Genomic DNA, 56615 nt, shown 5'->3' with positions numbered 1-56615 from the left:
AGATGTTTTGCACCAGGAGCCGGGTAGCGTCACCAGGGCCGCCGTTGGTCAAGACCAGGATGATCTCAAAAGCCTTGAAGGCGTTGATGGTGGCCAGGATGGTGACCAGCAGGGTGGTGGGGGCCAGCAGGGGCAGGGTGATTTGCCAGAACTGCTGTCGGGGGTTGGCCCCGTCAACCTCGGCGGCCTGATAGAGTTCAGCCGGAATGGTGTTGAGTCCGCCGATGAAGATCACCATGTAAAACCCTGCCATAGACCAAACGCTGGCTAGAATGACCACCGCCCGGGCCCAGTTGATATCGGTCAGCCAGGGGACGGGTGACTGGCCCAGGCTGCTGAGCAGGGCGTTGATCACCCCCAGATCGCTGCTGAACATCCAGCGCCAGGCCACCCCGACTACCACCGGGGAGAGGATCACCGGCAGGTAGAAGCCGATGCGGGCCAGCGAGGTGCCCAGGCTGGTAGCACGAAGGGCTAGGGCCAAAGCCAAGCTCAGCGCCACCACCAGCAACACCACCAGGAACACATAAACAAGGGTATGAAGCAGGGAGGACAGGAAGGCTTGGTCGTGCAGCAACTTGCGATAGTTTTCCAACCCCACAAACTGCTGGAGCCCACTGATGAAGTTGCCCCGGTAAAAGGAATAAATGAGGCCGTAAACCATAGGCAACAGCACAAAGATGCCAAAGATAAGGGTGTTGGGCGCTACGAAAAAATAAGGTGTGAGAAGCTTGCCTAGCCTGTGCCCCATAGCGCCTCCCGTGCAGGGGTATGCGATGGAAAATGACCAGTTCCTAAAATGACCGTAGCCTTCAAAGAGCGAGGCTCATCCCCTGGTCTTTCCAGGGAGTGCGTCCATTGCTCCCTGGAAAGACCGGAAAGCGGCCTACTGGCGCAGGAGCTTGTTCCCCTCGGCCTGGATGGTCTCGAGGGCCTGCTTGGGGGTTTGTTGGCCCAGCAGCACCTTCACGATTTCCCCGCGAATAAAGGTGTTCATCTGGGCCATGACCGGATTGGCCCAGTCTTTACCCACATAAGCTGGGGTAACGCTAAGATCCGATTCGTAGATGGCGATGGCATCATCGAATTGCCCATACTTCATGCCCTTGGCATCTTTGCGGGCCGAGAGCACCATGTTGTCCTTGGAGAAGGGCAAGTTGATCTCTTTGCTGGTAATCCACTGGATGAATTTGGCCGCTTCATCCGGGTTCTTGCTGTTTTTGAACCCCATTACGAATTTGCCCCCAGGTACGGTGCTGCGCATTTTGTCGCGGGGCAGCGGCATCACCCCCCAGTTGAAGTTTTTGATTTGCGCAAACTGAGATAGGTTCCAGTTCCCAGACATGTACATGCCGGAGAGGCCGCTGCGGAAGAGGGTGCTGGGGTCATCGTTGGAAAGCCACTGCCCTTTGGGGATGAAGCCATCCTTGAAGAGGTCTGCAAAAAAGGTCAGGGCCCGCAAGCCTTGAGGGCTATCCACCACAAACTTTTTGCCGCTTTCGTCGATATAGCGCCCTCCGGCTTCATACAGCAGGGTGCTAAAGCGATAGGTGGTGAAGTCGTAGCTCAGGGCAAAACGGCACTTGCTGTTGTTGCGCACCTTATCCATGGCCTCACGCCACTGCTCCCAAGTCCAGACATTGAGGCTGCTGGTGGGGGCCTTGACCCCGGCCTCGGCAAAACAGTCCTTGTTGTAGAAAAGGCCGTTGGCGGTCACATCCAACGGAGCCCCGATGATGCGGGACTTACGATAGATAAAGGGGATTTGCGAGGGCAAGAACTGATTTAGAAAGCTGGCCGAGTCTACATAGGTGGAGAGATCCAAAGCCACTGGTTCAAATTGGGCGATGTTGGCGGTCACAACCCGGGCTACGTCAGGTGGGGTATTCCCAGCCACCATGAGCTCGAGCTTCTGGGTGAGCTGCTGGAAGGGCACGTAGGTTACCTCGACCTTGGTGTCAGGGTTGGCTGCTTCATACATCTTGATGTACTTATCGAGGATAGCCTGTTCGGTGGGGGCTTCGGTGAACCAAACGATCTGTAGGGTCCCTTTGGCTAAAGCCAAGCTACCCAAGAGCAAAACCAGCGCCAAAAGCCAAACTTTTCGCATACAACCTCCCTATGCCCGCGTGCTCAGAGTGACGGCACGGGGGCTCTGCTCGAGCGTTTTCCAGTTGCTGATCACCTTGAACTTGCGCGGGTCTTCTGTGGCCAGTTGCACCTCCAGTTGGGTATACGGCAGGGGATAATTTCCGCGGGCTTCGAGCCGCAGTTCGACGACCTCGTGGGTAGAAGTCAGGTCTAGGTAGATGTGGGTATGCGTTCCTCGGCGATAAGCCAGGGTTTCCCCGTCGTCCTCGTAAAGCACAAACCGCGACCGGCCTTCCCCACGGTGGGGGAAGAGCAAGACCTCTCTCCGGGTGTCGTGGGCCGGGCTAACCCAGGGCATTACCGGTCCCAGTGGCACCATCGCCCCCTCGCGCACCAGCAGCGGAACCCGCTCCAGTGGCGCCGGGTATTCAAACGTGCCCTGGTAATAGGCTCCGGTATGCCAGTCATACCAGCCACCGGGGAGCTCGAGGCCGACCCTGCGCTGCCCTGGCACCCCCACCGAAGGGAACAGCAAAAAGGGTCCCAGCAGGGCATGAAAGCCGGGATCCTGGGCTAGGTCGGGAAACTCATACAACAGGGGCCGCTGTATGGGCGCACCGGACTGGGTGTACTGCCAGGCCAGCGAGTAGAGGTAGGGAAGCAGCCGGTAGCGCAGGTGCAGGGCCTCCTTCACTGCGCTGAACACCTCTGGGTAGCTCCAGGGCTCGGTCGGGGGCTCTTTCCAGGAGTGAATGGAAAACCGTGGATAGGCCACTGCCTGCTGTACCCAGCGCAAAAAGAGCTCGGGGCCGGGCGGCTGGCCGAAAAAGCCCCCCACGTCGTTGCCGTTGAAAGCAAAGCCACTCAGAGCCAGCCCCATCTCGATGGGGTTGCCGAAGCGGAGGTTTTTCCAGTTGCTGGTGTTGTCGCCGCTCCAGGTCTGGGCCAGCCGCTGCACCCCCAGCGAGGCCGAGCGGGAGATCAGAAAGGGGCGCTTGTCCTGAAAGGCCGGATGGCTTTGCAGGGCCTGATGGGAAGCTTGGGCCATGCCCAGAATCTGCTCGCTGGGGTAGGTCGGTCGGCCCTCCGCGTTGAAGGCTTCGTCGCCCAGAGCGTACTCGTTGTTGTCGTTCCACACCCCCTCGATGCCGCGATCGAGCAACTCCCTCTGAACGCCCGCTATCCACCACTCCCGCGCCTGGGGGTGGGTGAAGTCCAGCCAGGAGGCGTCCCCACTCCAGAAAGGGGCCACATGGGCTTGCCCATCCCGGTTGCGGATGAAGCTGCCCGCATCCCTTAGTGCCGCGTAGTCCGGGTGCCCCTGCAACAGAGCAGGCTTGATGTTGGCGATGAGCCGTAGGCCCTGGGACCTGAGCCCTGCAACCAGTGCATCAGGGTCGGGGAGGGTGTGCCGGTTCCAGTGGAACACATAGCGCTTGCCTTCGTGTAGGGTATAGCCGCTGCTAAGGTGGAAGCCATCGCAGGGCACGCCCTCGTCCCGCAGTTGCTGGGCGAACGCCTGTAGGCGCTCCGCCGGGTTAGGGGCATCGGTGTAAGCCATACCTGAGGCCAGGTAGCCCAGGCTCCAGCGGGGGGGCAGCTCGGGCCGTCCGATCAGCCCGGTCATGCGCTCGAGCAGCTCGGGTAGGCTATTGGCCGAAATCACCAGGTAGCGCAGGTAGTCAGCTCCCCGCACCAGGGTATAGGTGAATAGGCCGTGGTAGTGGTGTCGCTCGCAGCCAAAATCGAAGACCATGGGATGTGGCTGGTCGTACAGGAGAGCACTCCACAGGTCTTCAGCGTGTCGGGTGATAAAGAGCGGTATGTGCTTATACAAGGGGTCGGAGAACTCTGGATCGTAGTGGCAGGCATCGCGGGGTTCCAGGCGATACCGCCGGCCATTGCGCTGCAACACCCCGCTCACCTCGCCCAGACCGAAATAGAGCTCCCCTTCGTGCTGTACGCGGGTATGCCGCAGCCCCTCGGGCGAAAACTGATACCCGACCTGGGGATGGTCTTCAAGCACATCCCTGCCCTGGTACCAGACCCGCAAGGCCGGTGGCCCAGGCTGCCAGGTGATGGAGAGCGCACCGCTCGAGACATGCCCTTCCCCCTTTTGTTCCCAGGGGAGGGGGGCTAGCTCAGGCAGCACGCTGGTATGAACTGCGTTACCCAGGGTTACGCGAAGGGCATAGGGGGTGAGGCGCTCGAGGCGAAACCCAGCGGGCCCCGTGGAGGTGGTTTGCGGCAGATTAGGTGACATAGGAGGTATCAGACCGGTTTGCAGGGTAAGAGCGATTTAGAAAGCGCTTTCCAAATAGTTTTGCACCCCGTTTGATTTTTGTCAAGCCGGCGGGCGAGAAAGCCCTACCCTTGGAGCTGAAGGAAAAATCGGGGGTATTTCCCTGAAGTGTGGCCTCGAGATTGGAGCTTGGCCCTACTTATCGTATACTTTGGGCTATGCGAAAACCCGTTCGCATCTTCGAGGTGGCCAAAGAAGCCGGGGTTTCCCCTGGCACAGTTTCCAAGGTGCTGAACGGAACCCAGCGTATGGCTGCAGCCACCGAGGCGCGAGTTTGGAAAGCGGTTTCTAAGCTGGGATATCAAGCCAACCTTCATGCGCAAATACTCAGCACGGGGCGCTCGAGGGCCCTGGGGATCGTGATCCTGGATATTCTGAACCCACACTTCACCGCCTTGGTCAAGGGGTCAGGTCAGGTGGCGACTGAAAGGGGGTACACGGTATTGCTGGCCGATGCCGAAGAGAACCCCAAGCGCGAACAGGAGCTCATCCAAAGCCTCCGCGCCCGCACTGATGGCCTGATTCTGGCGGGCTCGAGGCTCACCGATCAGGAGATCGCCTGCCTGCACAGCCCCGAACAGCCCATCGTGACCGTGGGGCGACGCATCGCGGGGGTACCTTCGGTCACGGTAGATGAGTACACCGCCTCCCTACAGTTGGCCAGCTACCTCGTCGGGTTGGGATGTCAGCGCATCCTCTATCTGGCCGGTCCTCCCTTTTGGGTCAACCAAGAGCGGGAGCGGGGCTACCGGAACGCACTCGAGCAAGCGGGCCTAACCCCGCAGGTGCTGAGCCTGACCTCCCCGGACCTGCTCGGCGGGGAGCAAGCCAGTGCCTTGCTTTGGACGATGCAGCCCTTTCCCGATGCGGTCATCTGCTATAACGACTTGGCGGCCATTGGGTTGATGGCCTCGCTCAAGACCCTGGGGGTGCGGGTGCCTCAGGAGGTTGCCGTGGTGGCCTTCGGGAACCACCCCCTGGCGGCCCACCTCTCGCCGAGCCTGACCCATATGGAGATTCCGAGCCGAAGGCTGGGCGAGCTGGCGGTGGGTTTGTTGGTAGGGCTGCTCGAGCAACCCCAGGAAGAGCCTCAGCCGGTTATTCAGTACGCGGTATTGCGGCCCCGTGAGTCGAGCCGCATTGGATAATTGGCCCGGTAAGCCCGGCGCTGCTCAACTCGAGCCTGCGCGGTACACTGGGCTCAAATGGCACCGAAGCCCGAGGTATCGGAGGTTCGCAGCTTTATGGAGGCTCAGGTATGGCCCCTCGAGCCCCGCTTTTTCCGCCAGGGGTTCCGTGCGATCCGGCCAGCCCTGGAGGAACTCCGTCAGGAGGTCAAGGCCAGGGGCTGGTGGCTGCCTGCGCTGCCCAGGCCTTGGGGCATGGGGCTCTCGCTCCCTGAGTTCGCCCGGCTCTCCGAAGAGCTGGGCAAAAGCCCTCTGGGGCATTACATCTTCAACACCCAGGCTCCCGACATCGGCAATATGGAACTTCTGCTGAAGCAGGGGACCCCTGAGCAGAAAGAGCGCTTCCTGAAGCCGTTGGTGGCAGGGGAGATCCGCAGTGCCTTTGCGATGACCGAGCCGGAGCATGCGGGTTCCAACCCGGTCTGGCTTTCCACCCGGGCGGCGCTCGAGGGGGAGGAATGGGTAATCCACGGGCACAAGTGGTACACCACCGGTTTTGAGGGGAGCGAGTTTGTCATCGTGATGTGTATCACCGACCCCGACCATCCCAACCCCTATGCCCGGGCCAGTCAGATCCTCGTCCCGAGCGATGCCCCTGGGCTGATTCAGGTGCGTAAAATTGCGGTGATGGGGGAAGTGGGGGAGGACTGGGCCAGCCACGCGGAGCTTCGCTTCGAGGGGGTGCGGGTGCCCAGGGAAAACCTGTTGGGAGAGCGGGGCAAGGGGTTTGCCATCGCCCAGGAGCGGCTGGGACCCGGGCGCATCCACCACGGTATGCGCTGGGTGGGGATTGCCCAACGGGCCCTCGAGCTCACCTGTGCCTACGCCGCAGCCCGTGAGCTCTCCCCCGGTAAGCCCCTGGCCTCGCGCCAGGCTGTGCAGCACCTCATCGCCGATACCCAGGCCGAGGTCCATGCTGCCCGGCTGATGGTGCTGGATGCCGCCGAGAAGGTGGAGCGGCTGGGGACTGAGGGGGCTAGGGTAGAAATTTCGGCGATTAAGTACTTTGTGGCTGGGGTTTTGCAGCGGGCTGTGGATCGGGCCATCCAGGTACACGGGGGGTTGGGGCTTTCCGACGACACCCCCTTGGCCTACTTCTACCGCCACGAGCGGGCCGCCCGAATCTACGATGGGGCGGACGAGGTGCACAAAACCGTGGTGGCTCGAGCCCTGCTCAAAGGCTATGGGGCTGAGGTCTCCCTTTAGGAGGGACGTGTGCTCGACGGGGCGGTGGCGGTTCGCAAGGGCGAGGAGTTGAACCTTGAGGCCTTGCGGGTTTATCTCAGCCAGCATTTGCCGGGGGGCTCGGGGGAGCTCGAGGTGCTGCAGTTCCCTGGGGGGTTTTCCAACCTCACCTACCTGCTGCGGCTGGACCAACAGGAGCTGGTGCTGCGCCGCCCCCCTTTGGGGGCCAGCGTCAAAACCGCTCACGACATGGCGCGGGAGTACCGCATTCTCCGGGCGCTGAAGCCGGTCTACCCCAAGGTGCCCCAGGCCCTGCTGTACTGCTCGGATGAGGGGGTGCTGGGGGCCCCTTTTTATGTGATGGAGCGCCTGCACGGGGCTATCCTGCGCAACCAGGCCACTCCCGAACTGACCTCGAGCCGCATGCACCAGGTGGCCCAGGCCGCCTTGGATGCACTGGTAGAGCTGCACCATCTGGACTACCGACAGGCCGGGCTTTCCGATCTGGGCCACCCCGAGGGCTACGTGGAGCGGCAGGTACGGGGTTGGACGGAGCGCTACCTAAAGGCCCGCACTGAGACGGTAGAGGGCCTGGAGCGGGCGATGGCGTGGCTCCCGGCCCACCTGCCCCCCTCCGGGGAGGCCACCCTCCTCCACAACGACTTCAAATACGACAACCTGCTGTTCTCGCCCGACCTGCAGCGGGTAGAAGCGGTGCTGGACTGGGAGATGGCAACCCTGGGTGATCCCCTGATGGACCTGGGTACCACCCTGGCGTACTGGGCGGAGGCGGGTGACCCCCCCAGCCTCCAGCGCTTTGGTTTGACCCACCTGCTGGGTAATTTTAGCCGGGCCGAGCTGATCCAGGCCTACGCCGAGCGCACCGGGCGGGAGGCCTCGAGGATTCTCTTTTACTATGTTTTTGGGCTTTTCAAGGTGGGGGGAATCATGCAGCAGATCTACGCCCGCTACCGAATGGGCCTGACCCAAGATCCCCGCTTCGGGGAACTGATCCACCCCATCCGCGCCATTGGGGAGAGGCTGGAAAAAGCCCTGGACAGCGGTGAGGTCTAGAGAGGTTCCCTATGCGCCATCACGAGCTTGCCTTCACTGGCCCAGCCACCTTTTTCAAAGCCCCCTACCGCTCTTTGGCGGAGGATTGGCGAGCCGAGGTGGGTTTTCTGGGCATCCCCTATGATTTTGCGGTGGGCTATCGTCCGGGGGCTCGCTTCGCCCCTGGGGCCCTGCGCGAGGCCTCAGGCCGGTTTGCGCCGGGGGCGGAGGGATATTTTGACTTCGAGACCGAGACCTACTGCTTGCAGGGGGTTCATCTGGTGGATGCCGGGGACGTGGACCCGGCCCAGCTGGAATATCAGGAATCGTTTCGTCGCATCACCCAGGCGGCCCTCGAGCTGCGCGGGCGGGTGGGGTTGCCGGTGTTTGTGGGGGGGGATCACTCCGTCACCTACCCCCTGCTGCGGGCCTATGCCGACCTGGATGAGTTCTATGTGGTACAGCTCGATGCCCATTTGGACTTTTCGGAGGCCCGCAACGGCACCCGCTTTGCCAACTCCTCGCCCTTCCGGCGGGCGGTGGAGGAGCTTCCCGGCTTGAAGTCAGTCTTCGTGGTGGGGTTGCGCGGTCTGCGGACGAACCCCGAAGCTTACCGGGCGGCGAGGGCTCGAGGGCACCGGCTCATCAGCGCTCGCAAGGTGCGCGAGAGCCTGTCTGAGGTGCTCGAGCAACTGCCCCGGGGCCAGAAGGTGTACCTCAGCTTCGACGCGGATGTGCTCGACCCTTCGGTACTGCCCGGAACCAGCAGCCCGGAGGTGGAGGGGTTGACCTACGCCGAGGCCCTCGCGGTGGCACGGGAGACCGTTCGCGGCAACACCCTGGTGGGCTTTGACCTGGTGGAGCTGGCCCCCAACCTGGACCCCAGCGGGCGCTCGAGCCTGGTGGGGGCTCGGTTGCTGGCGGAGGTGCTGTGCTCGAGATATCGGGATCTGCCCACTTGAGCCACTCTACAGCACCTGCGACCAGCGGACCTCGCGCACGTTGCGCACCCCCCGCAGCCGCTCGTCGAGCAGGGCCTGCTCGCGTTCGCTCACATCAATTCGGGTGCTGATCCGAAACAGGGTGGAAAGCGGCGAGGCCGGGCTGGAATTGACCCCCCTGGCGCTTTTGCCCATCGCGGCGATGGCGTCCATGATGTCCCGCAACAGCCCGGCCCGGTCATCGGCCATGACCTCGAGCTGAACCACCCGCCCCAGCCCTTCCCAGTAGGCCAGCACGATGCGCCCAGGGTCGGCTTCCATCAGGCGGCGCAGGTTGGGGCAGTCGGCTTTGTGGATGCTCACCCCTCGCCCGCGGGTCACATAGCCCAAGATGGCATCCCCTCGGATGGGGTTGCAGCAAGAGGCCAGCTTGATGGGGACATGCAGGTCGGATTCCAACCGAATCCCCAGCTCGTTCCGGACGGGTTTGAGTTTTTGGACCCGGGGCTCCTCCTTGGGGGCAAGGAGTCGGGCGATCTGCTGGGGGACCACCCGCCCATTGGCCAGGGCCAGGTAAAGGTCTTCGGGGGAGGGGCTTTTGATCAGCTTGCGCCCGATCTCCTCGAGCTGGCTTTCCAGGGGGCGGGGCAGGGCCCGGCGCTTGAAGTACTTCTCGAGCATCCGCTGCCCGCGCTCCAGGATTTCCTGTCGCTCGAAGGATCGGAAAAAAGCCCGCACCTTTTGCTTGGCGCTGCGGGTTTTGGCATACTCCATCCAGTCCTTGGAGGGGTGGGCGGTTTTAGCGGTAAGGATCTCCACGATCTCGCCGTTTTGTAGCTCGTAGGAGAGCGGCACAATCCGCCCATTGACCTTAGCCCCCACCATGCGGTGCCCGACCTCGGTGTGGATGTGGTAGGCGAAGTCGACCGGGGAGCTGCCGCGCGGCAGGTTGATGATCTTGCCTTTGGGGGTGAAGACAAAGACCCGGTCCCCCAACAGCTCACGGGTCACGGCCTCGACAAAATCCCTCGAGCTGGAGTATTCCTGCTGCCACTCCTGGATGCTTTTGAGCCAGCCCACCCGGCGCTTGAGCTCCTCGGGATCGGTGAGGCCTTGCTTGTACAGCCAATGGGCGGCGACCCCGTACTCCGCCACATGGTGCATCTCGAGGGTGCGGATTTGCACCTCCAGCGGCAGCCCATTCACCGCGATCACCGTGGTGTGCAGCGACTGATAGCCGTTGGGCTTGGGTACCGCGATGTAGTCCTTGACCCGCCCTGGGATCGGCTGCCATAAGGCATGAACCAGCCCCAGCACGTGATAGCAGACCTGTTTCTGGCGCATTGCGTTCTCCTCGGGATCCCGGCTGGGCTTGGGCTCCAGGATGACCCGCAGGGCCAGCAGGTCGTAGATTTGCTCGAGGGCCTTGCCCTCCCGCTCCATCTTCTTCCAGATGCTGTAGAGGTGCTTGGTGCGGCCTGTGACCTCCACCCCTTTGATGCTCCCCTTCAGGCTGAAATCGCGGCCCAGGGCCGCCTCGAGGGCTGCTTTAGCCTTCTGTACGGCGGCTTCGCGCTCGGCTTGGTGGCTTTTGAGCCGCCGTTCCAGCTCGTGGTAGGTCTCGGGCTCCAGATAGCGAAAGGAGAGGTCTTCGAGCTCGAGCTTGACCTGCCCGATACCCAGCCGGTGGGCCAGCGGGGCATAGATCTCCAAGGTCTCGCGGGCGATGCGCTTTTGCTTGTGGGGCGGCATGGCCTGCAAGGTGCGCAGGTTGTGCAGGCGATCGGCCAGCTTGACGATGATGATGCGCACGTCCTCGGCCATGGCAATGAACATCTGCCGTAGATCCTCCGCGTGCTTTTCCTCTACGGGTTGGTCATCGTTGGCCGCGGCGTGGGCCAGCTTGTAGAGCTTGGAAACCTTGGTCTCGCCCTCGACAATCTTGCGCACCCCTGCCCCAAAGTGCTCCTCGAGCTCCTCTGGGGTGGCTTCGGTGTCCTCTATGGTGTCGTGCAGCAACCCGGCCATCAGGGTTTCGGCATCCATCCTCAGCTCGGCCAGGATTTCCGCCACCGCCACCGGATGGATAATGTAGGGCTCCCCGCTCTTGCGCCACTGCCCCCGATGGGCTTGGTAGGCGAACTCCAGGGCCTGGTGCACGGCCTCGCGTGAATCATGGGGGAGGTAGTGCAGTTTGGGCTCGAGGGCTTGCCAGAGTTGGGAAGGGCCTAGGTCCACGGCTTGCGACACTTTGATAAGTCTAGCACTTTAGGGGATCATGACCAACGACCCCACCCCCGTAACCCCTACGGCATTCCCTTTTTCCGTGGCGGAAGGGGTTGCTCCCCGCGAAAGAGAACCCGCCCCCTATCAGGGTGTGCCCGGCCCCGGTTTTGTAAACTGGAGGGTGAGGTTTCCCATGTTTGATTTCCTACAGGTCTCGGAACTGCTGACCGCGGAAGAGCGCGAAATTGGACGGGCTGCACGCAAGTTCCTCGAGGCTGAATGCTTGCCGCACATCAACCGGTGGTGGGAGAACGCGGAGTTCCCCACCCACCTGATCCGCAAGTTCGGTGAGATGGGCTTTCTGGGGCCGACCATCCCTACCGAGTACGGGGGTCTGGGGGCCAGCGCGGCCAGCTATGGTTTGGTGGCCTATGAGCTCGAGCGCATAGACTCCGGCCTGCGCAGCTTTTGCAGCGTCCAGTCCAGCCTGGTGATGTACCCCATCTACGCTTTCGGCTCGGAAGAGCAGAAGCGCGAATACCTGCCCAAGCTCGCTACCGGGGAGTATGTGGGCTGCTTTGGCCTGACCGAGTCCGATGGCGGCTCGGACCCCGACGGCAACATGAAAACTCGAGCCCGTCGGGATGGGGATTTCTACCGGCTGAGCGGCTCCAAGATGTGGATTACCAACGGCAACTTGGCCCAGATCGCGGTGATCTGGGCCAAAGACGACGAGGGGGTGGTGCGGGGTTTCATCGTCCCCACCGATACCCCGGGGTTCAAAGCCAATAAAATCCAGCACAAGATTTCGCTGCGGGCTTCGGTGACCAGCGAGCTGGTGCTCGAGGACGTGCGGGTTCCAGCCAGCGCGATGCTGCCGGGGGTGCAGGGCCTCAAGGGCCCGCTTTCCTGCCTTACCCAAGCCCGCTACGGGATTGCCTGGGGAGCGCTGGGGGCTTTGGAGGCGGTCTACACCGAGGCCCTGGAGTACGCCAAAAGCCGTACCACCTTCGGCTCCAGCATTGCCAGCCGCCAGCTGGTGCAGGAGAAGCTGGTGCGCATGGCTTCTGACCACACCAAAGGCCTGCTTCTGGCCTGGCGCCTGGCCCAGCTCAAAGATGCCGGGAAGCTCAAGCCCGCGCAGGTCTCGTTGGGCAAGCGGGACAATGTGCGGGCAGCCTTGAACGGGGCCAGGGCTGCGCGGGAGATTCTGGGTGGGAGTGGGATTACCCTCGAGTACCACAGCATCCGCCATATGCTGAACTTGGAAACCGTGGACACCTACGAGGGCACCCACGACATCCATACCCTGATTCTGGGGCGCGAGTTTACCGGTGAGAATGCGCTGGGGGAGAGCCCCAAAAAGGAGGCGGTGGGCTCGAGGGGGTAGGGATTCCTTTGACCCTAAAAAACCGGAGCAGCTCGCTTTAGGCAAGCTGCTCTTTTTTTATGAAGGGGCCGCCGGGCGCAGGCCGATGATCTAACCCCTCCTATCACCCGACCGGGAAAGATCCCCCCTGCAGGGGGTCTTGTTTTGCCACGCCCTTGCCACGCCCCCCCTGCTAAGGTGGCCCACACGAGGAGGTGAGGTGTGGAGGATGACGAAACCAAGCGCGAGTACCGGCTTATCGTGCAGCCGCCGGACGAAACCCACCCCTGGCAGGCTCGGCTCGAGCGGGCGGGGGAGGTGCTCGAGTTCGAAAGCCCCCTGGAGCTGGTGGCCTGGCTCGAGGCCCAGCTCACACAGCCCACAGAGGGCCTACGCTAACCGAAAGGAGCATGCATGAAGCATCTGGTCTGGATTCTGTTACTGGCTTTGTTGGCCGCTTGTGGGCGCAACAGCCCCCCAAACGTAACCTTCAACTACACCGTAGACCCCACCGTGCAGCCCGAGCCCACCAGCCTCCCCGATGGCCCCCAGGGGCCGCGCCCGTTGGCGGCAGCGGTGGACGAGAAGGGTTTGAAAAGCACTTTTGTCATCAATGAAGTCCTGTTCTCGCCCAAGAGCCAGAGCGAACTTCAAGACTTCCTCAATCACTACGGTGGCGTAATACTCTCCAACAACACTGTGCCCGCACCTCCACCCGGCTCGGGAATCGTTTTAGACCCTAAGTACACCCAGCCCACCGAGTACCTGGTCAAGATAGACCCCAGCAAGCTGGACGTTTCCACCTTCAAGGCCGACGCTGAAAAAGCCGGTTTGGGCGGCACCTTCAAAATTTCCAGCGACGGCGGAGCCAAGCTGCTGGCATTGGTGGCCCACGAGCTAGCAGGTGGAAAAGGTGCTACTGCCAACTTCGTAGGACAGGGCGATGCCTCGGGGGACACCGTGATGCTGGGAACCAACGAAGGCAGCGGCAATGATGCTTTCAGTTGGGCCGAGTTCGGCGACACCGGCAGCCGGGCCAACGTGGTGCGGGCCTGGCAGTTCGTGGCCGCTCGGAGCGTGCCACGCAGACCCCGCGTCGCCATCGTGGACGGTGGCTTCTGGCTGGACGGCGCGGGCAACAGCTTGAGCGCCGATTTCCCCACTACCCCCCTGCAGTACGACTTCGTGGACAGCGACTACAACGCAGGTGGAACCAACCCCTGGACTTGTGGTGGAGGTGGATGCCCCTGGCACGGCACGGGAGCGGCGAGTGTGGCCCTTTCGGTGTTGAACAACGGTACCGGCGCTGCGGGAACGGGCGGGCAGGTGGCCGACCCCATTTTGTTCAAAACCAGCGCCGACCTCTATCAAGTCAAGCACGCCGTTCGCGCGGCCATTGGCTGGGGGGCCGACGTGATCTCGATGAGCTTCACCATGTGCGGCAATAATGCCTTCTGCAAGATCGCCTTCGAGACTACCGGCTTTTACAACGCCTTCGAGGATGCGGGTGCGGCTGGCCTGGTGATGGTGGCGGCAGCCGGGAACAATGGCCAGAACTATGAGTGGGCTCCGTGTGTACTGGACAAGGTGATCTGCGTTGGAGCATTGGCTAACAACAGCAACACTGCGATCTCCTATTCCAACTACGGCTCTTTTGTGGACATCTGGGCGCCGACCAACATCCACGCAGTTTATGGCAACAACCCCATGGGGTCTTTGGGGCTTACCACCTTTGGCGGCACCAGCGCTTCCACCCCCTTCATTGCCGGAATCGCAGCCATGATGCGGGCCTACAACCCCGCCCTCACTTCCAACCAGGTCAAGAACATCCTGCAACAGACCGGGTACAGCAACTCGCCCGACCCCAAGGTGAACTACTCCGTGAACGCCTTTGCGGCGGTGCTCCAGGCGGCGGGGAATTTTTTGAATCCGGACCGGCTCGAGCCCAACAACACCCCCGCCCAGGCCACTGCCCCCACCCCTGGCAACACCTACGACCTCAACCTGCACAACGGGGCCGATAAGGACGTCTACCGGGTGAATGCCCCAGGCTACAGCCGGGTCAACTTCATCTTCAACTACCCCGATGGGCTGGGCAAGCTGGCGTTGGGCAATGGACTGGTGAAGGAGTCGGGCTGTGGCGATACCCAGCTCATCAGCGACAAAACCAGCGCCAACGGACGCAATCTGATTGTGGACATCCCGCCGGGGAACTCGCTGCTAACCCTCTCGGCGCTAGCCCGGTTGCCCTACAACTTCTTCTTCACCCGACAGTCCTTTTCACTTGACCCCGATGCCCTGGAGCCCAACGAGACCGGCAACACCGCAGCCAGTATAGGTCAGGGCAGCTACAGCGCCACCCTGCACGTGAGCAACGACGTGGACTACTACCGCTTCACCGCCACCGCCAGCAGCTCCAAGCCTTTTATTTTCAACATCCTCTCCACCGACGTCCCCCTCACGGTGCGCATCTTCGACGGGGGCAACAACGAGGTGTTTGTGGGCTCCACCGGCCCGGATTGCAGCAGCCTGCCGGTCTATACCTTCCCCAGCGGCACTGCGAGCTATACCGTCAAGGTCTCGGCCAGTGCGGGCGAGGTGGGCAAATATGCCTTTGGCTTGGGCGCATTCAGCCCTCCCATACCCCCCCTGATCACCATCTTTGGCTCGCTCAATTTGTGGTGGATCAACCCCGGCGACCCCGGTATACGCTTCCTCAAAGGGGTGCGAGAGGGCTTCATCTTCGAGCGCAATGTGGACATCCGCAGCGTGCAGCTCGGTGGCGAGGGCCTCCATCTCAACCTCTACAACCTGAGTGGCAACAAGGTGGCCGAGGGCCAGCCCTTCAGCACCCCAGGGGGTGGGCCCGAAGGCGAGCGCATAGACCTGAGCAGCCTGCCCGCCGTTCAGTACGTGGTGGAGGTACTACGCACGGGTGAGTTTACCGATGGCTCGGTGCGCCTGCCGCTGGTGCCCTACAACCTGCAACTGGGCGTGGGCGGGCCGTAGGTAAGGGAGAACCATTATGCGCAGATTCTGGTTTATCGCTTTGCTGCTGGGCTTTGCCCTGGCCCAGAAAGACCCCCACCCTTGCTACCTGATGGGTATTTTCAACCAGGGCAACACCCCCAACGCCCTGGGCTCGGTGGGCTTCGTGATGAGCAACGAAGGTCTTTTGCAGGACGGCAAGCCCCTGAGCGGCAGTGGCGGACAGGCGGTGGCCCAGGCCATGGCACAGGCCATCGGCTCGGTGCAGTCCATGTCCTACTGTATTCACAACCTGTCCGGTGGGGTTACCCAACTGCAATACTTCCGCAGCAGCCCCCAGGGGGCCCAACACTGGCTGGGGGAACTCCGCAAGGGGGCCTCCAGTTGGGTGGGCCTAAACGTGGGGGACGAGGCTGGGTTGTTTCGCGGCGACCAGAGCCAGCCAGTCTTCAGCCTGGCCTTCCGCTACCGCGAATATGCTTTTTTGCTCACCAACAGCAGCATGGATCCCGAAGGCTACCGCAAGTGGGCCCTGGCCGTCATTGAACGGGTACAGAAGTTTAGGTAGGAGGAAAACATGCAGCAGCTTTGGAAATTAATCCTGGTACTGGCGCTGGGTCTCTCGCTGTTGGCGCTGGCCCAGAGTGCCCAGCGGCTCATCCTGAACGGGCAGGTGGCCTCCACACGGGTGATCGTGGTGCAGGGCACCGCCTACGTGCCGCTGGCCGATGTGGCCAAAGCCCTGGGCCAGACCGTGGTCAAGGTGCAGGGTGGCTACGAGATTCGCGCTGCAGGTGGGGCCAATCAACTGGCCGGGCAGTTCCAGGGCAAAGTGGGGGATCAGATCCTGACCGGGCTCTTCCGGGTGCAAATTCAAAAGGTGGAGCGGATGGAGAGCTACACCACCCGCTTCGACAAGAACAACCTGGCCATCCAGCCCCGCAGCGCCGAAGAGGAGCTGGTGGTGGTGACTGGCCTGCTCAAGAACGCCAAGCAGTCGGGCACGGTGGCCCCCTCGCTGAGCGTGAACAACCCCGGCAACACCGCCCTGGCCGGGGCCGATGGGCGCTCGTTTCCGCCCATCGCCTACGACAGCCCCAGCGGCACCAACACCGGCGGCGGCTTCACCCTGCTGCCGGGGGCGGCCCTGAACTTTGCGGTGGTGTTTTCGGTGCCCAAGGGCACTGAGGTCAAGGCCTTGGTGCTGCGGGTGGGTGAGTATGGCGACACCGGCAGCAAGGACATTCGGGTGAGTTTTTAGGTCAAGTGACACCTAAGGGGACCCCTTGCCCATTGAGGCAAGGGGTTCTGGGTTTTGCGGTAAAGTTGGCTGGAAGCTCCCCCAATGGGGATGGAGCCTTGGCCAGAAACCTATGCCGCTGCCTTCACTTCAAGACATCATTGCAGCCATCGCTACCCCGCCGGGTAAGGGGGCGGTGGGGATTGTGCGGGTTTCGGGGGAGGGCAGCATTGAGCTGGTTGCAGGTTTGTGGAAGGGCAAAAACCCGCTCGAGCTAAAGCTCAATTCCTTTACCTATGGCAAGATTCTCGGCGCAGATGGGGAGGTTCTGGATGAGGCGCTCCTGCTGGTGTTTCGTGCCCCCCATTCATACACCGGGCAGGACAGCGCTGAGCTGCACACCCACGGCTCGCCTGCGGTCTTGCGCAAGGTTTTGCAGGCGCTCGTCGAGGCGGGAGCCCGCCCGGCGGGGCCAGGGGAGTTTACCTTGCGGGCCTATATCAGTGGGCGGATGGATTTAGCCCAGGCGGAGGCGGTGCTGAGTTTGGTGGAGTCGGAGTCGGATGCGGCCCGGCGGCAAGCGCTGCGGGGGTTGAGCGCGGGGCTTTCGAATAAAATCCAGGCCCTATCGGAAGGGCTTTTTGACCTGTTGGCGCATATTCAGGCCTGGTTGGACTACCCGGAAGAGGGGGTGGAACCGGCTGAAATTCGGGGGCGGCTCGAGCCGATTCTGGGGGAGGTTCGCCGCTTGCTGGCCACCGCCCCAGCCGGGCGTATTGCCCAGCGTGGGGCCCGAATCGCGCTGGTGGGGGCCCCCAATGCGGGCAAGTCCAGTTTGCTCAATGCCTTGCTGGGGTATGACCGGGCCATTGTGACCCCGATTCCCGGAACCACCCGCGACTACCTCGAGGCCCCCCTGGAGATTGCTGGAGTCCCGGTTACCGCGGTGGACACAGCCGGGGTGCGCCCGACTGAGGATCCGGTCGAGAAGAGCGGGGTGGAGCGGGCCTTGCAGATTGCCCGAGAAGCCGATCTGATTCTGTACCTGGCGGACTCGAGCCAGCCCCAGCTTCCCCCCCCCGCCCTGCCCTGGGAGCGCAGCCTCAAGGTGGCGACCAAAGCGGATTTACCGGCGGTTTGGGATACCCAGGGGTTTCTGCCGGTCTCGAGCGCTACCGGGGCCGGTCTCGAGGAGCTGCGCCGGGCGATTCACGATCGCCTGCTGCGGGACGCTCCTGAGGGGGAGGTTTGGATCACCAACGAGCGCCAGGCGGAAGCCCTGGCCCGAGCCGAGGCCTACTTGTGCGAAGCGCTCGAGGCCCCGGAGGATCTGGCCGGTCTGTCCATCGAGGGGGCGCTCGAGGCCCTGGCCTCCATTCTCGGAAAGAATGTCTCTGACGAGGTAATTGAGCGGGTGTTTCGCAACTTCTGTGTGGGGAAGTAACCTTCACTCCGCAAACCCGTACACTGAACCCTGTGGAAGCGCTCTGGGTGGGCACTGCATATCTGTTGGGGCTGCTGGTGAGCCGCATCGGGTTGCCGCCCTTGGTGGGATACCTAGGGGCCGGGTTTGCGCTGTGGGGGTTTGGTTTTCACTCCGAGCCCCTGCTGAGCCAGATTGCGCATTTTGGTGTGCTGTTGCTGCTGTTTACGGTGGGGCTCAAGCTGCGCTGGCAAACCCTGGTCCAGGCCCAGGTTATCGGCGTGGGGGGGCTGCACTTCCTGCTCTTTGCCCTGCTGATGGGGCTTTTGGCGCTGGGGTTGGGGTTGGGGGGTGCCCCGGTGCTCTATGTGGGCGCAGGCCTGGCCTTCTCGAGCACCGTCTTGGCGGTCAAGCTCTTGGAAGACCGGCGCGAGCTCTCCACCTTTCATGGGCGAATCGCGGTGGGCATCTTGGTGCTGCAGGATGTGATCGCGGTGGGCCTGCTGGCCTACGCTGGGGTGAAAACCCCCTCCTGGTGGGCCCTGCTCTTGCTGGGCTTGCCGCTTTTGCGCCCGCTGGTGGCCTGGGTGTTGGAGAGGAGCGGCCACGATGAACTGCTCCTGCTGTACGGGTTGGGTTTGGCCCTAGGGGCAGCCCAGCTGGCGGAAAGCGTGGGTGTTTCCTCGGAGCTGGGCGCGCTGCTGATGGGGGCTGCGCTGGCGGGACACCCGCAAACCTCCGAGCTGTCCCGGGCGTTGTGGGGCCTCAAGGAGGGCTTTTTGGTGGCCTTCTTTTTGCAAATCGGGTTGCTTGGTCTGCCCTCGCTGGCCCAGATGCCCCTCGAGCTGGGCTTGCTGCTCCTGCTGCCCCTCAAGGCCCTGCTGTTTTTTGGGCTGCTGGTGGGGTTTGGACTGCGCTCGCGCACGGCTTTTGTGACCAGCGCAGCCCTTACCAGCTACAGCGAATTCGCCCTCATCACGGTGGCGGCGGCCATTCAGGCCCAGATCTTGCCGGAGGGCTGGGGGCCCATGATGGGCCTTTTGGTGGCGCTCTCGCTGGCCCTGGCGGCCCCGCTCAACCGCGGGGTGCATGCCCTGTATGTTCGCCTAGAGCCCTTCTTGTCCCGCTTTGAGGGCCGAGGGGTGCACCCTGATGCCGAACCCACCCGCCTGGAGGGGGCCGAGTGGCTGATTGTGGGGATGGGGCGGACTGGAGGAGCGGCCTATAAGCTGCTCGAGCGCCAGGGGCAGCAGGTGGTGGGGCTCGACGCGGACCCGGACAAGCTCGAGCGCCACCTGGCCAAGGGGCGGCGGGTCTTTTATGGAGACGCCGAAGACATCGAGCTGTGGGACCGCCTGGAGCTCCGGGGGCTGAAGGGGGTGTTGCTGACCATGCCGGACCTCGAGGCCAAACTGCGGGGGGTGCAGGCCCTGAAGGTTCGAGGTTTCGCGGGCATCATCGCGGCCACCAGCTACCACCGCGAGGAAGACCCCATACTGGAGCAACTGGGAGCCACTCTGATCTTCCAGCCGTTTGCCGAGGCGGGAGAGCGGTTGGCCGAGCGGGCGTTGGCGCTTAAGGCCGAGCTGGAGAGGGCTTCCTAACGTCCCAGGTAGCAGGGCTGGCCGAGGGAGCGCTAAGCTGGTTGCAAATGATCAGTGCGCGCTGGCTGTTGCTTCCAGTGGTGTTTTTGCTGGCCTTGCTGCTGGCCTCGGTGGCGCTGCGGGCTCAGGAAGGGGATGAAGCCGCCCGGCACATCCGGTTGCCGCCGGGGTTTGTAATCGGCATCTTCGCCGAGGGGCTCGAGGGCTCCCCCCGGATGATGAGCTTCGGCCCAGAGGGGGACCTCTACCTCACCCTGCTCTACAGCGGTCAGGTGGTGCGCCTGCCCGACCGGGACCACGATGGACGGGCCGACCGGGTGGAGGTGGTGGCAGAGGGTCTCGAGCTGCCCCATGGTCTCGAGTGGCACCAGGGCTGGCTCTATGTGGCCCTGAGCGACCGGGTGGTGCGCTTCGCCCATCCGGGGCCGGATGGGCGCTTCAGGACCAAGGAAACGGTGATCCCCGACCTGCCTGGCCCCTCGGGGCACTTCACCCGCACCCTGCACTTTGGCCCGGATGGCAAGCTCTACCTTTCGGTAGGCTCGGAGACCAACTTCGGCCCCGAGCGGGACCCACGCCGGGCGGCCATCCTGCGCTTCAACCCCGATGGCTCGGTGCCCTGGGACAACCCCTTTGCCCACAGCCCCGATCCCCGCCGCAGGCTTTTATGGGCCGAGGGGCTCAAGAACAGCGTGGACTTCACCTGGACGCCGCGGGGAGAGCTCTGGGCAACCCACAACGGCACCGATCACCTGGGGGACGACCTTCCCCCAGAGGAGGTGGTGGTTCATGTGCAACCGGGTGGACACCACGGCTGGCCCTACTGCTACACCCCAGGGCTGGGCCTCAACCTAAAGGGGGAGCGGAGTGATGTGCCCGATCCCCGCACCTCGGGGTTTGATTGCCGTAAGGCGGTTCCGGCCCTGTTCACGGCCCCTGCCCACTCGGCGCCGCTGGGGCTTGCCTTGGCGGGGCAGAGCAATTTCCCGCCGGAGTACCGCAAAGACCTCTATGTGGCCTACCACGGCTCGCTGGGGGTCAGCGACCCGGCCAAGTACCGGGATTGCAAGATTGAGCGGATCGTGCTCGAGCATGGGCTACCGGTGCGGGCAGAGCCCTTTGCCAGCGGTTGGCGGGCTCCGGGGCAGATGTGCCGCGAAGCCTGGGGACGCCCCGTAGGCCTGATCTTTGGGCCCGACGGGGCCCTGTATGTTTCCGATGACAAGGGGGGGCGGGTTTACCGAATTCGCTATCGGGGTGGGCGCTGAGAAACGCCCCTCAGCCCAGCCGGCGCAGCACCAGCTCCCGCACGGTTTGGGGATTGGCCTGCCCACCGGTTTCGCGCATCACCTGACCCACGAAGAACCCCAGCAACCCGGTTTTGCCCCCTCGGTAGGCGGCCACTTGGTCGGGGTGGGCAGCCAGGATGCGGTCGAGCACCGCCTCCAGGGCCGCGCTGTCATTGACCTGGCGCAGGCCCCGGGCCCGTACGATCTCGGCGGGGTTTTCCCCGCTGCTTTGGGCTTCAGCCAGCACGTCTTTGGCAATTCGGGTATTGATCTCCCCACCCTGCACCAGGGCTACCAATTCGGCTAAAGCGGCGGGGGAGACCTTATTGCTGCCCTCGCGGATGGAGGACCCCAGCTCATTGACCACCCAGCTGGCCAGATGGGCCACGGGAGCCCACCGGGCGGCCTGGTTTAGGTAGGCCTCGAGCGCAGGGTCACGGGCCAGCACCCGCGCATCCGCCTCCCCCACCCCCTGCCCTTTGAACCGCTCAAACCGGGCCTGTTCTTGGGCGGAGAGCACCACCTGGCCGGGGCCCTGCCCCTTTTCCTCTTTGGGGGCTCGCGGCTCCCCTTTGGGCCTAGGCCCCTCCGCGCCCTTCCAGGAGTCGCGCAAGCCCACGATGCGGTTGAAAACCAGCGCCCCAGGCTTGGAATCCAGCGGATCCGGCCAGAAATACCCCAGCCGCTCGAACTGATAGCGGGTCTCGGGCGGGTCACTGGCCACACTGGCCTCGACCCAGCCCTGCCGAACCTCGAGGCTCTGAGGGTTGAGGAAGCTGAGGAAGTCGCGGTCTTCGCGGGTCTCGCCCTCTTCTTCCTCTTCCAGCTCCTTGGCCTCACTCTCGGGCAAGGGTACGCGAAACAACCGGTCGTAGAGGCGGAATTCCGCCCGAAGGCTCTGGGTCGCACTCACCCAGTGAATGACCCCAGAAGCCTTGCCCGCTTCGCCCAGCCAGGTACAGCGCAGCTCGCAAACCTGCCCTGTGGCATCCCGGAGGTATTCGTCACAGCGGATCAACCCTGCTCCTCGCAGCCGCACGGTTCCGCCGGGGGTGAGCCGCTTGAACCCTGGGGGGGGCTCGACCTCGAAGTCATCCGCTTCGATGTAGAGCTCGGGGGTGAGGGGTACCGGCCGGACCGCCTCCTCAGGCCTGACCCGCTCGCCGTTGGGCCGCGCCACCAGGCCATCGGGGGAACCCCGCACCACATCATCGGGCCAGTAGCGCAGGGAGAGGGTGGACTCGGCCTCGAGGTTGGTCAGCACCACCTTGAGGGGCCGGATCACGGCCATCACCCGGGGTGCCCGAAGGTTTAGGTCCTCGCGGATGGCATGCTCCAGCAGGGCGATGTCCACCGTTCGGTTGGTGCGAGAAATCCCCACGCTCTTCGCGAAGGTCCGCAGGGCTTCAGGGGTAACCCCCCGGCGGCGTTGGCCGGCCAGGGTGGGCATGCGGGGGTCATCCCAGCCGGTCACGTGGCCCCCGGCAATCAGCTTGAGCAGCTTGCGCTTGGAGACCACGGTGTACTCGAGGCTCCTCCGGCCAAACTCGTACTGCCGGGGCCTGGGTTCGCCCCACAGATGCTCCATCAACCAGTCATAGATGGCCCGGTTATCCACGAACTCCAAGGAGCACAGGCTGTGGGTAACCCCGATCAGAGCGTCGGTGGGGGCTTGAGCAAAGTCGTAACTGGGGTAGATGGGCCAGGTGGTTCCAGTGCGGTAGTGCTCGGCATGGACGATGCGATAGAGCACCGGGTCCCGCAGTTTCATGTTGGGGCTAGCCAGGTCTATTTTGGCGCGCAACACGTGGGCCCCGGTGGGAAACTCCCCGGCCCGCATCCGCTGGAACAGCTCGAGGTTCTCCTCAATGCTGCGCTGCCGATAAGGGCTGGGGGTACCGGGGACCTCTACGCTGCCGCGCAACCGCACCATTTCCTCATGGGGGATGCTATCCACGTAGGCCAGCCCTTTTTGGATGAGCCGGAGGGCCATCTGGTAGAGGTCTTCGAAGTAGTCCGAGGCGTACTCCACCTTCCCATCCCAGCGCAGGCCCAGCCAGGCCAGGTCGCGCACCAAGGCTTCGGCGTATTCCTGACGCTCGGTCTGGGGATTGGTGTCGTCCATGCGCAGCCGGAACAGGCCGCCGTAGTCCTGGGCAATGCCCCAGTTGAGGTAGCTGGCGATGGCGTGACCCAGGTGGGCATAACCGTTGGGTTCGGGCGGGAAGCGCGTCACGATCTGGGAGTAGCGACCTGCCTTTAGGTCTTCATCGATGATCTCGGTGATGAAGTTGGGGTTAACCCTGCGTTGGACGGTAGGCGTGCTCATGCAACTAGATACCAGCATACACGCCAGCCAGGACATGCCAAGGCGGGTTGGGCTTGGCCCCAAAGCGAAGGATCCCGACTTCGCGTTAGAATCGGTAGCACTATGGCACAGACCCTGGTTTGGGACACCGAGAAGCTGCTCGAGCAAGACCTGGCTCACCTGCTGCACCCCGTGACCAACCTGCACCGCCACCGCCAGAGCGGCCCGATTGTGCTGGTCGAGGGTAAGGGAAGCCGGGTACGCGACACCACGGGCAAGTGGTACCTGGATGGGTTTGCCGGGCTATGGAACGTCAACGTGGGGCATGGCCGCAGCGAGCTGGCCGAGGTGGCCCGCGAGCAGATGGCCCGGCTGGCCTTCCAGCCGACTTTCTTTGGCCTGGCCACCCCCCCGGTGATCGAGTTGGCGGTCAAGCTGTCTGAGCTGTTGCCACACCACTCCCACTTCCAGTTCACCAGTGGGGGGGCAGAATCCAACGAGACCGCGATCAAAATTGCCCGGTATTATTGGTCGCTCTCCGGTCGGCCCCAGAAGACCAAGATCCTCTCGAGGCGGATGGCCTATCACGGGATCGCCATGGGTTCCCTGGCGGCTACCGGGGTCCCGGCCTACCACGCGGATTTCGGGCCGCTGGCTCCGGGTTTCATCTACGCTTCCGCTCCGCTGGCCTACCGCAACAACCCCGGCCTTTCCGAGGCGGAGTTTGTGGCCATGTTGGCCGCAGAACTCGAGGAGATCATCCAACGCGAGGGGGCCGAGACCATCGCCGCCTTCATCGGGGAGCCGGTTCAAGGGGCCGGGGGGGTGGTGCCGCCGCCAAAGGGATATTGGCAGGCCATCACCCCTATCCTCAAAAAGCACCAAATCCTGCTGATCGCCGATGAGGTCATCACCGGGTTTGGCCGCACCGGCCAGATGTTTGCCCAACAGACCTACGGATTCCAGGCGGACATCACCAGCTTTGCCAAGGGCATCACCTCAGGGTACATCCCCCTGGGTGGGGTGGGGGTAACCCGGGAGATCTTCGAGGTGCTGGCCACCCCCGATCGCATGTTCATGCACGGCTTCACCTATTCCGGGCATCCGGTGGCCTGCGCGGTAGGGCTCGCCAACATCGCCATCCTCGAGCGCGAGCGGCTTTGGGAGAATGCCGCGGTGAGGGGAGAGCAGCTGCTGCGCCGATTGCAGGAACTGGAGACCCACCCGTTTGTGGGCAATGTGCGCGGCAAGGGGCTGATGGCGGCGCTCGAGGTGGTCGAGGATAAAGCCAGCAAGAAAACCTTTGATCCCGCTCGGGGGATTGGGGGCAAGCTGCAAGCCGCCAGCCGCAAGCGCGGGCTGATCGCCCGCTGCAACGATACGGGGTTTGCCGTAGCCCCCCCGCTCATCATCAGCGAGGCCGAGGTAGACGAGATGGTGAACATTCTGGCCGAGTCGCTGGATGAGGTGCTGGGGTAGGGTTTGGCTTTACAAACCACCCCGACCTCTGTATATTCGGGCTTAGCAATGCGTCCCGCTCGAGCTATCCGCTAACGGCTCTCTTTCTACGGAAAGAGGTCGTCGGATAGTACCGATGCGGGGCGTGTTTTTTTGGAGGAACCCCATGATTTTGCTGACCCCTGGCCCCAGCCCGATTCACCCTCGAGTCCAGGCGGCCTTGGCCCGCCCCCTGCGGGGACACCTAGACCCCGAGACCCTGGCCACCAACCGTCGGATCCGTGCGGCTTTGGGCCGGATGTTTGATCCCGGCCAGGGGGCCCTGGTCGCGGCCATGCCGGGCTCGGCCAGCTTGGGGATGGAGGCCGGGTTAAACAACCTGGCCGACCAAGGGGAGGCGGTGCTGCTCTTGGTCAACGGGGCCTTTGGGGAGCGGATGGTGGAGATCGCTCAGGCCTACCGCCACGACTACACGGTGTTGCGGGCGGAGCCGGGGCAGCCGATTGACCCCGAAGCGGTGGGCCGGGCCCTGGCCCAGCGGCCCTACAAGCTGGTTGCGCTGGTGCATGGCGAGACCAGCACGGGGGTGCTCAATCCAGCCCAGGCCATTGCCGATCTGGCCCGTGAGCATGGGGCCTTGTTCATGCTGGATGCGGTGACTACGGCCAGCATGATGCCCCTCTCGATGCAGCAGATGGGGGTGGATTACGCTTTTACCGGCAGCCAAAAATGCCTCTCGGCCCCGCCCGGACTGGCCCCATTTGCCCTTTCCCAGCGGGGGCGGGAACACCTGGGCAAGGCCCGAGGGTGGTACTCGGACTTGGCTCGAGTCGCGGTGTACTGGGAGGAGGAAGGGTATTTTTGCACGGCGCCGGTCTCGCTGCACTTTGCCCTGGAAGAAGCCCTGAACCTGGCCTTGGAGGAAGGCTTGGAGAACCGCCTGCGCCGGGCTGAGGCGATGCATAGGGCGGTGTTGGGGGTGCTCGAGGAGCTCGGCTTCCAGGCCTATGCCCCCCAGGAAGCCCGATTGCCCACGGTGCTGGTGGTGCGCCCGCCCCAAGGCTGGGATGAGGCAGAGCTGCGCAAAGGCTTGTACAGCCGAGGGGTCTCGATAGCGGGCGGGATAGGCCCTACCGCAGGGCAGGTCTTGCGCTTAGGGCTGATGGGGGAAAGCGCTCGAGTCGAGCCCTACCGGGTGTTTTTCCGCGCACTGGGCGAGGTGATGCACCAGAACAGGCTGGAGGAGACCTTCCTCGAGCGGGTCGGATGGGTGCAGGTGTAATTACTGCTGGGTCAGGTAGTAGTGCTGTAACTCCCCCTCGAGCTGGCGCACCGCTTCGGCTATGCTCATCTTTTGCAGGGGCAGCACCGCATAGGCTCGGATGGGGATATTTTGGCGCAGGCGGCGAAAGACAATCTGGGCGCCCTCAGTGCCGCTGCCTTGCAGGGCGATCAGGTAGTGCCCTGGCTCTAGGCTGAAGATCAGGTCGGGCTGGCGCAGGTAGGAGAGCAGGTCCGTCCCGACCTCTTTGGCGGTATGGAGGAGCAGCAGGGTTACCGGGCGCACCGCGGAGAGGGCCTCGAGGCTGGGGGCTAAAGCCTGTAGTTCAGCCTGATCTAATACGCTGCTCGAGGATCGGGCTGCGGCCAGGGCCGGATTGGGGGCTTTGCTCTGCCCCAGGTAGTACCAGCCCATCAGCAGCAGCCCACCGGCGATCAGGCTCCCGATGCCTGCGGCCACAGTGATTTCCCCAGGGATACGCGCCAGATCGCGGGCGGCCTCTACCCCCAATACGTTGGCCAGCACGCTAAGGCCCAGCACCCAGAAGAACCGTACCCGGGATTCCAGGGGGACTCGAGCATAGAGGCTAGCGGTGGCGGCCAGAACGAGCGCGGCCAGCAGGAAAACCACCCCAGGGTAGAGGCTGATCTGCCGAGGGAATAACCCCAAGGGCAAGAGGCCCAAGACCACAAAGCCCCATGGCACTAGAGAAAGCCACATGGCTTCAAGCATAGACCGAAACCGGGGGGAACTCCTGCCAAGGATGAACAACCGCGGGCCCTTATTCCGCCCTTCACAGACCAAGCCTTATAGGTGAAGAGCGCTCTAGACCGGCCCCGTCCCTTGACTCTGCTGCCCAAACCCCCGACAATTTCGCAGTGAGCCTACCGCCCTTGGCTGAACGGATGCGTCCTCGCTCGCTCGAGGAGGTGGTGGGCCAGGAGCACCTGACCGGCCCAGGTAAACCCCTGCGGAGGATGCTCGAGGCCGGGCGGTTGTCCAGCTTCATTTTGTGGGGGCCGCCGGGCACTGGAAAGACCACCCTGGCCCGCTTGATGGCGCAGGGGACCGGGCGAGGGATCGTGGCGCTTTCGGCGGTATCGGCAGGGGTTAAAGACATCAAGGAAGCGGTAGCCAAGGCCCAAGAGGAAGACGGTCTGGTGCTCTTTCTGGACGAGATTCACCGCTTCAATAAGTCGCAGCAGGACGCGCTTTTGCCCCATGTGGAGAGCGGGCTTCTGACCCTGATCGGAGCCACGACCGAAAACCCCTCGTTTGAGGTCAACCCGGCCCTGCGCTCGAGGGCCCGGGTGTATGTGCTCAAACCGTTGGATGAGGCTGCGCTTTTGCGCCTGCTGCGGCGGGCTCTGGAGCACCCGGAAGGCTTGAGGGTCCAAGGGGTGCAGGAGAAAGCCCTCGAGCTGATCGCCCGGGCTGCGATGGGCGATGCCCGCCGAGCCCTCTCGGCTTTGGAGCTGACCGCCAGCTTGGGCGAAGGCCAGATTGACCTCGAGGCCGCGCAGGAGGCTTTGGGCGCTGGCACGCTGGCCATGGACAAGGGCGGGGAGTACTTTTACGACCTGATCTCAGCCCTGCACAAGAGCGTCCGGGGAAGCCACGTAGATGCCGCCCTTTACTACCTGGCCCGGATGCTGCAAGGGGGGGCGGATCCCCTATACCTGGCCCGCCGCCTGGTGCGGATGGCGGTCGAAGACATCGGGCTGGCCGATCCCAATGCCCTGCGCCTGGCAACCGCGGCCAAGGAGGCCTATGAGTTTCTGGGCTCCCCCGAAGGCGAGCTGGCCCTGGCAGAGCTGACCCTCTATCTGGCCCTGGCCCCCAAATCAAACAGCGCCTATGTGGCCTGGAAAGCTGCTCAGGAGGCGGCCTCGGCCCATCCGGATGCCCCTATCCCGATGGTGCTGCGCAATGCCCCTACCGGTCTGATGAAGGATCTAGGCTACGGCCGGGGGTACGCCTACTATCACGACGATCCCGAGGGGAGTTTTGCCCAGCCCTACCTGCCGGAAGCTTTGCGGGGCCTCGAGCTGTATCAGGCCGCCGGTGAGGGCTGGGAGGAAAAGGTAAAGGAGCGGCTCGAGCGGCTGCGCTCGAGGTTCAGAGGCCAGCCGCCCCGACGTACCCCCTAGCGCAGCAGGGCCCGTACCGGGGAGGCGTCCGCGCCCTCGAGCCGCAAGGGGAGGGCGATCAGCTCATACGCTCCGGGAGGCACACCCTCCAGGGCTAGGCCCTCTAGGATGTAAATTCCGGCACGCGCGAAGGCCTTGTGTCCGGGCAAATCCTTGGAGTCCAGGGGGTCCACACTGGGGGCATCGGTACCAAAGAGCCTGACCCCCTTCTTGGCCAGGGCCTGCACCGCAGCGGGGGCGACGTGCATGAACTGCTGGGGGAAGCGTTCCCAGCGGTTGGGCTGACCGGAGTAGAACAGAACCCGCTCCGGCAGGTGGCCCAGGCTTTGGATGAAATCTTCTTCCAAGACCTGCTTTCCTCGAGCCTCCACCACCTGGCACGGGCCGATCAGCGCGGTGAGCGGGACACTCTCGAGCCTCCCCCCACCCGCGTCGTAGTGGTAGGGTGCGTCGAGGTGGGTGCCTAGATGTGTGGTGGTGGTGATTTTCCCCACATTGACTGAACTGCCTTCGGCCATGCTCCAGGTGAACTCGAGATGATAGGGGGTGTCCCCCGGCCAGACCGGATAACCCGGACCAATGCTGCGGGTGAGGTCAATCATGGCCTTACCATATCAGGGCAGCCCTGCGCTCATACGGGGAGGACTTGCCGCAACAGCGCCTCGAGCCCCTCGACCGCCTGTTTGACCCGCCACTGGGTTTTATCGCGCACCCCAGCCTGATTGGATACCGTACGCAGCTCAGCCCCAGGGATGCCCAACCATAAACAGCCTTGGGCAAAGGCAGCCCCCTCCATGTTTTCCAGATCGGCCTCCCAGCGCCGGGCAAACTCCTTGGCCTCGCTGGGGGTTTCGCTGACTAGATCGCGGGTTAGGAAGGTCCGGGTGGGCAGGCGGAGGGTTTGGCTGAGCTGGCCGGTAAAGCCAGGATCCAGCGGAAAGCGGTTGTGGTAGCGACTTTCCCCCGTCACCAGGGTGGGGAAGCCCAGCCCCTTCATCCCGCCGCCCCGTACCCCAAGATCAGCCTGGACCTCGCGCTCGGCCAGGGCGGCGTCTCCGATCCCCAGGCCGGAGTCGGGATAGGCCCCCGCAATGCCGAAGAGCAAGGCCCGCTCGAGCGTGTGCCGCTGGGCATAGGCGGCAAGGGTGAGGGCCATATTGACCTTGCCAATCCCCGCCTCGAGCCAGACCCAACCCTCCCCGCGCAGCCCAGCGCGTCCGCGGAAGGTAAACTTTCGGCCTTTCAGAAAGGCGGCTTCAAGCCGAGTCGGGCTGAGGAGCAGGAGAGCCATCAGGGCCAGTGTACTGCTTCCGCGATCGCTGTTTCCTACAAACTCAGTCCACCACCCTGAATCCCAGCGCCTCAGCCCGCTCGACGAAGAACTGAATGTTCTCGCTTTTGGTCTCGCCCCCCAAGCTTTTGCGGTCATACGCCCCTTCAGCCGCCAGGATCATGGTCTCGGCTAAGCAGGCCGGGACCAGCCCCTCGCCAAAATGCAGATCGAGGTTGCCGGTCATGTTGCCCGGAGGCCGCACCACCCCACCGGGGATCACCCGTACCCCCGGCACCCCTTTCACCGACTCATCCACATCCGGTGGTACGCCCTCGTCGTAGATCCAGGCGCCGGGCTTGACGTGTTCGGGAAAGATCACGGCCGAGGGGTCGGAAGTGGCGGTAAAAATCAAGTCCGCTTCTTTGATGGCGGCAATGTCCAGGGTGGTGAGCATTTCCGGCACCGGCTGGCCCTTGCGCTCCAGATTTTGCTTGAGGGTGGAAGCACTTTTTTCCAGGCGCTCTTGATTTCGCCCGACCAGGATGAGCTTGCGCACCAGCGGAGCGATCTGCCGAGCGATCCCAAAGGCCACCACCCCGTTGGCCCCCACGACCGCTGCGGTCGCCTGCTCGAGCTGCTTTCCCTCTCGCTCAAAGTGGGCCAGGATGCTGGGGATTGCAGCCCGTATGGTACCGGCGGTGTAGGCCCCACCATTGGTCACCTGAATCTCGGGGACCGCCTCTTGTACCTGCTTGCCTTTATCGCCTACTACGCTCCAGAAGGCCCCCAGGCCAATCACCGTACAGCCCAGCTCCTTAGCCAGCCGCGCAGCCTGGATGGCTCGGCGGGTCGCCAGCTCGGGTTTACCGGTGATCTGGTGGGGCAACAAAGGCGCTGAGAGCAGGTACACGCGAATTTCGCGCCCATCGGCGGTTTTGACCCCCCGCAGCTCCCCGTTTTTCATGGGGCGAAAGGCCTCGGCCAGGCGTTCCACCCATTCGGGCCGAAGCCAACCGCGCTCAGCCAGCGGTTTGGCCCAGCGAAAGCGGGGACTTTGCCACAGGTCCTCCAGGGTTAGGGCATGGATCATGAAGGCGCAGACCACCTGATTGGGCGAAGGCAGGGGCAGCGGATCTCCCAAGCGAGGCTCGAGGCTCTCCAGAATGCGCCCCAGGTTTTCCTTGTAGCGCCACAGGGCTACCCCCAGTAACCCCCAGGCAACTAACTTGCCCCAACTGGAAACCTCCGCGAAGGACACCATCAGGGCCAGGCTTAGGGGGAGGGCGATGGCCCCTAAGGTACCGTAGCGGGTAGCGACGAATACCGCCACCGAAACCGCCAGGACCGCCAGAGCAACCCCATAGGGAAGCCCCACGAAATACAGACCAAAGACGATTCCGATGAGCACCCCTGCTCCGCGTCCGCGCAGCGGCACCCCGGTGAAGATGCGCAGGGGATAGAGGTGGCCCAGATAGGCCAAGAGCGCGAAGAATAGAGCCCAGTCCAGCCCGAAAGGCTTGGCCAGGGCGACCGCAACATACCCCTTGAGGAAATCTAAGCCCAGGGCCACTGCGGCTGGGCCGGGGCCCAGGAGGCGGAGGGTGTTTTCCAGGCCCAGGTTGTAGGCGGAGGCCAGGCGGGGGTCTTGGTCGCTCAGGCGGCGGATGGCCCAGTACCCCAGGGGCAGCGACCCTAAAACATAAGCAAAGCAGGCGAAAACCAGCAGCACAGGCTTTATCCTGACATGAAAATGGGCTGGCAAGTAGTCCGGGGCCCACCTTGACGCGGCGAGGAAATGATGTCAGACTTTTAGTCCGGATAGGCCGAGCGCTCAGGCCTTGCAAGGCTTGGGGCTCGAGAGAAATCCGAGGCCGTATGCGGGAATAGCTCAGTCGGTAGAGCATCTGCTTCCCAAGCAGAGGGTCGCGAGTTCGAGTCTCGTTTCCCGCTCCAGATCAACCCCTAAACCAGCCCCCTCTTATGGGGGCTGGTTGGGTTTTAGAGGTCCGCTGACAAACCATCAAGGGCAGGAGCCCCGGCTTGTCGCGCCCTTCACAGGCTGTCCAGGACAAAGCTTTATGGGTGAAGGGCGCTCTAGGAGGGCAGCCATGGGGTGAGATCCGCGGGTCCAGCCCGCAGGAACTCCGGGCTGGGTAGGGCCTGCAGGCGAAACAACTCCTCGAGCACATCTAGCTCGTAATCCCGCCCCACCCCGCTCGCCGCCTGTAGCCGGCCAGCCTGCAGGTAAAAGGCCAGGAATTCCCGCCCCTCCGGCTCCCCCCAATACACCACCTCATCGAAGGAGTCGGCATGGCCCACGTAGCGCAGTTGCAGCCCGAATTGCCCGGTCCAGAAAAAGGGTACTCCCGTATAGGGCACCTCGCGGTCCAGCATGTTGAGCGCAGCAATCTGCCCATGCTGAAGGGCCACCCGCCAGTGCTCAATTCGGATGGGCTTTCCGCCTTGGGGGTTGGGGAAGCGGGCGATATCGCCTGCGGCGAAGAGGGTTGGGGTCACCCTCAACTGGGCATCTACCGGAACGGATCCGTCCTTTTCCAAGGGCAGGTCGGTGAGGAAGCCGGTGTTAGGGCGCACCCCGATCCCGACCACCACCAGCTCGGCCTCGAGCCGCTCCCCGCTCTCCAGCAGCACCTGGCGGCTTTCCCCCTCGCCCATGATCTCGAGCACCTTGGCCCCCAGATGGAAACGGACCCCGTGTTCCTCGTGCAGCTGGCGGAACATCTGGCCCACTCGAGCCCCCAGCACCCCCTCGAAAGGGGTGCGCTCTGGAGCTACTACCGTCACCTCTAATCCCCGCTCCCGTAGGCTGGCTGCGGTCTCCATCCCGATGAAACTGGCCCCGATGACCACCGCGCGTTTGCCTGGCTCTGAGGCTGCGATCAGCCGCCCTGCATCCGCCAGGCTGCGCAGGGTGAACACCCCGGCCCAGTCGCTGCCGGGCACCTCGAGCCGCCGAGGGACCCCCCCGGTGGCCACTAAGCAGCGATCGTAGGGGAGGGAAGAGCCGTCCTCAAACTCCAGGGTGCGAACTTCAGGGAGCAGCTTGCGCACCCGACAGTCGGCCCGCAGCTCGAGGTTTGGTTCGGTGTAGAACTCCGAAGAGCGCAGCGGCAACCACTCCGGCGGGGCTTCCCCCGCCAGGTACTCCTTGCTGAGGTTGGGTCGGTCGTAGGGGGCCTCCCTTTCCGCGCTCACCATGACCAGCTGCCCCTGGAAGCCCTCTCGGCGCAGGGTGAGGGCCGCACTGAGCCCGGCCGCACCCCCCCCTACGATCACGAAGCGGCGAGGGTCTTTCGTCGCGGATTGGGGGGGCTGGGGGGTGGGTTCGGGTTGGCTCGAGACCAGCACCGCATCCCCCTCGAGCCGCACCCTGTACCGGGGAAGCCCGTCTAGGGCCGGGGGCTCGAGGGGGGCCCCGGTTTTCAGGTTGAAGCAGGCATGGTGCCAGGGACAGATCAGCCGGGTTCCGTGCAGGAGGCCTTGATCGAGCGGCGCACCGTAGTGGGTACACCCTGCTCCCACCGCATAAAAACCCCCCTCCACCCGAGCCAACAAGACTTCATTTTCCCCCACCTTGACCCGCCGCATCTCACCGTCGCGCAGTTCATGGGCTTGAGCCACCACCAGCTCCTGCTCCCTCACGGCTGCCTCCTTTTGAAGCCTTAGGCAGAATTAGGGCGCTTCGTACTGCTCCACATAGGCCCGGGCCTCGGCTCCGGCTGCGGGTTCTTCGGCCCACCTCGAGCACCCGCTGCCCCCGCTCACGATCAGGGAAAACTCGACCAAATCTGGGTGCAAGCACACCGCGACCCGGGCCACCTGGCTCTGATCGCGCCGCACATCATCGGCGTCCCAGTACGAACAGGCCAGGCAGGCCCCGATCTGCTGCTTGTCTGCGGGTAAGGGGATGTGGTTTTTGAGCTGCTGAAAGTGTTCGAAGGTCGGCATAGCGGACTCCTTGGGATCGGGTTTATTGTATCCCCGTATCTGACCCTAAGGCATCTGGCAGAGAGGGGTGTGAGCTTTGCCACTCGATGGGGTCAAGGCTCCAGGCGCTCGATCTGCCGCTCGAGCCCCTCGAGGTACTCGAAAAAGAGCGGGCCGTAATGGGCCAGCTCATCCCCCCCGTTCACCACCAGGGGATATGGCCAGCCCCGCGAGGCCAGCAAGGCCTGGGCTCGCTCTGCCGGGCGCATGCGGTGAGGCTTGGGCTCGTAGATGACCAGCTCAGGATTGCGCCGGGGAACCTCGTCCAGGTCAGGGGTAAAGTAGCTTTGAGGGTGATCGGCGAAGAGGTTGATCAGCCCCAGGTGACGCAGGGCTTCGCTCACATAGCTGCCCCGCCCCACGCTGATCGGCCCCCCCAGATCGAACTCGAGGTAGGTGCGCAGGGGCGGGAGCAGCCCATACAGCCGGTTGTACCGCTCGGCCAGCTCAGCGCTGAGCCGGCTGGCTCGAGCCTCCACCCCCAGTACGCCCCCCAGCAGGACGATGTTTTCAAGAATTCCGTAGGGGCTGTTGGGCAGCGGGAGGGGAAACACCGGCAGCCCGGCCTCCGCCAGCTCCTTCAGCAGGTCGCGCTGGACCCCGGTGCTGATCAGGACTAAATCTGGGTTGAGCGAGCGCAGCAGCTCCCACCGCACCTTGGTGTAGCTCGAGACCACCGGCAGCGCCAGGGTAGCCGCCGGGCGGTAGCAGAAGGCGCTGCGCCCCACCACCCGTTCCCCCAGCCCCAGAGCGTAGAGGGTATCGGTGGCGTTGGGGGCCAGCGAGACGATGCGCCGGGGTGCATCGGGCAGCTCGAGAGGACCGAGCCAGTCGTGAGTGAGCTTCATGCCACCTGTTTATACCAGGCTCGTACCTGAGCGCGAAGCTGCTCCAGATCGCCGTCGTTGTGCAGCACCCAGGTGGCTCGAGCGATTTTCTCGGCCTGGGGCATCTGGGCCGCGTCTCTGGCCCTGAACTCGGCCTCGCTGAGCCCATTTCTGGCCTGCACCCGTTGCTGCCGCAAGGCCTCCGGCGCGACCACCACCAGCACCCCATCAAACCGCGCCTCCCCGCCGGTCTCGAAAAGCAGCGGGATGTCTTCAACCACCAGCGGGGCCCCTGCCTGTAGGGCCTTTTGGCCCTCCTCGGCCATCCGCCGTCGGACGTAGGGATGCAGAATGGCCTCGAGCCGCTTTCGGGCGTCCGCATCGCTGAAAACCCGGCGGCTCAGAGCGGCTCGGTCTATCCCGGTTGTGCGGCAGACCTCAGGAAAGGCCACACAGATCTCCCCTTGCAAGACGGTGGTTCCTTCCCGGGCGTAGGCGTCGGCATCCAACACCACCACCCCCAGCTCGCGCAGCATGGCTGCGACCGTGCTCTTGCCGCTGCCAATGCTCCCGGTCAGGCCGATCCGGCGCATGGGGCTAACTGCGCCGGCCACGACCTCGGCGGCGCCGGCTCGCGGCCTTGGGGGTTGCTCGAGCTGGGTCCTGGGGGGCTTCTCCGGCCTCAGGCTCCCAAGCCCCGAAATAGATTTTGCGGGCTGTGGCCCGTACCGGCTTGTCAAACTCTCGCTTTTTATCGGGCGGGCCTACCACCCGTGAGGCTTTATGGGGGCGGGCAGCCTCCCTACCCCGGGCCTTGGGTTCACTCTTGCTGGAGTGGGCTTTGGCCCGCCCAGAGGGCGGGGTCCGACGCTTGCGATCCGATCTTTGTTCGTCCATAGGTTGTTCCTCGTAGAATTTCTCGGTTGGTACCAAGTCAATTTGCCGGGCAGCGGGGTTGGCGGCCTGAATTTGCACCTCGAGGGCATCTCCAATCCGAATCCTTCGCTTGGTGCGCACCCCCTCCAGCGCCAGCAGCTCCTCATAATAGTGGTACTGATCGTCCTCTAAAGCTCCCAGCCGGATCATCCCCTCCACCCCACCGGCGATGGTCACGAACACCCCAAACTGGGTCACCCCCGAGACCACACCGGGGAAACGTTGCCCTAGACGGGCCTCAGCCCACCGACACTGGTAATACTTGGTCAGCTCTCGCTCGGCCGATTCGGCGGCTCGCTCCCGCTCGGAGGTATGCTCGGCGATTTTGGGAAAACGCGAACCCCAGTCGGCCTTATGCCGCTCAGAAATTCGGCCTCGGAGTAGGGTTTTGAGCACCCGGTGGACCACCAGATCGGGATAGCGGCGAATCGGGCTGGTGAAGTGCAGGTAGTGCTCGGCGGCTAGCCCAAAATGCCCCAGATTCTCGGCGGCATACCGGGCTAAGCGCAGGCTTCGCAGCAGCAAGGTGGAGACCGCTGGGGCCTCCGGTCTGCCCTCGGCCTGGTTGAGGATGGCCTGTAGGGCTTTGGGCGAGGGCTCACCCCCCCCAAGGCGGTACCCCAGTTTTTCCAGGGCGGCCACCAACTTCCCCAGGGCTTCCTCGCTGGGGTCCTCGTGCACCCGGAACAAGGCCGGAATTCCCCGCTCGGCCAGGTGGCGGGCCACGATGCGGTTGGCCAAGAGCATCAGCTCCTCGATCAGGCTGCGGGCCTGGGGTTCTTGCTGGGGGATCAGGTGCAGCTCCCCTTCCTCCCCCACCTCCACCTTGACCTCGGTGAAGTGAAAATCCAGCGCCCCCTCCTCCAAGCGGCGTTTCTTCAGGGTTTGGGTAAGGTCTAGAAGGGTTGCCAGATCGGCCTCAAGGGCGGCTCGAGCCGAGCCCGGTAGGTCGAGGCTGGATAAAGCTTCGGCCTCCCCGGCCCCTTTTTCCCGGGCCTGGGCCAGGGCCTCGACCTGGGGATAGGTGAGCCGGGCCAGGCTTCGGATCACCCCCCGATGAAAGGTGTACCTTTTGACCCTTCCTTTAGGGGTTAGCTCGGCCAGCACCGAAAGCACCAGGCGGTCCTCCCCAGGCTTGAGGGAGCAAACCCCGTTGGAAAGGCGCTCGGGCAGCATGGGCAGAACCCGACCGGGCAGGTAGACGCTGGTAGCCCGGGCATAGGCCTCCTGGTCGAGGGGGGTGAACTCCTCCACGTAGTGCGAGACATCGGCGATGTGGATGCCCACCTGGAAGTTGCCGTTTTCCAGCTTCGTCACGTGAATGGCGTCGTCAAAGTCCTTGGCGTCCGGGCCGTCTATGGTGAACACCCGCAAGCCACGGAAATCGCTGCGGCCCTCCAACTCGGCCCCCCCTTGCGCCACCTTCTCGGCCTGCTCGAGCGCCTCGGGCGAAAACTCAGGGAGCAGCTCGTACTTGGCGATGATCGCCTCGGTCTCGACTTCCGGGGTATCTTCCTGGCCCAAGAAGGTTTGGAACTCGCCATAAGGCTCGGCAGGGGTTTTTCTGCCCTGGGGGTACTGGACCCGTACCGAGATGCGCGCCCCGGCCTCGAGCCCCTCGAGCCCCTCCGGTCGAAGCTTGAGGTCAGGGAGCCGAGGGTCGTCGGGGTGCAGCAGGGCATAGCCCTTGCGAAAAAAGAGCCGTCCGATCAGGTGGTGATGGGCCCGCTCGAGGACCGCGGTGACCGCTCCCCAGGGGCGGCGGTCCCGCCCTGGGGGCTTGGCCTCGGCCCTTATTCGGTCGCCGTGCCAGGCTCCCCCCAGATAGCCCTTGGGGATGAATAAGTCCGGCAGCTCGGCCTCTATGGGGATGGCGAAGGCAAACCCCGAGGGATGGGCCTGTAACCGCGCCTCGAACCCCTTGCGGGCCTTGGCCTCCGGCAGTTGGTAGAGGCGCCGCTTGGTCTCCATCAGCTTGCCCTCGGCCACCAGGAGTTCCAGGGCCTCCTTGGCCTCGGGCTTGTCCAGGCGCAAGCTGCGGAGGATCTCGCGCAGGCTATGCGGTTTGTTGGGACGCTTGCGGAACAGCTCGAGAATGCGCTCAGGTTGGGTCATTGCACAGGGCCGAACCGACCCCTCCTATGGGAATCATTATGCAGGATTGCGGCTTCAGGGGAGGGTACTGGGTTACAAGACCCCTTCCAGGGCCACCTTGGTTGCGGCGAGGGCTTGGTCTAGCGCGGCCACGCACTCATCAATATGGGATTTCTCCACGATCAAGGGGGGCTCGAGCCGCACCACCTTGGGGTCGTTGAGCCCGAAGGCGGTGAGCACCCCACGCGTGGCCAACTCAGCCACCACCAGCCCTCCAATATCGGCATCGGTGAACTCCAGCCCCACCATCAGCCCACGCCCGCGCACCTCCTGGATGAACTCAGGGTAGGTGTTCCAGAGCTGCTGCAGCGAGCCGATCAGATACTGCCCTTGCTCGAGGGCCCGCCCCGGCAGATCCTGCTCGAGGGTGACCTCGAGGGCCGCCAGCCCGGCGGCACAAGCCAGCGGGTTCCCGCCAAAGGTGGTGGAGTGGATCAGGGGCTCGGTTTTGTAGATCTGCAGGATTTCCGGGCGGCACAAGGTGGCCCCGATCGGCATGACCCCACCGCCCAGGGCCTTGGCGCTGACCAGGATGTCGGGCTCGACCCCTTCCCAGTTCACCGCCCAGAGCTTTCCGCTGCGGCCCAGCCCGGTCTGCACCTCATCGGCGATCAGCAATACGCCCTTCTCGCGGGTAATTCGCCGCAGTTCGCGCAGGTATCCTTCCGGCGGGACTCGGATTCCCCCCTCGCCCTGGATGGGCTCGACGATCACCGCGGCGGTATCGGGGCCGAGGGCGGCCTCTACGGCCTGGGCGTCCCCAAAGGGCACCACCGTCACCCCAGGCACCAGCGGACGGGCGGGGTGTTGGTAGCGCTCCTTGGGGGTGACCGAGAGGGCTCCCAAGGTTTTGCCATGGTAGCCGTTCTGGGTGGTGATAAACCCAGGTTTGCCGGTATAGAAGCGGGCAAACTTCAGCGCGGCCTCCACCGCCTCGGTGCCGGAGTTGCTGAAGAAGACCATCTCGAGCGGCCCTGGGGCGACCTCGGCCAGCCGGGCGGCCAGCCGGGCGGTGGGCTCAGAGACCATCACCCGCACCGACATCGGCATCTTGTCGAGCTGATCTTTCACCGCCTGTACCACCCTGGGATGGCGGTGCCCCAGGGACAGGGTGCCGTAGAGCCCCAAGAAATCCAGGTAGCGCTTCCCCTCGGTATCCCAGACGTAAACCCCCTCGGCGTGGGACTCCACTTTGTCCAGTCCGGTGAAGCGCAACAGCCCGGCCAGGCCGGGGTTGACATGGCGTTCATAGAGTTCGAAAGCGTTCATAGGGCTGGCCTCGAGTCTAGCACGGGCCTTCATGGCCCCACAAACCCCGGCGCCTCACTGCGAATGGGCCTTCAGCCGATTCAGCAGATCGGTGGGGATGCGCTGGGCTTTTCCGGAGGCCTCCTGGCAGAGATGCCGCGTAAACCCCTCGGCCAGAAGGTTGGCCTCCTTCCATACCCGATACCGGTAGCGCAGGGCTCGAGACGAGACCTCCTCCAGCCAGGTCTCAACCTCCACCTGATCCCCGAAGCGAGCCGGATGGCGATAGGTCAGCCCAAGTTCGACCACCGCGAAGGCCAGCCCCTGCCGCTCAACCTCGGTATAGGGCACCCCCATTCGGTTCAACCACTCCACCCGAGCCGCCTCGAGCCAGGGCACATAGGCCGAGTGATGCACCACCCCCATGGCATCGGTTTCAACGTAGCGCACGGTGATTTGCAGGCGAACGATCATGACCCTATTAGAACCCAGACCCAGGTGATAAGGTTGAGGGCCTGCGGCCTCTAGGGTGGGGTAACTTAGATCATGCTGCGGATCCGCCAGCTCTCCACAGGTGCACCTTGTGGTCCGGTGGCTGAGGGGGTGTGGGTGGATGTGGAAACCCCCACCCCGGAGGAACTCGAGACCCTCAAGAAGACCTACCCCCTCAACCCCCTGGCCCTGGCCGATGCCCAGGAGATCGGCCACTGGAGCCGTTTTGAGCAGTATCCAGAGCACCTGTTCTTGGTGTTTCGGACCCTCGAGGCCCCGGACAAGGTCAGAAGCCGTACCGAGCGGGTTTCCTACTTCTATTACCCCGATCGCCAGGTGCTCCTCACCTGGCGCAACGAGCCGGTGGAGTACCTCGAGGACTTCTGGCAGCGTTTCTACCCGGTCAGCGCTACCGCGCTGTGGCACCGGCTGCTCGACCGGGGGGTGGAGACCTTTTTTACCCATGTTGAGGGACTACAAGAAAGGCTGGAGGACCTCGAGGAAGAGGCCCTAGACCGTGACGGGGCCGACTTTCCCCGGCTAATCCTGCTGGCTCGGCGCCGGGTGGTGGCAGTGCGCCGCCTGGCCTCACAGGCCCGAGAGGCCCTGCTGCACGTGGAGCGAATCCCGCTCTTGGGGAGCGATGCCTACCTCTTTCGCGACCTTACCGACCGCATGGGCCGGGTCTACGAGGGGCTGGATGCGGCCAGAGATGAGCTCTCCAGCATGCTCGATGTGAACCTATCTACCCAGAACAACCGCCTCAACCGGGTGGTGCAGCGCCTCACGGTGCTTTCGGCGCTGTTTCTGCCGTTGGCCCTTTGGACTGGGATCTTTGGCACCAATGTCAAACTGTGGGTCTACGAGCTGCCCTTTCCCGTCTCCACCCTCTTTTTGTGGGGCGGGCTGGTGGTGATTGCCACCGGGCTAGCGCTGTGGATGAAGCGGAATCACTGGTGGTAAGAGGCTCTGGAGCCTGGGCGGGCTCAACCGAAGCGCTCCCACCAGGTCTGCAAATCCCCCTCCCGGAGATTGACCCCGGGCACCGTACAGGCCAGGGCGGAGAGGTGACAGGCCGCCGCCAGCACCACCGGCAGGCGGGTGGCCTCCCAGGTGATCAGCTCGATGCGGGTGGCCAGCTCTTGCTTCATCAGGCCATAGATGAGGGCGGCGGTAAAGGTGTCCCCGGCCCCTAGGGTGTCCACCACCCTAACCCGAACTCCAGGTACCCGCATCATGCGGGTGCGAAAGGTGGCCATGGCCCCTTCCGCACCCAGGGTCATCACGGTGATGGGGGCCCCGAGTTCACTCAGCTTCTCCATCAGTCGGTGGGGTTCTGAGGGGACCAGGGGGAAGAGCAGCTTGGCGTCCTCGAGGCTGGCTTTGAGCACCGAGATATAGGGTAAATACTGGCGCAAACGCTCCAGATAGCCCTCATCCACGGCCATGCGCAAGTTGGGATCGAAGCTAACCGGGATACCGTACTCCTGTGCGATTTCCAGCAGCTCGAGGATGCCCGCGACATTGCGCTCTTGAAAGGCAAAACCAGAGCCGAAATGCAACCACTGGGCCCGGGCCAAAGACCCCTTGTCGGGTTGGAATTGGGTCGGGCCAAAGCTGCGGTAGAAACTGTAGGTGGAGTCCCCGCTGGACTCCACCTCGGCCAAGGCTATAGGGGTGAGGGCGCCCTCGAGCCGCCGCACAAAGCGCGTGTCCAGACGCTGTGCCTCGAGCTGCTGCAGGGCCCACTGGCCCAGGCGGTCATCGCCTACCTCGCCCACGAACCGCACCGGGCTGCCCAAGCGGGCCAACACCGAGGCGGTGTTGAGGGCCGCACCCCCCAGCCTCAGGTTGTACGTCGGCTCGGAATGCTCCCACCCATTCTGCCCGATCAGGTCGGCTTTGAGCTCACCGGTGAGGACCACCATGCCCTGTTTCCCTCCGCCCTATCATAGCCCCCTACTCCTGGCCCCAGACCAGGCCGCCCCCCTTGACCCCCTCCGCACGCTCGAGAAACCCCTCCACCAAGCTGGCCGCCTCCTCGGGGTTCTCCCAGGGAACCAGGTGCCCACAGCCCTCCAGGCTCACCCGCACCGCCCCCAAGCCGTTGGGGTTAGCCGGGGTCCACTCCACCACCTCCTGGCCATAGCGCAGCGGGGTAAACACATCCTCTGCCCCCAGCACCACCAATACCGGACACGATAGGCGCCGCAGATGCTTGCGCCCATCGGGAAGGGCCAGAAGGGCCTCGAGCCACCCTCCGAGGTCCAGCTCGGACAGCCCTTGTGTCCAGGCGCCCACCGCTTCCTGCCCGTGCTCGAGCAGGAAAGGGCCCAGCAGCCAGGGCTGGGCGGCTTGCGCAAAGGTCTCGAGCCCCCCCCGCAGCGCGGTTTGGAGGGATTCCAGGCGGGCCCTGAGGGCCGCATCGCTGCGCACAATGGGGCTGAAGAGCACCAGGCTTTTGGCCTGTTTTTCGGCGGCCAGCTGCACCGCACCCCAAGCCGCCTCTGCGAAGGCCACCAGGTGGGCTCCCTCGGGGACGGTGCTGCGCCAAGCCTCTAGGGCCTCTTTGGGGCGGGCCAGGCGGGGGAGCTCGAGGGGATGATGGGCAGACAGGGCCTTAGCCAGCGGTTGAAACCCTGCCGGGGGGGCCAGATAGCCGCAGAGCAATGCGGTGGTTTCCACCCCCCCATCTTGGCACGAAACCCCCGCCTTAGGGTGCGCTTAGGCCGATTCGGCCAATAGGCCAGCAGCTTCTATTTCCCTCACCCAGTCTCGAATTTTGGCGGCAATCTGGTCACGCACCTGGCGAAACCTCTCGAGGGTCTCTTCCTCTGAACCGTCGAACTGGGCGGGATCTTCAAAGGGCCAGTACAGGCGGTGGGTCGCGAAGGGGAACAGGGGGCACTTCTCCTCGGCTTTGCTGCAAACGGTGATTAAGTAGGTGAAGTGGTGCTTGCCTCCCCAGTAGGTCAGCAGGCTTTTAGCAGACTGCCCTTCCATGCTGAGGCCCAGCTCGCCCAATACCCGGCGGGTGTAGGGGTTGATCTGGCTGGGCTCTAACCCCGCGCTGAAGGCTTCAAAATGGTCTCCGGCGTAGTGCCGCAATAGGGCCTCGGCCATCTGACTGCGGGCGGAATTATGGCTGCACAGAAACAGAACCTTCAACCGTTTCACTCCGACCATCCTTTACCCCTCGAGCGATCCGAGGCCCATACATGTAATCAGCCGCCAGGGTGCCGAGCACCCCACCCAGCAGAGGACCAACCCAGTACACCCAACCATGCTCAAACCCCCCTCCCCAGATGGCTGAGCCAAAGGCTCGAGCCGGGTTCATGGTGGCCCCGGTGATGTTGCCCCCACACAGCACCCCGAGCGCTACCGCCAGACCGATGTAGGTAGCGGCATAGGGGTTTTTGAGGTGGATGGCGGTGGCCACAATGACCAGCACCAAAAAGAAGGCCAGGGTGGCCTCGACCAGAAATCCGGCCAGAGGGGATACCCCGACCGCTAGGCGCGGCACCCCGTACGCCACGCCGTTCATGGCTTCGCGGCCCAAGGCTAGGGTCAACAGGCCTACGGCCAAACTCGCCCCCAGCAGTTGGGAAAACCAGTAGAAAATCGCATCCTTGAGCGCGATTCGCCTGGTCAGGAGCAACCCCAGGGTAACCGCGGGGTTAAAGTGTGCCCCCGAGGCGGTTCCTAATGCCGCAATCATCGCCGCAATGACGATCCCGTTGGCGAGCACAACCCCCAGGGGCTCCATTTTGCTGGCGATAGCCCCCACCACCACGAACAGCAGGGCAAAGGTGCCGATGAATTCAGCCAGGTAGGCCCGAAGGTTCATACGGATGCCTCAATCCGGCTGGGTTCGGATGCTGGGCTCGAGGAGGGCCTCTGGATCCCCACCACATTGGACAACACGGTTTCGGACGGAAGCCTGCCCTGCAGCAGATCCACAACCAGATAACGGGTTGTCCACTTGAGCACATCCCGTACCTTACGCCACCCTTCTAGGGCCCCGTTGGAAGGATCTGGAATGCTGACGTGCAGGCGCTGGGTTTTGGCGGGGTAGACCGGGCAGGCCTCCTTGGCCCCGTCGCACACCGTGAGCACCACATCGAAGTTCCAAGGATCCGGCAGATCGAAGAGGGTTTTGGAGGTATGGCTGGAGATATCTACCCCGGCCTCCCTCATTACCTCTATCGCCTCTGGCTTGACCAAGGTGGCCTCTGTGCCGGCGGAGAAGATTTCCGCCGGTAACCCCAAGGCATCAGACCAATACCGGATCCAGCCCTCACCCATCTGTGAACGGGCGGAGTTATGGGTGCAGAGGACAAGGAGGCGCATCACCCAACTATACTGTTTGATCAACGTCGAATGGTCAAGACAGGGTCAAGCCGTCCTTGGATGGACGACTCAGAGGGTCCTTCCTGGGGGGTCAGCGGGCTTTGCGCAATGCCGTAGCCCTGTGGGTCGAGCGGAGCTCGCCCAAGGTGCTGAGCAGCCCCTCGAGCCCTGCGGGGTTGAGCCGATAGTAACTCCACTTGCCTACCCGCACCACCTCGATGAGACCGGCCTCACGCAGCACCTTGAGGTGGTGGCTCACGGTAGGGGCTGAGAGGCCTAAGCTCTCCTCGAGATGACAAAAGCACACCCCATAGACATCACCACAGCGCGGGTCACAGACGGTGTGTTCGTCCGGTAGCTCAGCCAGAATCTTCACCAGTCGCAGCCGGGCTGGATCGGCCAGGGCCTTGAGCCGGAGAACCGCTAAGGCTTCGTTCATACCTCTAGCCTATTTGAGATCTTTGCTTTGAAGATGTGTAGCCTGTTCCAGGTGAGCGCCGCTTCAGATTCCCTGGAGGGGGAAGTCAGCCAGGCTTCATTTCCTTTCCACAAAGATTGGATTAACTTAGGGGGTGGGAGGAATAACCATGAGAGGTTGGAGTTCCTTTGCAATCGGCTTGATGCTTGCGCTGGGGATGGCGTTTGCCCAGCAAGCCCCTTTAACCATCTTGCACTTCAACGACGTGTACGAAATTCAACCGGTGGATAAGGGGAAACGCGGGGGCGCGGCCCGGATTGCGACCCTGGTGGACCAGTACAAAGCCCTGAAGCCCCTGATCTTATTCAGCGGGGATGCCCTTTCCCCCTCGGTGATGTCCTCGGTATTCAAGGGCGAGCAGATGATCGCGGTTTTCAACCAGCTAGGGCTGAACGCGGCCACCTACGGCAACCACGAGTTTGACTTTGGCCCTACCGTGACCCAGCAGCGGGTGAAGGAGTCCAAGTTCCCTTGGATCTCAACCAACATCTTGGGGCCCGATGGCAAGCCGGTGGACGGGGCCGTGCCCTGGGTTTTGCTGGACTGGAACGGGGTGAAGGTGGGGTTGCTGGGTCTGGCCGACAACTGGCTTGACCTGACCAGCGCTGGCCCCGACGCCAAGTATCAGGACTTCATCAAAGCCGCTCAGCAGACGGTTCCTGAACTCAAAGCCAAGGGGGCGCAGGTCATCATCGCCCTGACCCACATGACCATGGCCGATGATGAACAGCTTGCGGCCAGCGTGCCTGGCCTGGATTTGATCCTGGGGGGGCACGACCACGAACCGATGTGGAAGGTGGTGAACGGAACGCTGATCTGGAAAACGGGTTCCGATTGGCGCAATCTGGGTTTGCTCAAGGTGTATCCCATGAAAGGGCTCAAAGCCCTGGTCATTCCACAGGAGTTGGTGGTCAATGCCAAGGTGGCGGAGCAACCGGCGATGAAGGCCCTGGTTTCGCAGTACAGCGACCAGCTCAGCAAGGGCTTGGCTGCGGTGGTCGGGGAAGCCAAGGTGCCGTTGGATGCCCGGGAGAAGATGGTACGGGCACAAGAAGCCCCCCTTGGCGACCTGATCGCGGATGCCATGCGGGCCTATACCAAAGCCGATGTGGCCATCACCAACGGCGGGGGCATTCGCACCGACCGGGTGTATGAAGCGGGGCCCATCACCAAGAAGGATATTCTGAGCATTCTGCCGTTTGGTAACACCGTGATCAGCCTCAAACTGACCGGCGAGCAGCTCAAAGCTGCCCTCGAGAACGGGGTTAGTCAGGTTGAAAAAGGGGCCGGGCGTTTCCCCCAGGTATCGGGGCTGAGCTTTACCTATGACCCCAGCCGTCCTGTGGGGCAGCGGGTGCTCGAGGTCAAGGTGGGTTCCGAACCCCTTAACCCCACCCAGACCTATGTGGTGGCCACCAACGACTATATGGGCAACGGCGGCGATGGCTACAGCATGCTCAAAGGGGCCCCCCGGGTGATCGCTGAGAACAGCGCACCGCTCATGGCACAGGTAGTGATGGACTACATCCAGGCCAAGGGCAGTGTAGCCCCCCAGGTAGAGGGGCGGATCGTCAAGAAGTAAGGCGGGGAGTACAAGCAAATCACCCGGTATCCTACCGGGTGATTTCTGTGTTTTTGGCGGAGAGGAGGGGATTCGAACCCCTGATAGACCTTACAGCCTATATACGCTTTCCAGGCGTACCTCTTCAACCACTCGAGCACCTCTCCACCTGGCCCATGCGGGCAAATGTGAGTGTACAAGCGGCATGGGCCACAGTCAAGGCAGAGGCGCGAGCCGCAAAAGGCTACTCGAGTGCGGCGGTTTTGGCCTTGAGCAACTCGGCCAGCCCCTCCTCATCCAGCACCGGTATCTTCAGCTCCTGGGCCTTTTGCAGCTTGGAGCCCGCGCCCTCACCGGCTACCACATAGCTGGTCTTCTTGCTCACCGAGCTCGAGACCTTAGCGCCCAAGGCCTCGAGCTCACGGCTGAGTTCCTCCCGTGGGCGGGAGAGTTCACCGGTGAGCACGAAGGTCAGCCCTTTGAGGGCGTTGCCCTGGGGTTTTTGTTTGGCCTCCAGGCTTACCCCAGCGGCCCGCAGCCGCTCAATGAAGGCCCGCATGGCCGGTTGGTGCAGGGTGTCGTGAATCAGGCGGGCGGTGGTCTCAGCCACATCCTCGACCTCGTCGAGCTCCTCTACGGAGGCCTCGAGAAGCCGATCCAAGCTGCCGAAGCGCCGGGCCAGCACCTTGGAGAGCGCATCGCCGACCTGGCGGATGCCCAGGGCGAAGAGGAGGCGTTCCAGGCCTCGCCCCTTGCTCTCTTCAATCTGCGCCAGCAGGTTCTCGGCGCTCTTCTCGCCCATGCGCTCGAGGTTGGCCAGCTGCTCTCGGCGAAGGTGATAGAGACCGCTGGGGTCTTGGATCAAACCCTCAGCGAGCAGCTTGGCGACCAGTTTGTCCCCCAGCCCCTGGATGTCCATAGCCCGGCGCGAGGCATAGTGCAGGATGGCCTCATAGGCCTTGGCCGGGCACAGCGGGTTGGGGCACACGTGAATTTTCCCCTCCAGTACCAGCGGGGTGTCGCAGCGGGGACAACGCTCAGGGTAGACCACCTTGGGGGCTCCTGCGGGCCGAGCCTCGGGGATTACCCGCAGCACCTCGGGGATGACCCCACCGGACTTATGGATCAGCACCGTATCGCCGTAGTGCAGGTCGAGGTCTTCGATGTAGCTTTCGTTGTGCAGCACCACCCGGGCTACGGTGGAGCCCTCGAGGGCCACCGGCTCGAGGAGGGCGGTGGGGGTGATGCGCCCGGTGCGGCCAACGCTAAACTCCACATCCAGGACACGGGTTTGCTTTTCCTCAGCGGGAAACTTGTAGGCGATGGCGAACCGCGGGCTCTTGGCGGTGAAGCCCAGATCCTGCTGCAGGTAGAGCTCCTCGAGCTTGACCGTTACCCCATCGGCCTCGAAGGGCAGTGTGCGGCGTTGGGCCAGCATCTCCTGATAGGCGGCCTCTACCGCTTGGGCCCCCCGTACGGAACGGTGATGGGCTTCGACTGGAAAACCCTTGTGCCGTAGGTATTCCAGCAGCTCGGTTTGGGTCCGCACCCCGGTTTCGGCCAATCCACTGCCGATGCCGTACAACAGGGCCCGCAGGCCGCGGGTCGCGGTTACCCGGGGATCTTTCTGGCGCAGGCTGCCAGCAGCAGCGTTGCGGGGGTTTTTGAAGAGTTTCTCGCCGGCCTCCTCGAGCTCGCGGTTGAGCTGCAGGAACGCCTCGATGGGCAAGTAGACCTCCCCTCGCACCTCGAGCCGCTCCGGGATGCCCTCGAGGCGGTGGGGGATGCCCTCAACGGCCAACAGATTGAGGGTGACGTCTTCCCCGACCTGCCCGTTGCCCCGGGTAGCCCCCCATTCCAAGACCCCGTTTTGATAAAAAAGGTTGATCGAGAGCCCGTCAATCTTATATTCCAAGGCGTAGTTGAACGGGGGTTCCTGACCTAGCCCTCGGGCAATCCGTTCCTCGAAGAGCCGGATCTCCTCGGGGCCAAAGGCGTTGTCCAAGGAGTACAGCGGGGTGGGGTGGGTGATGGCCGCGAAGGTGGTCTCGAGGGGCTTGAACCCCACGGCCTGGGTGGGGGAGTCGGGGGTCCGGAGTTCAGGGTGGGCAGCCTCGAGGGCTTTCAGCTCCTGCAGCAGCCGGTCGTATTCCGCATCCGAAAGGACCGGGTTGTCGAGGACATAGTAGCGGTAGTTGTGGTAGTTGAGTTCACGGCGCAGCTCGGCGGCGCGGCGAGCAAGGTCGGGCATGTCTCGATTCTATCGAGTTGGGGTCACCGGGTTGAAGCGTCGGGTTCCGGGCTATTTGCACAGATCGCTGCGGCAGATTTCCACCCCAGCCCAGTCGCGGTTGGGATCGGTATCGTACTGGCTCACCGTGGGGGGGATCCGCAGCTTCAGGTAAAGCGTGCTGCCATCGTAGAAATAGGCGCTGGTGGTGGAGGCTTCTAGGTCGGCCAGGCTTCCCTTGGGGCGCAGCTTGCCGCCGCACTGGTTGTCCTCGGGCTTGCAATAGCGTGGGTCCCCGTTGTTGATGTAGTAGTCGCGGTAGAGGTTGGGGGTGCCGCTAAAGGGCAGATTGACCCGCACGAAATCCCCGCGCTTGCGGTAGCGCAGGGTGATGCGGAGATGACCCGGCAGCGAACCGGTATACCCCAAACCGTAGGTGCGCCCCGCGATCAGGCTGGCCTGGAAGTTGGAGGATACGCCCCCCTCGGGTACCCCCCACATCCGGTAAACCGGGTTGCTCCCATCCAGGCGGGTCAGGGAGATCGGAGCAAGGGCCACATTGGCCCCATCCTCGTTGGAGACGTTCTCGACGAAGAGCCGACCGTAGGGGTAATCACAGACCTGGGCGTTCCAGTCGGGCTTGGCCACGCAGTTGCTGTCGAGCAAGAAGGGGGTGTTGATGACCACGCTGCGTCCGCTCATCCCGGAAACTGAGCCGTCGCGATCGGTAAAGACAGCCCCGCGATACCCATCGGCATGATCCTCTTTGGCCACCTGGTCGGGGGTGGGCTCGCCTCGAGGTGGGAAATACACCGGTTTGGCGTTGGTGAAGCGGGCCCCTTGGGCAAAGTTCTGGGGGCTGATGTTGAAGTCGGTGAAGCGCAGATAGCTCAAGGCCCCGGCTTCTCGAGTGCTGCCGTCGGCGAGGGCCAGGGGCTGGAAATTAACAAAGCTGACGTTCTTGAAGCCGTTGGTGCCATCGTAGAACTCGTAGCCTCGGATGGGGAAGAGGTGACCGCTGCCTGGGTCGTTGTTGTCCACATAGGGCTTTGGCAGTGTGCGCCCATCGGCGGCGGTTTTTTCCCAGCTCTCGGCCTGCCCCTTGTTGTCGCTGGTTCCAACGATCAGGGAATCCTCGAGGGTGGTCGCGTCGGAGGCAAAGGTCACCCCGATGGCGTTATCGGCCAGCTTGGCCCCGGTCACCTTGTGGTTGAGGCCACGCAGCCAGATGGCGTTGGAGCGGTTTTTATACCCGGTGAAGTTTTTGAATTCAGCCACCACCGGTGGGTTTTTGCTGTCGTCGCAGTGGGCGTAGGCCCCGCTGTAGTCGCACTGGTCGGGGAACTGGCGCGGGTTGTACACCGTACCGTTGCTGCGGGGTTTGAGCGTGACCAGATCCGGGCCGCGATCCACCATTAGGCCGTTGCTGTTGGAGTGGGCTACATTGCCGCTGAACTCCCCCAGCGGGGTTAGGTCGGGCCAGATGGTCCTGTCGGTCTCGGGGGTTCGGCTGGCCCCGGTGGGGTGCTTGGGGAAGGCCAGCCAGAAACCGTTGGCCCAGTCGGAGCCAGCCGCCACGTTGTTCCGTAGGGTATTGGCCGGATGGGTGACCCAGTAGGTGGCGGGCTCGCTGTCGGTGGGGATGAGCTCCTCGCCGGGTTGGGGCCGCAGCGTCAGGAGGCCCAGATTGCCCACCAGCAGGTTACCGGTCTCGGCCCCGTCCTCGAGGAAATAGCAGTGGCCCAGATCGGCATAGGCCACGTTGCCGCTGACCTCGGCGTTCTGGGTGCCGTGCAGGGTGACGCAGCGGTTGAAGCTGTTCCAGATGGAGGAGTTCTTGAGGTACTGCCCCTTTACATCCCCGGCCAGGTGCCAGTGGAGCGGGTAGCGCCCCAGCTTGCCCTTCTGCCCCATGCGGTAAAACTCCACCCCGGAGATGCGCGCCTGGGCTCCGCTCATCACCATCACGTGCCCACCGAAGCCATACCCGGCGGGCTTGGCTTTCCCGTTGCTGTTGTCCTTGACCTCACCCACGCTGGCATCGCCCTGGATGGTGATGTTGCGCGAGAGCAGACCCACCTCTCCGCGCTCATCTACCCCAGCGGTGATTTGCCCGAAATGCAGATACTTCAGGGGAGCATCCAGGGTTAGGGTGTTGCCGTTTTTGCCGGTGATGGTGCGTTCTTCGGCCTGAGCCGCGCTGTAGTCGGTGGAGGCCAAGACGATGCGGTCCCCAACCCGCCAGTCTCCGGCGTTCTCCACGCTGATCTGGGTGGCCCCTTTGGGGGCGGTGGCGGTGAGCCGGGTCCAGCCGTTGCGGGGTTCGCCGAAGACCTCGAGCACCCCTCCCATCATGACCCCGATGCCCTTGGTGCCCATCCCCATCACGTCCTCAGTGGGGTTGGTGGCGGTCAGGGTGAGGATGGCCCGCTTGGTGTAGGGCTTGTCGGCGCTACCGATCTGGAGCCGACCATGAATCATGATCCAGTCAGCGCTGAGGCTTAGGTCTTTATCGGCGAAGCTCAACCAGCCCAGCACGTTGAGCCCCTTGAGGGCGGGAGGATTAACGTCCAGGGTAACCTGCAGGCCGGCAGGGATGGTCACGGTATCTCCGGCTTGGGGAGGTTTACCGTTCCAGGTAGCGGGGTCGGACCACAGACCGCTGCGGGCCGGTGGGGTGCCCATACCGGGGTTTGTTGCCGTGGTTTTAGCACAGGCCCCAACCAGCAGCAACAAGGACAGCCAGAGGTAGCGCTTCATCAGATTCCTCCCAAGGGGGCGGGGACTTACCCCATTAACTGTATCCACCCCACGGACCCTGGGCGGTTTAGGGGGGATTAAGACCGCCTTAACCCTGAGGGAACAGTTTGTCCAGGGCCTCCTGAATGCGGCTGGTGGATAAGCCAGCGTTTTTCAGGGCCAGCCTGACCTTGTCTTGATCCAATAGGGGGCGCAGGGCCTCGAGCTCGCTGCGGGAGAGCTGGGTCCCGCCCAACACGTGCTCTTCAAAGCTGGTCCAGGCCAGCGGCACGGCTTGTCGAACGAAATGGGCTACCGCCTCGGCGTAGGCCCGGATCTCGGCCTGGGCGTGCCAGTCGAGGCGCAAGCGCAAGAAATGCAGCAGGTTGTGCAGGTTTTGCTTCCAGTAAAACTCGCTGTAGAGCCCCACCGGCAGCACCTCCCGGGCCAGTTCGCGCGCCACACCGAGCTCGAGCAAGGCCTGGTACTCCTGATAGGCCCGTTGCTGCGACTCGGCGATGCGGGTGTGGGCCTGGTGGGCGGCTTCTTCCGGCAAGCCCCCCTCCCCGACCTGTTTATTTTTGTTGCTCTGGGCCCGCAGTTCGGCAGGGGAAGGCAGGAAAAACTCATCCTTCATCACTGAGTAGCGGGCAGAGATTTCGTTGACACTGGCGGTGCGGTGGCGAAACCACTGGCGGATGACCAGGATCGGAGCCTTGATATGAAAGGTAAACTCCACCATTTCAAAGGGGCTGGTGTGCCGGTGGCGCATCAAGTAATCAATCAGGGCCGCGTCTTCCCGCACGGTTTTGGTGCCTTCGCCATAGCTCACTCGAGCGGCCTGCACAATTCGCGTGTCGTCGCCCATCACATCGATCAGGCGCACAAACCCCTTGTCCAAGACGGGCTGGCTGCTCCCCAAAAGGTGGGCTAGGGTTTCCATAGCCTGCATTGTACCGAAGTCTGCTCCCAGCCTTGACACCGGGTGCGAGTGGGGTCAAACTGTTTAGTCGGGCAGAACTGGGATCGAAACCCTGGGGCCACACAAAGCAACGAGGAGTAGCGCAGCCTGGTAGCGCACCTGCTTCGGGAGCAGGGGGTCGCTGGTTCGAATCCAGTCTCCTCGACCAATGGAAAAGCCCAAGCCGTGGGCTTTTTTGTTTGTCTAAGCGTGGGGAGGATGAGAAGCCTGGCCTTCCTCTCACCCCTCTCAAAGGCCCTAGGAGAAAGCTAAGCTCGAGGGCGAGCGTGTAGCCAAGCCTGCAAGGAGTTTGCTGTGAGAATCTTGCACGTGTGTACCGGTGTGATGTTGATGGCGACCAGTGGATTGGCGCTGCAAAGCCCATACCACCTCAAGGTGTTGTCTTGGAGTTGCCAGCTTTCTCCTCGAGACGCATGGGTGCGGGGTACCGTCAGGAATATTGGAGACCGTCCCCTGCAGGATGTGCGGGCCAGCGCTCGGGTATTGGGGAGGGGCTTGCGTGTGGCCACCAATTCGGCCCCCATACGGGCTCGCATTCTGCGTCCCGGTGAGACCGCCAGCTTTAGCGTGCGGGTTCCTACCTATTTCGACAGCAAGCGCCGCTGTGAGCTGGGGTTTCGTAACCCTGCCCTGATCCAGATCGCCTCGCTGATTCCCGATCCGCGTTAGGCGGCCCCCGGCCCGGTTTGTTAGACTTGGGCGATGAAACGCATCATCGCTTTGGGGGTGGTTTTGGGACTGGCCCTGGCCCAGGGTTCGGTGTACAAGCTCAAGGTTACGGATTGGAGCTGCCGGGTAGTGGGGCGGGATGTGGTAGCCCAGGGCAGGGTGCTCAACCGCTCGGGGATGACCCTGCGGGCGGTGCGGGTTAACTTGCGGGTGGTTGACCGGACGGTGAGCCAGGTCAACGGGGTCTCGAGCCACCGGGTGCGGGGCACCAACTCGGGGTTGATCCAGGCGCCTCGCCTGGCCAATGGAGCCTCGAGCGCCTTTGTGGTGCGAGTGCGCCCCAGCACTACCCACAACGTGACCTGTCAAATTTGGTTCCGCAACCCTGACGTGGTGCAGATCCCTACCCAGGTTCCCCTTCCCCGCTAAGCCCGACCATGCTGCGTATTCTTGGCGGTTCGGCCAAAGGGGTGTCCTTGAAGGTGCCTCAGTCGGCTCGGCCCAGTCCGGTGCGGCTGCGCAAGGCCCTTTTCGATTACCTGCGGTATCGCTTTCCACCCCAGGGGGACCCCCCCAGCCGAGGGCGCTTTCTGGACCTTTATGCCGGCAGCGGGGCCATAGGCCTCGAGGCCGCCTCCGAGGGGTTCGCGGCGACCCTGGTGGAAAAAGACCGACAAGCCATCACCTTGTTGCGGGAAAACATCCAAAAAACCCGGCTCCCTGCGCGGCTCGAGCCCATCTCGGTGGAGCAATTCCTGCTCCGGGCCGCCCAGACTGGTCAGCGCTTTCAGGTGGCCTTCATGGCCCCCCCGTATCCCCATGATCTGCTGCTCGATTTTGAACGCCTTTTAGAAGCCAGGGTGGTGGAACCGGGCGGGCTGCTCATCCTGCAGCATCCGGTTGAGCTTTCCCTGCCCCGCGGGGAGCGGCGGGAGTATGGCACCAACGCGGTTACAATGCTCGAGAGCGCAGGCTAAAGAGAGGAAGCCCCATGCATGTGGTCTACCCCGGTAGTTTTGATCCGCTCCACAACGGTCACCTCGATGTGATCCAGCGGGCGGCCAAGCTGTTTGGCCGAGTAACCGTAGCGGTGCTGGAGAACCCTTCTAAGCGGGGGCAGTGGTGGTTTACGCCGGAGGAGCGGGTCGAGATTATCCGCAGCGCGGTGGCTGAAGCCAAGCTTGCCAACGTTGAGGCGGATACCTTCAGCGGCTTGCTGGCTGAGTACATGCGGGTCAAGGGGTCTAAGGTGATTGTCAAGGGCTTGCGCGCGGTTTCCGATTACGAGAGCGAGCTTCAGATGGCCCACCTCAACCGGCAGTACGGCAACCACCCGGAAACCCTGTTCATCATGGCGGCTACACGCTGGTCCTTTGTTTCCAGCACCATGGTTAAGGAAATCGCCCGCTATGGGGGCGATGTGGGTAAGTTGGTGCCCCCCTCTACCGCTGAGGCGCTCAAAATCAAGCTGATGGTGCTGCCCTAGGGGGATTGAGGGACCATCGCTACTTGAGGAGGTATCTGAGCCGTTATGCACAGCATCCGCAGCAAATATGGGAAAGCGCTCGAGATCGGCCATTGGGTGGCTGGGGAGGAGCACTTCGAGGGCCCCGCTCAAGAGCGGCGCAATCCCGCCGATCATGAAGACCTGGTCTGCCGCTTCCCCGAGGCCTCCAAAGCCACCCTGCGCAGGGCAGCCCAGGCAGCCCGGAAGGCCTTTGAGGAGTGGTCGCGTACACCTGCGCCGGTGCGTGGGGGGGTGCTCTTGGAGCTGGCCCGGGTTCTGGCTCGAGAGAAGGAGACCCTGGTGCGCCTGATGGTGCGCGAGGTGGGCAAGACCCCCAAAGAAGCTGGGGGCGATGTTCAGGAGGCCATTGACACGGCGGTGTTCTTCGCCTCAGAGGGGCGCCGGCTCTATGGCCAGACCGTGCCCAGCGAGATGCTTTACAAAGAGCTGTTCACCTTCCGCCGACCGATCGGGGTGGTGGGGATGATCACCGCGGGCAATTTTCCCATCGCGGTGCCCTCTTGGAAGCTGATTCCCGCCGTGTTGGCTGGGAATACCGTGGTCTGGAAGCCCTCCGAGGATTCCCCTGGGCTTTCTTATGTGTTCGTCCAGCTTTTCGAGGAGGCGGGGCTGCCCCCAGGGGTCATCAACGTGGTGTTTGGTGGGGGCAAGAGCTCTACTGGGCAGGAGCTGGTGGAGCTGATGGACGAGGGGCTTCTGAACAAATTTGCCTTTACCGGCAGCACCGCGGTGGGCCGCTGGATCGGTGAGGTGGCGGGCCGCAACCTGCTGCGCCCCACCCTCGAGCTCGGCGGCAAAAATCCCTTAGTGGTGCTGCGCGACAGCGACCTCGAGCTGGCCGTGGAGGGGGCTTGGTGGAGTGCGTTTGCTACCGGAGGACAGCGCTGTACCAGTGCTGGGAACATCCTCGTGGATGCCCCCATCTACGGTGAGTTCAAAAAGCGCTTTTTGGAAAAGGTCGAGGCTACTGTGATTGGTAACCCCAGCGAGCACCCCGGTGTGACCTATGGCCCCTTCATCAACGCCCGATTGTTTGAGCGCTGGAATGAGCACTACGCCTGGGGAGAGGCCGATGGGGCCAGGCTCCTTCTGGGCAAGGGCCGAATTATGGGCTCGAACCTCTACCCCTTGTTCAAGGGGAACCCTGATGCCGGTATTTTCGGCTGGCCTACGGTCTGGGAGGCTCGGCCCGGTATGCGGCAGTTTGAGCAGGAGATCTTCGGCCCGACCATTAACCTGGTCAAGGTGGATGGGGTGGAAGAGGCCATCCAGGCCGCTAACGCCCACCCTTATGGCCTGAGCAGCGCGGTATATACCAACCGGCGCGACTGGGCCTACCGCTTTAAGACCGAGATTAGGGCCGGGATGACCAGCATCAACAACTCCACGGTGGGGGCCGAGGCCCACTTGCCGTTTGGAGGGGTGCGGGGCAGCGGCAATGGGGCCCGCGAGAGCGGGGTGTGGGTGTTGGAGGAGTACACCTACTGGCAGGCGGTGAACGAAGACTACTCCGGCAAGCTGCAACTGGCCCAGATGGATACGGCCTACACCCAGCCCAAACCGAGGACAGACTGGGGCAAGCTGCTCGAGTAGGCTGGGTTATTCCCCACCGGACCCCTATCGCCCATAGCGTAAGATTCTGGCAGGAGGAACCCTATGCGTATCCTGTTTGTTGCCTTATTGCTGGCTGTTGCCGCGGTGTTTTCTGGCTGCGCCCCCCAGACCCAGGCCAACCCAGGTGAGGTGGTCTATGACGTGCCTCGCCCAGGGGAGTTCAACCAGCCTCGAGCCGCCGGGAATCCCGTGGAGATCGCTCTGGCCCAGTCGGTGGCGGCCTATTATGCCCTCGGGGCCCAGCCCCTACCGGGGTATGGTCGTTGGGTTCAGCGCTTGAGCGAGGGCCCCACCGCCATTTATGTTTCTGAAAAGCGCGATGCCAGCGGCAAAGTGGTGGCGACCATCGAGATGCGGTGGAGCTTTGGGGTACGGCCAGACGGCTACGGGGTGGTTAAACTGCAAACCCTATCCACCGAGAAGATTGATGTGGGGGCGGTAGAGGGTCCGGCTTTCCGGTGGCTAGACCACGACTTTACCCGAGTGGCCGGTGCGCGCTAGGGTTAGCAGCGGAGCTGGAGTCCGTCGGCGAGCCTGGCCAGCTCTTGGGGGGTATGGGCGCTGCAAAACCGATCGAGGTAGGGAAGGGCGGTTTTCATACAGTTGGCCTGGGGGTTGTAGCCCGGCAGGGCAAGCAGTGGATTGAGCCAGATCAACGCGGCGCTGCGGCGGTACAAGGTGCGCAGGGCGGACTCGAGCACCTGCGGCTCACCGGTATCGAGTCCATCGCTTGCGATCAGCAGCACCGTGTGCGGGCCCACCAAGCCGCTGTAGTGACGCTCGAGGTGGCGCAGGCTCTCTCCGATTCGGGTTCCCCCGCCCCAGGCTTCCGCCATCCCCGAGAGCCGGGGCGGATCGTCGGGGTTGGGATGGGCCTCGAGTTCTCGGGTAAGGCGCTTAAGGTGGGTGGAGAAGCTGAACACTTCTACTCGAGCACTGCTCAAGCGAAGGGCGAAGGCAAACTGCAGCAGGGTCTCGGTATACGCGGCCATAGACCGGCTGGCATCCAAGACCAACACAAAGCGAGGTTCTTGATGGGGATGGGCCAGCCAGGCCGTATGGATGAACTCTCCTCCGGTTTGCAGCCCTTTGCGCAAGGTTCTGCGAAAATGCACCCGCCGGCCCTGGGCGGCAGGGTGCCAGCGGCGGCTTTTCCCCAGCCGAATCGTCCGCAGAAGGGCTCGAGCCGCGGCTAGCATGCCTTCCAGGTCGGTTTGGGGAACCTCTATGATGTCTTTCCCTGTTCCTGCCGGACTGAACAAAGCCTTGAGGCCCAGCAAGCCCCTGGCCTGAGGATCCTCCGCGCGCGGCTGGGAGAGCCCGGCCCCACCCTCTGCCCCCTCGAGCGGAGGGTGGTCTAGTTTTTTGGGTTGGGGGGCGGGGTCTTCTGCAGGGCCCTCCTCACCCGGAAGGGATGCCCGGGGCAGGGT

At 63.4% G+C, this 56615-nt stretch carries 49 protein-coding genes and 3 tRNA genes (1 of these 52 running past the window's edge); 25 read left to right on the top strand and 27 right to left on the bottom strand.

From position 1 onward, the window contains the following. The 3 genes from Mgrana_RS06330 to Mgrana_RS06320 all read right to left on the bottom strand — a co-directional run. Positions 1–664, bottom strand: the 5' portion of a protein-coding gene (locus Mgrana_RS06330; protein ID WP_170146413.1) for a carbohydrate ABC transporter permease. 116 nt of this gene lie to the left of the window's left edge; 664 of the gene's 780 nt are visible here — the first part of the coding sequence; its start codon is at positions 662–664; the stop codon falls past the left edge of the window. 222 nt (positions 665–886) lie between these two features. Next, entirely contained in the window at positions 887–2110 is a 1224-nt protein-coding gene (locus Mgrana_RS06325; protein ID WP_119356761.1) for an ABC transporter substrate-binding protein, read from the bottom strand. Between the two features lie 9 nt (positions 2111–2119). Then, complete coding sequence (locus Mgrana_RS06320) at positions 2120–4354, bottom strand: TIM-barrel domain-containing protein (RefSeq protein WP_119356760.1); 2235 nt, start codon at positions 4352–4354, stop codon at positions 2120–2122. Between the two features lie 197 nt (positions 4355–4551). On the opposite strand from Mgrana_RS06320, the gene Mgrana_RS06315 reads away from it, so the two are divergent. Genes Mgrana_RS06315 through Mgrana_RS06300 form a run of 4 tightly spaced genes read left to right on the top strand, consistent with a single transcriptional unit; the run spans position 4552 to position 8780 of the window. Next, positions 4552–5541: a LacI family DNA-binding transcriptional regulator gene (locus Mgrana_RS06315; protein ID WP_119356759.1), complete on the top strand. Its 990-nt coding sequence runs from the start codon at positions 4552–4554 to the stop codon at positions 5539–5541. Positions 5542–5598: 57 nt separating this feature from the next. Beyond that, on the top strand, positions 5599–6786 hold the full coding sequence (locus Mgrana_RS06310) for an acyl-CoA dehydrogenase family protein (protein WP_119356758.1): 1188 nt from the start codon (positions 5599–5601) through the stop codon (positions 6784–6786). A gap of 9 nt (positions 6787–6795) precedes the next feature. Beyond that, positions 6796–7839, top strand: a complete 1044-nt coding sequence (locus tag Mgrana_RS06305) for a phosphotransferase family protein (RefSeq protein WP_119356757.1) — start codon at positions 6796–6798, stop codon at positions 7837–7839. Between the two features lie 11 nt (positions 7840–7850). Then, a complete protein-coding gene (locus Mgrana_RS06300) occupies positions 7851–8780 on the top strand; it encodes an arginase family protein (protein ID WP_119356756.1) in 930 nt (309 codons plus the stop codon). A gap of 6 nt (positions 8781–8786) precedes the next feature. Here Mgrana_RS06300 and Mgrana_RS06295 read toward each other — a convergent pair whose 3' ends face one another. After that, positions 8787–11009: a RelA/SpoT family protein gene (locus tag Mgrana_RS06295; RefSeq protein WP_119356755.1), complete on the bottom strand. Its 2223-nt coding sequence runs from the start codon at positions 11007–11009 to the stop codon at positions 8787–8789. A gap of 169 nt (positions 11010–11178) precedes the next feature. On the opposite strand from Mgrana_RS06295, the gene Mgrana_RS06290 reads away from it, so the two are divergent. The 8 genes from Mgrana_RS06290 to Mgrana_RS06260 all read left to right on the top strand — a co-directional run bounded on the left by Mgrana_RS06290 (position 11179) and on the right by Mgrana_RS06260 (position 20877). Next, positions 11179–12375: an acyl-CoA dehydrogenase family protein gene (locus Mgrana_RS06290; RefSeq protein WP_119356779.1), complete on the top strand. Its 1197-nt coding sequence runs from the start codon at positions 11179–11181 to the stop codon at positions 12373–12375. A gap of 201 nt (positions 12376–12576) precedes the next feature. Next, positions 12577–12753, top strand: coding sequence for a hypothetical protein (locus tag Mgrana_RS16810; protein ID WP_170146412.1), 177 nt, complete (start codon positions 12577–12579; stop codon positions 12751–12753). Between the two features lie 15 nt (positions 12754–12768). After that, positions 12769–15363: a S8/S53 family peptidase gene (locus Mgrana_RS06285; RefSeq protein ID WP_119356754.1), complete on the top strand. Its 2595-nt coding sequence runs from the start codon at positions 12769–12771 to the stop codon at positions 15361–15363. Positions 15364–15379: 16 nt separating this feature from the next. Next, the gene (locus Mgrana_RS16940) at positions 15380–15910 is read left to right on the top strand and encodes a hypothetical protein (protein WP_186813088.1); all 531 of its coding nucleotides are present in this window, start codon (positions 15380–15382) and stop codon (positions 15908–15910) included. A gap of 9 nt (positions 15911–15919) precedes the next feature. After that, positions 15920–16603: a hypothetical protein gene (locus Mgrana_RS06275; RefSeq protein WP_119356753.1), complete on the top strand. Its 684-nt coding sequence runs from the start codon at positions 15920–15922 to the stop codon at positions 16601–16603. A gap of 112 nt (positions 16604–16715) precedes the next feature. Further along, positions 16716–18026: a tRNA uridine-5-carboxymethylaminomethyl(34) synthesis GTPase MnmE gene (gene mnmE, locus Mgrana_RS06270; protein ID WP_119356752.1), complete on the top strand. Its 1311-nt coding sequence runs from the start codon at positions 16716–16718 to the stop codon at positions 18024–18026. A 32-nt stretch (positions 18027–18058) separates the two neighbouring features. After that, positions 18059–19609: a cation:proton antiporter family protein gene (locus Mgrana_RS06265; RefSeq protein WP_119356751.1), complete on the top strand. Its 1551-nt coding sequence runs from the start codon at positions 18059–18061 to the stop codon at positions 19607–19609. Positions 19610–19656: 47 nt separating this feature from the next. Then, positions 19657–20877 (top strand): PQQ-dependent sugar dehydrogenase, encoded by a 1221-nt coding sequence (locus Mgrana_RS06260; RefSeq protein ID WP_119356750.1) that lies wholly within the window; start codon positions 19657–19659, stop codon positions 20875–20877. A 10-nt stretch (positions 20878–20887) separates the two neighbouring features. On the opposite strand, the gene Mgrana_RS06255 is transcribed toward Mgrana_RS06260, so the two are convergent. Next, entirely contained in the window at positions 20888–23227 is a 2340-nt protein-coding gene (locus Mgrana_RS06255; protein WP_119356749.1) for a glutamine--tRNA ligase/YqeY domain fusion protein, read from the bottom strand. A 102-nt stretch (positions 23228–23329) separates the two neighbouring features. Between Mgrana_RS06255 and Mgrana_RS06250 the strand changes: the two genes are divergently transcribed. Beyond that, entirely contained in the window at positions 23330–24685 is a 1356-nt protein-coding gene (locus Mgrana_RS06250; RefSeq protein WP_119356748.1) for an aminotransferase family protein, read from the top strand. A gap of 145 nt (positions 24686–24830) precedes the next feature. After that, the gene (locus Mgrana_RS06245; RefSeq protein ID WP_119356747.1) at positions 24831–25946 is read left to right on the top strand and encodes a pyridoxal-phosphate-dependent aminotransferase family protein; all 1116 of its coding nucleotides are present in this window, start codon (positions 24831–24833) and stop codon (positions 25944–25946) included. On the opposite strand, the gene Mgrana_RS06240 is transcribed toward Mgrana_RS06245, so the two are convergent. After that, on the bottom strand, positions 25947–26666 hold the full coding sequence (locus Mgrana_RS06240) for a diguanylate cyclase (RefSeq protein ID WP_240631267.1): 720 nt from the start codon (positions 26664–26666) through the stop codon (positions 25947–25949). 185 nt (positions 26667–26851) lie between these two features. Here Mgrana_RS06240 and Mgrana_RS06235 point away from each other — a divergent pair, with 185 nt between their 5' ends. Next, positions 26852–28096: a replication-associated recombination protein A gene (locus Mgrana_RS06235; protein ID WP_119356745.1), complete on the top strand. Its 1245-nt coding sequence runs from the start codon at positions 26852–26854 to the stop codon at positions 28094–28096. Here Mgrana_RS06235 and kynB read toward each other — a convergent pair. The 3 genes from kynB to Mgrana_RS06220 are packed head-to-tail and all read right to left on the bottom strand — an operon-like array spanning position 28093 to position 31098. Further along, entirely contained in the window at positions 28093–28698 is a 606-nt protein-coding gene (gene kynB, locus Mgrana_RS06230) for an arylformamidase (RefSeq protein ID WP_119356744.1), read from the bottom strand. The two genes, Mgrana_RS06235 and kynB, sit on opposite strands and share 4 nt — an antisense overlap. A gap of 29 nt (positions 28699–28727) precedes the next feature. Beyond that, positions 28728–29387, bottom strand: coding sequence for a futalosine hydrolase (mqnB, locus tag Mgrana_RS06225; RefSeq protein ID WP_119356743.1), 660 nt, complete (start codon positions 29385–29387; stop codon positions 28728–28730). Between the two features lie 43 nt (positions 29388–29430). Beyond that, positions 29431–31098 carry a glycerol-3-phosphate acyltransferase gene (locus tag Mgrana_RS06220; protein WP_119356742.1) on the bottom strand — a complete coding sequence of 556 codons (1668 nt, stop codon included), beginning with the start codon at positions 31096–31098 and terminating at the stop codon, positions 29431–29433. A gap of 148 nt (positions 31099–31246) precedes the next feature. On the opposite strand from Mgrana_RS06220, the gene Mgrana_RS06215 reads away from it, so the two are divergent. Continuing rightward, positions 31247–31322 (top strand) — tRNA-Gly (locus tag Mgrana_RS06215). Positions 31323–31463: 141 nt separating this feature from the next. Here the strand turns inward: Mgrana_RS06215 and Mgrana_RS06210 are convergent. The 7 genes from Mgrana_RS06210 to Mgrana_RS06180 all read right to left on the bottom strand — a co-directional run bounded on the left by Mgrana_RS06210 (position 31464) and on the right by Mgrana_RS06180 (position 39016). After that, positions 31464–33032, bottom strand: a complete 1569-nt coding sequence (locus Mgrana_RS06210; RefSeq protein ID WP_119356741.1) for an FAD-dependent oxidoreductase — start codon at positions 33030–33032, stop codon at positions 31464–31466. Positions 33033–33062: 30 nt separating this feature from the next. Continuing rightward, on the bottom strand, positions 33063–33338 hold the full coding sequence (locus Mgrana_RS06205) for a hypothetical protein (RefSeq protein ID WP_119356740.1): 276 nt from the start codon (positions 33336–33338) through the stop codon (positions 33063–33065). A gap of 92 nt (positions 33339–33430) precedes the next feature. Next, entirely contained in the window at positions 33431–34225 is a 795-nt protein-coding gene (locus tag Mgrana_RS06200; protein ID WP_119356739.1) for an ABC transporter substrate-binding protein, read from the bottom strand. Beyond that, positions 34222–34797, bottom strand: coding sequence for a dephospho-CoA kinase (gene coaE / locus Mgrana_RS06195; protein ID WP_119356738.1), 576 nt, complete (start codon positions 34795–34797; stop codon positions 34222–34224). The genes Mgrana_RS06200 and coaE overlap by 4 nt, the downstream gene beginning before the upstream one ends. Positions 34798–34801: 4 nt before the next feature. Then, positions 34802–37255 carry a ribonuclease R gene (gene rnr, locus Mgrana_RS06190; protein ID WP_119356737.1) on the bottom strand — a complete coding sequence of 818 codons (2454 nt, stop codon included), beginning with the start codon at positions 37253–37255 and terminating at the stop codon, positions 34802–34804. 72 nt (positions 37256–37327) lie between these two features. Beyond that, positions 37328–38563: an aspartate aminotransferase family protein gene (locus tag Mgrana_RS06185; RefSeq protein ID WP_119356736.1), complete on the bottom strand. Its 1236-nt coding sequence runs from the start codon at positions 38561–38563 to the stop codon at positions 37328–37330. A 54-nt stretch (positions 38564–38617) separates the two neighbouring features. Next, entirely contained in the window at positions 38618–39016 is a 399-nt protein-coding gene (locus Mgrana_RS06180) for an acyl-CoA thioesterase (RefSeq protein WP_119356735.1), read from the bottom strand. Positions 39017–39088: 72 nt separating this feature from the next. On the opposite strand from Mgrana_RS06180, the gene Mgrana_RS06175 reads away from it, so the two are divergent. Further along, positions 39089–39997: a magnesium transporter CorA family protein gene (locus Mgrana_RS06175; RefSeq protein WP_119356734.1), complete on the top strand. Its 909-nt coding sequence runs from the start codon at positions 39089–39091 to the stop codon at positions 39995–39997. Between the two features lie 23 nt (positions 39998–40020). Here Mgrana_RS06175 and Mgrana_RS06170 read toward each other — a convergent pair whose 3' ends face one another. From Mgrana_RS06170 to Mgrana_RS06145, 6 genes are all read right to left on the bottom strand, one after another. After that, on the bottom strand, positions 40021–40962 hold the full coding sequence (locus tag Mgrana_RS06170; RefSeq protein WP_119356733.1) for a carbohydrate kinase family protein: 942 nt from the start codon (positions 40960–40962) through the stop codon (positions 40021–40023). Between the two features lie 31 nt (positions 40963–40993). Next, complete coding sequence (locus Mgrana_RS06165) at positions 40994–41719, bottom strand: alpha/beta fold hydrolase (RefSeq protein WP_119356732.1); 726 nt, start codon at positions 41717–41719, stop codon at positions 40994–40996. Positions 41720–41758: 39 nt separating this feature from the next. Then, the gene (locus Mgrana_RS06160) at positions 41759–42211 is read right to left on the bottom strand and encodes an arsenate reductase ArsC (protein ID WP_119356731.1); all 453 of its coding nucleotides are present in this window, start codon (positions 42209–42211) and stop codon (positions 41759–41761) included. Next, a complete protein-coding gene (locus Mgrana_RS06155; protein WP_119356730.1) occupies positions 42174–42881 on the bottom strand; it encodes an MIP/aquaporin family protein in 708 nt (235 codons plus the stop codon). The genes Mgrana_RS06160 and Mgrana_RS06155 overlap by 38 nt, the downstream gene beginning before the upstream one ends. Continuing rightward, the gene (locus Mgrana_RS06150) at positions 42878–43384 is read right to left on the bottom strand and encodes an arsenate reductase ArsC (RefSeq protein WP_119356777.1); all 507 of its coding nucleotides are present in this window, start codon (positions 43382–43384) and stop codon (positions 42878–42880) included. Before Mgrana_RS06150 ends, Mgrana_RS06155 begins: the two co-directional genes overlap by 4 nt. Before the next feature lie 91 nt (positions 43385–43475). Beyond that, entirely contained in the window at positions 43476–43823 is a 348-nt protein-coding gene (locus tag Mgrana_RS06145; RefSeq protein ID WP_119356729.1) for an ArsR/SmtB family transcription factor, read from the bottom strand. Positions 43824–43971: 148 nt separating this feature from the next. On the opposite strand from Mgrana_RS06145, the gene Mgrana_RS06140 reads away from it, so the two are divergent. Continuing rightward, positions 43972–45444, top strand: a complete 1473-nt coding sequence (locus Mgrana_RS06140; protein WP_119356728.1) for a bifunctional metallophosphatase/5'-nucleotidase — start codon at positions 43972–43974, stop codon at positions 45442–45444. 54 nt (positions 45445–45498) lie between these two features. Here Mgrana_RS06140 and Mgrana_RS06135 read toward each other — a convergent pair. The 4 genes from Mgrana_RS06135 to thyX all read right to left on the bottom strand — a co-directional run bounded on the left by Mgrana_RS06135 (position 45499) and on the right by thyX (position 51335). Continuing rightward, positions 45499–45590 (bottom strand) — tRNA-Ser (locus Mgrana_RS06135). Positions 45591–45667: 77 nt separating this feature from the next. Beyond that, the gene (gene ligA, locus Mgrana_RS06130; protein ID WP_119356727.1) at positions 45668–47674 is read right to left on the bottom strand and encodes an NAD-dependent DNA ligase LigA; all 2007 of its coding nucleotides are present in this window, start codon (positions 47672–47674) and stop codon (positions 45668–45670) included. 51 nt (positions 47675–47725) lie between these two features. Beyond that, a complete protein-coding gene (locus Mgrana_RS06125) occupies positions 47726–50413 on the bottom strand; it encodes a G8 domain-containing protein (RefSeq protein ID WP_119356726.1) in 2688 nt (895 codons plus the stop codon). Positions 50414–50501: 88 nt separating this feature from the next. Then, complete coding sequence (gene thyX, locus Mgrana_RS06120) at positions 50502–51335, bottom strand: FAD-dependent thymidylate synthase (RefSeq protein ID WP_119356725.1); 834 nt, start codon at positions 51333–51335, stop codon at positions 50502–50504. Positions 51336–51445: 110 nt separating this feature from the next. Here thyX and Mgrana_RS06115 point away from each other — a divergent pair. From Mgrana_RS06115 to Mgrana_RS06085, 7 genes are all read left to right on the top strand, one after another. Continuing rightward, a tRNA-Pro gene (locus tag Mgrana_RS06115) sits at positions 51446–51522 on the top strand. A gap of 146 nt (positions 51523–51668) precedes the next feature. Next, positions 51669–52043, top strand: a complete 375-nt coding sequence (locus Mgrana_RS06110) for an FxLYD domain-containing protein (RefSeq protein ID WP_240631266.1) — start codon at positions 51669–51671, stop codon at positions 52041–52043. Positions 52044–52076: 33 nt separating this feature from the next. Then, positions 52077–52472 carry a hypothetical protein gene (locus tag Mgrana_RS06105; RefSeq protein WP_119356723.1) on the top strand — a complete coding sequence of 132 codons (396 nt, stop codon included), beginning with the start codon at positions 52077–52079 and terminating at the stop codon, positions 52470–52472. 8 nt (positions 52473–52480) lie between these two features. Next, positions 52481–53020 carry an RsmD family RNA methyltransferase gene (locus Mgrana_RS06100; RefSeq protein WP_119356722.1) on the top strand — a complete coding sequence of 180 codons (540 nt, stop codon included), beginning with the start codon at positions 52481–52483 and terminating at the stop codon, positions 53018–53020. A 14-nt stretch (positions 53021–53034) separates the two neighbouring features. Beyond that, on the top strand, positions 53035–53529 hold the full coding sequence (gene coaD / locus Mgrana_RS06095) for a pantetheine-phosphate adenylyltransferase (RefSeq protein WP_119356721.1): 495 nt from the start codon (positions 53035–53037) through the stop codon (positions 53527–53529). 45 nt (positions 53530–53574) lie between these two features. After that, positions 53575–55164 carry an aldehyde dehydrogenase family protein gene (locus Mgrana_RS06090; protein WP_119356720.1) on the top strand — a complete coding sequence of 530 codons (1590 nt, stop codon included), beginning with the start codon at positions 53575–53577 and terminating at the stop codon, positions 55162–55164. Between the two features lie 63 nt (positions 55165–55227). After that, on the top strand, positions 55228–55686 hold the full coding sequence (locus tag Mgrana_RS06085) for a hypothetical protein (RefSeq protein WP_119356719.1): 459 nt from the start codon (positions 55228–55230) through the stop codon (positions 55684–55686). A 2-nt stretch (positions 55687–55688) separates the two neighbouring features. Here the strand turns inward: Mgrana_RS06085 and Mgrana_RS06080 are convergent. Then, positions 55689–56615 (bottom strand): vWA domain-containing protein (locus tag Mgrana_RS06080; protein WP_119356718.1); only part of this gene is annotated, 927 nt, incomplete at its 5' end.

This window comes from Meiothermus granaticius NBRC 107808 (assembly GCF_003574355.1).
GTDB classification, from domain to species: domain Bacteria; phylum Deinococcota; class Deinococci; order Deinococcales; family Thermaceae; genus Meiothermus; species Meiothermus granaticius.
This window is presented reverse-complemented; position numbering and strand designations above follow the sequence as displayed.

What these genes read in the sequence shown, in the direction of transcription:
- Mgrana_RS06325 (WP_119356761.1), bottom strand. Translation starts at nt 2,110, where the DNA reads ATGCGAAAAGTTTGGCTTTTGGCGCTGGTTTTGCTCTTGGGTAGCTTG.
- Mgrana_RS06320 (WP_119356760.1), bottom strand. Translation starts at nt 4,354, where the DNA reads ATGTCACCTAATCTGCCGCAAACCACCTCCACGGGGCCCGCTGGGTTT.
- Mgrana_RS06315 (WP_119356759.1), top strand. Translation starts at nt 4,552, where the DNA reads ATGCGAAAACCCGTTCGCATCTTCGAGGTGGCCAAAGAAGCCGGGGTT.
- Mgrana_RS06310 (WP_119356758.1), top strand. Translation starts at nt 5,599, where the DNA reads ATGGCACCGAAGCCCGAGGTATCGGAGGTTCGCAGCTTTATGGAGGCT.
- Mgrana_RS06300 (WP_119356756.1), top strand. Translation starts at nt 7,851, where the DNA reads ATGCGCCATCACGAGCTTGCCTTCACTGGCCCAGCCACCTTTTTCAAA.
- Mgrana_RS06290 (WP_119356779.1), top strand. Translation starts at nt 11,179, where the DNA reads ATGTTTGATTTCCTACAGGTCTCGGAACTGCTGACCGCGGAAGAGCGC.
- Mgrana_RS06285 (WP_119356754.1), top strand. Translation starts at nt 12,769, where the DNA reads ATGAAGCATCTGGTCTGGATTCTGTTACTGGCTTTGTTGGCCGCTTGT.
- Mgrana_RS16940 (WP_186813088.1), top strand. Translation starts at nt 15,380, where the DNA reads ATGCGCAGATTCTGGTTTATCGCTTTGCTGCTGGGCTTTGCCCTGGCC.
- Mgrana_RS06275 (WP_119356753.1), top strand. Translation starts at nt 15,920, where the DNA reads ATGCAGCAGCTTTGGAAATTAATCCTGGTACTGGCGCTGGGTCTCTCG.
- mnmE (WP_119356752.1), top strand. Translation starts at nt 16,716, where the DNA reads ATGCCGCTGCCTTCACTTCAAGACATCATTGCAGCCATCGCTACCCCG.
- Mgrana_RS06260 (WP_119356750.1), top strand. Translation starts at nt 19,657, where the DNA reads ATGATCAGTGCGCGCTGGCTGTTGCTTCCAGTGGTGTTTTTGCTGGCC.
- Mgrana_RS06255 (WP_119356749.1), bottom strand. Translation starts at nt 23,227, where the DNA reads ATGAGCACGCCTACCGTCCAACGCAGGGTTAACCCCAACTTCATCACC.
- Mgrana_RS06250 (WP_119356748.1), top strand. Translation starts at nt 23,330, where the DNA reads ATGGCACAGACCCTGGTTTGGGACACCGAGAAGCTGCTCGAGCAAGAC.
- Mgrana_RS06245 (WP_119356747.1), top strand. Translation starts at nt 24,831, where the DNA reads ATGATTTTGCTGACCCCTGGCCCCAGCCCGATTCACCCTCGAGTCCAG.
- Mgrana_RS06240 (WP_240631267.1), bottom strand. Translation starts at nt 26,666, where the DNA reads ATGTGGCTTTCTCTAGTGCCATGGGGCTTTGTGGTCTTGGGCCTCTTG.
- Mgrana_RS06235 (WP_119356745.1), top strand. Translation starts at nt 26,852, where the DNA reads ATGCGTCCTCGCTCGCTCGAGGAGGTGGTGGGCCAGGAGCACCTGACC.
- kynB (WP_119356744.1), bottom strand. Translation starts at nt 28,698, where the DNA reads ATGATTGACCTCACCCGCAGCATTGGTCCGGGTTATCCGGTCTGGCCG.
- mqnB (WP_119356743.1), bottom strand. Translation starts at nt 29,387, where the DNA reads ATGGCTCTCCTGCTCCTCAGCCCGACTCGGCTTGAAGCCGCCTTTCTG.
- Mgrana_RS06205 (WP_119356740.1), bottom strand. Translation starts at nt 33,338, where the DNA reads ATGCCGACCTTCGAACACTTTCAGCAGCTCAAAAACCACATCCCCTTA.
- Mgrana_RS06200 (WP_119356739.1), bottom strand. Translation starts at nt 34,225, where the DNA reads ATGAAGCTCACTCACGACTGGCTCGGTCCTCTCGAGCTGCCCGATGCA.
- coaE (WP_119356738.1), bottom strand. Translation starts at nt 34,797, where the DNA reads ATGCGCCGGATCGGCCTGACCGGGAGCATTGGCAGCGGCAAGAGCACG.
- rnr (WP_119356737.1), bottom strand. Translation starts at nt 37,255, where the DNA reads ATGACCCAACCTGAGCGCATTCTCGAGCTGTTCCGCAAGCGTCCCAAC.
- Mgrana_RS06185 (WP_119356736.1), bottom strand. Translation starts at nt 38,563, where the DNA reads ATGAACGCTTTCGAACTCTATGAACGCCATGTCAACCCCGGCCTGGCC.
- Mgrana_RS06180 (WP_119356735.1), bottom strand. Translation starts at nt 39,016, where the DNA reads ATGATCGTTCGCCTGCAAATCACCGTGCGCTACGTTGAAACCGATGCC.
- Mgrana_RS06175 (WP_119356734.1), top strand. Translation starts at nt 39,089, where the DNA reads ATGCTGCGGATCCGCCAGCTCTCCACAGGTGCACCTTGTGGTCCGGTG.
- Mgrana_RS06170 (WP_119356733.1), bottom strand. Translation starts at nt 40,962, where the DNA reads ATGGTGGTCCTCACCGGTGAGCTCAAAGCCGACCTGATCGGGCAGAAT.
- Mgrana_RS06155 (WP_119356730.1), bottom strand. Translation starts at nt 42,881, where the DNA reads ATGAACCTTCGGGCCTACCTGGCTGAATTCATCGGCACCTTTGCCCTG.
- Mgrana_RS06150 (WP_119356777.1), bottom strand. Translation starts at nt 43,384, where the DNA reads ATGCGCCTCCTTGTCCTCTGCACCCATAACTCCGCCCGTTCACAGATG.
- Mgrana_RS06145 (WP_119356729.1), bottom strand. Translation starts at nt 43,823, where the DNA reads ATGAACGAAGCCTTAGCGGTTCTCCGGCTCAAGGCCCTGGCCGATCCA.
- Mgrana_RS06140 (WP_119356728.1), top strand. Translation starts at nt 43,972, where the DNA reads ATGAGAGGTTGGAGTTCCTTTGCAATCGGCTTGATGCTTGCGCTGGGG.
- ligA (WP_119356727.1), bottom strand. Translation starts at nt 47,674, where the DNA reads ATGCCCGACCTTGCTCGCCGCGCCGCCGAGCTGCGCCGTGAACTCAAC.
- Mgrana_RS06125 (WP_119356726.1), bottom strand. Translation starts at nt 50,413, where the DNA reads ATGAAGCGCTACCTCTGGCTGTCCTTGTTGCTGCTGGTTGGGGCCTGT.
- thyX (WP_119356725.1), bottom strand. Translation starts at nt 51,335, where the DNA reads ATGGAAACCCTAGCCCACCTTTTGGGGAGCAGCCAGCCCGTCTTGGAC.
- Mgrana_RS06105 (WP_119356723.1), top strand. Translation starts at nt 52,077, where the DNA reads ATGAAACGCATCATCGCTTTGGGGGTGGTTTTGGGACTGGCCCTGGCC.
- Mgrana_RS06100 (WP_119356722.1), top strand. Translation starts at nt 52,481, where the DNA reads ATGCTGCGTATTCTTGGCGGTTCGGCCAAAGGGGTGTCCTTGAAGGTG.
- coaD (WP_119356721.1), top strand. Translation starts at nt 53,035, where the DNA reads ATGCATGTGGTCTACCCCGGTAGTTTTGATCCGCTCCACAACGGTCAC.
- Mgrana_RS06090 (WP_119356720.1), top strand. Translation starts at nt 53,575, where the DNA reads ATGCACAGCATCCGCAGCAAATATGGGAAAGCGCTCGAGATCGGCCAT.
- Mgrana_RS06085 (WP_119356719.1), top strand. Translation starts at nt 55,228, where the DNA reads ATGCGTATCCTGTTTGTTGCCTTATTGCTGGCTGTTGCCGCGGTGTTT.